51 protein-coding genes, 4 tRNA genes and 1 rRNA gene (1 of these 56 running past the window's edge) are annotated in these 57,671 nt (G+C 53.9%); 38 read left to right on the top strand and 18 right to left on the bottom strand.

All coding sequences use genetic code 11. The annotated features are described in order from the left end of the window. The 3 genes in view from acnD to prpD are tightly spaced (at most 54 nt apart) and all read left to right on the top strand, a layout consistent with a single transcriptional unit that may run on beyond the window. Positions 1-290: the 3' end of a Fe/S-dependent 2-methylisocitrate dehydratase AcnD gene (gene acnD / locus RZA33_RS13170; RefSeq protein ID WP_317508173.1), read on the top strand. Its footprint begins 2,320 nt before the window's first position; only the last 290 of its 2,610 coding nucleotides appear in the window; the start codon falls outside the window, past its left edge; the stop codon is at positions 288-290. Between the two features lie 12 nt (positions 291-302). Continuing rightward, on the top strand, positions 303-1,472 hold the full coding sequence (prpF, locus tag RZA33_RS13165; protein ID WP_317508172.1) for a 2-methylaconitate cis-trans isomerase PrpF: 1,170 nt from the start codon (positions 303-305) through the stop codon (positions 1,470-1,472). 54 nt (positions 1,473-1,526) lie between these two features. Then, on the top strand, positions 1,527-3,023 hold the full coding sequence (gene prpD, locus RZA33_RS13160) for a 2-methylcitrate dehydratase (RefSeq protein WP_317508171.1): 1,497 nt from the start codon (positions 1,527-1,529) through the stop codon (positions 3,021-3,023). Positions 3,024-3,102: 79 nt separating this feature from the next. Here prpD and RZA33_RS13155 read toward each other — a convergent pair whose 3' ends face one another. Next, positions 3,103-3,384, bottom strand: a complete 282-nt coding sequence (locus tag RZA33_RS13155; protein WP_317508170.1) for a ComEA family DNA-binding protein — start codon at positions 3,382-3,384, stop codon at positions 3,103-3,105. A gap of 328 nt (positions 3,385-3,712) precedes the next feature. Here RZA33_RS13155 and pyrF point away from each other — a divergent pair, with 328 nt between their 5' ends. After that, a complete protein-coding gene (gene pyrF, locus RZA33_RS13150) occupies positions 3,713-4,414 on the top strand; it encodes an orotidine-5'-phosphate decarboxylase (RefSeq protein ID WP_317508169.1) in 702 nt (233 codons plus the stop codon). A gap of 18 nt (positions 4,415-4,432) precedes the next feature. Here pyrF and lapB read toward each other — a convergent pair whose 3' ends face one another. The 3 genes from lapB to RZA33_RS13135 form a co-directional block, all read right to left on the bottom strand. Beyond that, entirely contained in the window at positions 4,433-5,638 is a 1,206-nt protein-coding gene (lapB, locus tag RZA33_RS13145; protein ID WP_317508168.1) for a lipopolysaccharide assembly protein LapB, read from the bottom strand. Continuing rightward, positions 5,639-5,944 (bottom strand): lipopolysaccharide assembly protein LapA domain-containing protein, encoded by a 306-nt coding sequence (locus RZA33_RS13140; RefSeq protein ID WP_317508167.1) that lies wholly within the window; start codon positions 5,942-5,944, stop codon positions 5,639-5,641. A gap of 98 nt (positions 5,945-6,042) precedes the next feature. Continuing rightward, a complete protein-coding gene (locus RZA33_RS13135; RefSeq protein ID WP_317508166.1) occupies positions 6,043-6,339 on the bottom strand; it encodes an integration host factor subunit beta in 297 nt (98 codons plus the stop codon). A 206-nt stretch (positions 6,340-6,545) separates the two neighbouring features. Between RZA33_RS13135 and RZA33_RS13130 the strand changes: the two genes are divergently transcribed. Both RZA33_RS13130 and RZA33_RS13125 read left to right on the top strand, forming a co-directional pair. Next, the gene (locus RZA33_RS13130) at positions 6,546-6,839 is read left to right on the top strand and encodes a succinate dehydrogenase assembly factor 2 (RefSeq protein ID WP_146875728.1); all 294 of its coding nucleotides are present in this window, start codon (positions 6,546-6,548) and stop codon (positions 6,837-6,839) included. After that, on the top strand, positions 6,799-7,227 hold the full coding sequence (locus RZA33_RS13125) for a hypothetical protein (protein ID WP_322976213.1): 429 nt from the start codon (positions 6,799-6,801) through the stop codon (positions 7,225-7,227). Before RZA33_RS13130 ends, RZA33_RS13125 begins: the two co-directional genes overlap by 41 nt. Here the strand turns inward: RZA33_RS13125 and nadB are convergent. From nadB to uvrY, 7 genes are all read right to left on the bottom strand, one after another. Next, the gene (gene nadB, locus RZA33_RS13120; protein WP_317508165.1) at positions 7,224-8,813 is read right to left on the bottom strand and encodes an L-aspartate oxidase; all 1,590 of its coding nucleotides are present in this window, start codon (positions 8,811-8,813) and stop codon (positions 7,224-7,226) included. The two genes, RZA33_RS13125 and nadB, sit on opposite strands and share 4 nt — an antisense overlap. Positions 8,814-9,000: 187 nt before the next feature. Beyond that, positions 9,001-9,087 (bottom strand) — tRNA-Leu (locus tag RZA33_RS13115). A 68-nt stretch (positions 9,088-9,155) separates the two neighbouring features. Next, a tRNA-Cys gene (locus tag RZA33_RS13110) sits at positions 9,156-9,229 on the bottom strand. 86 nt (positions 9,230-9,315) lie between these two features. Continuing rightward, positions 9,316-9,390, bottom strand: a tRNA-Gly gene (locus tag RZA33_RS13105). A gap of 83 nt (positions 9,391-9,473) precedes the next feature. After that, positions 9,474-10,022, bottom strand: a complete 549-nt coding sequence (pgsA, locus tag RZA33_RS13100; RefSeq protein ID WP_317508164.1) for a CDP-diacylglycerol--glycerol-3-phosphate 3-phosphatidyltransferase — start codon at positions 10,020-10,022, stop codon at positions 9,474-9,476. Positions 10,023-10,117: 95 nt separating this feature from the next. Further along, positions 10,118-11,932: an excinuclease ABC subunit UvrC gene (gene uvrC / locus RZA33_RS13095; protein WP_317508163.1), complete on the bottom strand. Its 1,815-nt coding sequence runs from the start codon at positions 11,930-11,932 to the stop codon at positions 10,118-10,120. Positions 11,933-11,974: 42 nt separating this feature from the next. Continuing rightward, complete coding sequence (uvrY, locus tag RZA33_RS13090; protein WP_317508162.1) at positions 11,975-12,625, bottom strand: UvrY/SirA/GacA family response regulator transcription factor; 651 nt, start codon at positions 12,623-12,625, stop codon at positions 11,975-11,977. A 203-nt stretch (positions 12,626-12,828) separates the two neighbouring features. Here uvrY and RZA33_RS13085 point away from each other — a divergent pair. After that, a tRNA-Ala gene (locus RZA33_RS13085) sits at positions 12,829-12,904 on the top strand. Positions 12,905-13,006: 102 nt separating this feature from the next. Here the strand turns inward: RZA33_RS13085 and argF are convergent. After that, on the bottom strand, positions 13,007-13,924 hold the full coding sequence (gene argF, locus RZA33_RS13080) for an ornithine carbamoyltransferase (RefSeq protein WP_317508161.1): 918 nt from the start codon (positions 13,922-13,924) through the stop codon (positions 13,007-13,009). A gap of 164 nt (positions 13,925-14,088) precedes the next feature. On the opposite strand from argF, the gene grxD reads away from it, so the two are divergent. From grxD to RZA33_RS13040, 8 genes are all read left to right on the top strand, one after another. Then, on the top strand, positions 14,089-14,439 hold the full coding sequence (gene grxD / locus RZA33_RS13075) for a Grx4 family monothiol glutaredoxin (protein WP_317508160.1): 351 nt from the start codon (positions 14,089-14,091) through the stop codon (positions 14,437-14,439). A 144-nt stretch (positions 14,440-14,583) separates the two neighbouring features. Next, entirely contained in the window at positions 14,584-16,524 is a 1,941-nt protein-coding gene (gene dnaX / locus RZA33_RS13070; RefSeq protein ID WP_317508159.1) for a DNA polymerase III subunit gamma/tau, read from the top strand. Positions 16,525-16,588: 64 nt separating this feature from the next. Beyond that, positions 16,589-16,915, top strand: a complete 327-nt coding sequence (locus RZA33_RS13065; protein WP_317508158.1) for a YbaB/EbfC family nucleoid-associated protein — start codon at positions 16,589-16,591, stop codon at positions 16,913-16,915. Between the two features lie 3 nt (positions 16,916-16,918). After that, complete coding sequence (recR, locus tag RZA33_RS13060) at positions 16,919-17,524, top strand: recombination mediator RecR (RefSeq protein ID WP_317508157.1); 606 nt, start codon at positions 16,919-16,921, stop codon at positions 17,522-17,524. Between the two features lie 61 nt (positions 17,525-17,585). Then, complete coding sequence (rnd, locus tag RZA33_RS13055) at positions 17,586-18,722, top strand: ribonuclease D (protein ID WP_317508156.1); 1,137 nt, start codon at positions 17,586-17,588, stop codon at positions 18,720-18,722. Continuing rightward, entirely contained in the window at positions 18,719-19,033 is a 315-nt protein-coding gene (locus RZA33_RS13050) for a YcgL domain-containing protein (protein WP_317508155.1), read from the top strand. The genes rnd and RZA33_RS13050 overlap by 4 nt, the downstream gene beginning before the upstream one ends. A gap of 12 nt (positions 19,034-19,045) precedes the next feature. Next, positions 19,046-19,621, top strand: coding sequence for an ACP phosphodiesterase (locus tag RZA33_RS13045; protein ID WP_317508154.1), 576 nt, complete (start codon positions 19,046-19,048; stop codon positions 19,619-19,621). A 34-nt stretch (positions 19,622-19,655) separates the two neighbouring features. Then, entirely contained in the window at positions 19,656-20,111 is a 456-nt protein-coding gene (locus RZA33_RS13040) for a YcgN family cysteine cluster protein (RefSeq protein ID WP_317508153.1), read from the top strand. Here RZA33_RS13040 and RZA33_RS13035 read toward each other — a convergent pair. Continuing rightward, positions 20,076-23,564 carry a putative bifunctional diguanylate cyclase/phosphodiesterase gene (locus tag RZA33_RS13035; protein ID WP_317508152.1) on the bottom strand — a complete coding sequence of 1,163 codons (3,489 nt, stop codon included), beginning with the start codon at positions 23,562-23,564 and terminating at the stop codon, positions 20,076-20,078. The two genes, RZA33_RS13040 and RZA33_RS13035, sit on opposite strands and share 36 nt — an antisense overlap. A 379-nt stretch (positions 23,565-23,943) precedes the next feature. Here RZA33_RS13035 and RZA33_RS13030 point away from each other — a divergent pair, with 379 nt between their 5' ends. Further along, positions 23,944-25,389 (top strand): methyl-accepting chemotaxis protein, encoded by a 1,446-nt coding sequence (locus RZA33_RS13030; RefSeq protein WP_317508151.1) that lies wholly within the window; start codon positions 23,944-23,946, stop codon positions 25,387-25,389. Between the two features lie 90 nt (positions 25,390-25,479). Here the strand turns inward: RZA33_RS13030 and RZA33_RS13025 are convergent, their stop codons facing one another. Next, entirely contained in the window at positions 25,480-27,564 is a 2,085-nt protein-coding gene (locus RZA33_RS13025) for a S9 family peptidase (protein ID WP_317508150.1), read from the bottom strand. A 62-nt stretch (positions 27,565-27,626) separates the two neighbouring features. Here RZA33_RS13025 and RZA33_RS13020 point away from each other — a divergent pair, with 62 nt between their 5' ends. From RZA33_RS13020 to arsJ, 16 genes are all read left to right on the top strand, one after another. After that, the gene (locus RZA33_RS13020; RefSeq protein ID WP_317508149.1) at positions 27,627-28,052 is read left to right on the top strand and encodes a hypothetical protein; all 426 of its coding nucleotides are present in this window, start codon (positions 27,627-27,629) and stop codon (positions 28,050-28,052) included. A gap of 33 nt (positions 28,053-28,085) precedes the next feature. Further along, positions 28,086-28,865: a class II glutamine amidotransferase gene (locus RZA33_RS13015; protein WP_317508148.1), complete on the top strand. Its 780-nt coding sequence runs from the start codon at positions 28,086-28,088 to the stop codon at positions 28,863-28,865. Between the two features lie 193 nt (positions 28,866-29,058). After that, complete coding sequence (locus tag RZA33_RS13010) at positions 29,059-30,729, top strand: AMP-binding protein (protein ID WP_317508147.1); 1,671 nt, start codon at positions 29,059-29,061, stop codon at positions 30,727-30,729. Positions 30,730-30,850: 121 nt separating this feature from the next. Continuing rightward, positions 30,851-34,855 (top strand): ATP-dependent RNA helicase HrpA, encoded by a 4,005-nt coding sequence (gene hrpA / locus RZA33_RS13005; RefSeq protein ID WP_317508146.1) that lies wholly within the window; start codon positions 30,851-30,853, stop codon positions 34,853-34,855. A gap of 140 nt (positions 34,856-34,995) precedes the next feature. Continuing rightward, positions 34,996-36,117 carry a beta-ketoacyl-ACP synthase III gene (locus RZA33_RS13000; RefSeq protein WP_317508145.1) on the top strand — a complete coding sequence of 374 codons (1,122 nt, stop codon included), beginning with the start codon at positions 34,996-34,998 and terminating at the stop codon, positions 36,115-36,117. A 31-nt stretch (positions 36,118-36,148) separates the two neighbouring features. Then, positions 36,149-36,982 carry a VacJ family lipoprotein gene (locus RZA33_RS12995; RefSeq protein ID WP_317508144.1) on the top strand — a complete coding sequence of 278 codons (834 nt, stop codon included), beginning with the start codon at positions 36,149-36,151 and terminating at the stop codon, positions 36,980-36,982. 8 nt (positions 36,983-36,990) lie between these two features. Further along, the gene (locus RZA33_RS12990; RefSeq protein WP_317508238.1) at positions 36,991-38,184 is read left to right on the top strand and encodes a PP2C family protein-serine/threonine phosphatase; all 1,194 of its coding nucleotides are present in this window, start codon (positions 36,991-36,993) and stop codon (positions 38,182-38,184) included. Beyond that, entirely contained in the window at positions 38,174-38,692 is a 519-nt protein-coding gene (locus RZA33_RS12985) for an STAS domain-containing protein (RefSeq protein WP_317508143.1), read from the top strand. Before RZA33_RS12990 ends, RZA33_RS12985 begins: the two co-directional genes overlap by 11 nt. 188 nt (positions 38,693-38,880) lie before the next feature. Further along, on the top strand, positions 38,881-40,068 hold the full coding sequence (locus RZA33_RS12980) for a multidrug effflux MFS transporter (protein WP_317508142.1): 1,188 nt from the start codon (positions 38,881-38,883) through the stop codon (positions 40,066-40,068). Then, a complete protein-coding gene (locus tag RZA33_RS12975) occupies positions 40,061-40,792 on the top strand; it encodes a sulfite exporter TauE/SafE family protein (RefSeq protein ID WP_317508141.1) in 732 nt (243 codons plus the stop codon). The genes RZA33_RS12980 and RZA33_RS12975 overlap by 8 nt, the downstream gene beginning before the upstream one ends. A gap of 176 nt (positions 40,793-40,968) precedes the next feature. After that, positions 40,969-41,982 (top strand): substrate-binding domain-containing protein, encoded by a 1,014-nt coding sequence (locus tag RZA33_RS12970; RefSeq protein ID WP_317508140.1) that lies wholly within the window; start codon positions 40,969-40,971, stop codon positions 41,980-41,982. Between the two features lie 99 nt (positions 41,983-42,081). Continuing rightward, positions 42,082-43,332 carry a phosphate ABC transporter permease subunit PstC gene (pstC, locus tag RZA33_RS12965; protein WP_317508139.1) on the top strand — a complete coding sequence of 417 codons (1,251 nt, stop codon included), beginning with the start codon at positions 42,082-42,084 and terminating at the stop codon, positions 43,330-43,332. A gap of 18 nt (positions 43,333-43,350) precedes the next feature. Continuing rightward, positions 43,351-44,517: a phosphate ABC transporter permease PstA gene (pstA, locus tag RZA33_RS12960; protein ID WP_317508138.1), complete on the top strand. Its 1,167-nt coding sequence runs from the start codon at positions 43,351-43,353 to the stop codon at positions 44,515-44,517. A gap of 26 nt (positions 44,518-44,543) precedes the next feature. Further along, on the top strand, positions 44,544-45,383 hold the full coding sequence (gene pstB / locus RZA33_RS12955; RefSeq protein ID WP_317508137.1) for a phosphate ABC transporter ATP-binding protein PstB: 840 nt from the start codon (positions 44,544-44,546) through the stop codon (positions 45,381-45,383). Between the two features lie 136 nt (positions 45,384-45,519). Further along, positions 45,520-46,566 (top strand): ArsJ-associated glyceraldehyde-3-phosphate dehydrogenase, encoded by a 1,047-nt coding sequence (locus RZA33_RS12950; protein WP_317508136.1) that lies wholly within the window; start codon positions 45,520-45,522, stop codon positions 46,564-46,566. A gap of 4 nt (positions 46,567-46,570) precedes the next feature. Then, positions 46,571-47,782, top strand: coding sequence for an organoarsenical effux MFS transporter ArsJ (arsJ, locus tag RZA33_RS12945; RefSeq protein ID WP_416337868.1), 1,212 nt, complete (start codon positions 46,571-46,573; stop codon positions 47,780-47,782). On the opposite strand, the gene RZA33_RS12940 is transcribed toward arsJ, so the two are convergent. The 3 genes from RZA33_RS12940 to arsH all read right to left on the bottom strand — a co-directional run bounded on the left by RZA33_RS12940 (position 47,779) and on the right by arsH (position 49,907). Beyond that, the gene (locus RZA33_RS12940; RefSeq protein ID WP_317508134.1) at positions 47,779-48,054 is read right to left on the bottom strand and encodes a CC/Se motif family (seleno)protein; all 276 of its coding nucleotides are present in this window, start codon (positions 48,052-48,054) and stop codon (positions 47,779-47,781) included. The genes arsJ and RZA33_RS12940 overlap by 4 nt on opposite strands. A gap of 67 nt (positions 48,055-48,121) precedes the next feature. Beyond that, complete coding sequence (arsB, locus tag RZA33_RS12935; protein ID WP_317508132.1) at positions 48,122-49,201, bottom strand: ACR3 family arsenite efflux transporter; 1,080 nt, start codon at positions 49,199-49,201, stop codon at positions 48,122-48,124. 13 nt (positions 49,202-49,214) lie between these two features. After that, the gene (gene arsH / locus RZA33_RS12930) at positions 49,215-49,907 is read right to left on the bottom strand and encodes an arsenical resistance protein ArsH (RefSeq protein WP_317508237.1); all 693 of its coding nucleotides are present in this window, start codon (positions 49,905-49,907) and stop codon (positions 49,215-49,217) included. Positions 49,908-50,103: 196 nt separating this feature from the next. Between arsH and RZA33_RS12925 the strand changes: the two genes are divergently transcribed. Together RZA33_RS12925 and RZA33_RS12920 are read left to right on the top strand one after the other, a co-directional pair. Then, entirely contained in the window at positions 50,104-50,517 is a 414-nt protein-coding gene (locus RZA33_RS12925; RefSeq protein ID WP_317508131.1) for an arsenate reductase ArsC, read from the top strand. A gap of 24 nt (positions 50,518-50,541) precedes the next feature. Continuing rightward, positions 50,542-52,227, top strand: coding sequence for a methyl-accepting chemotaxis protein (locus tag RZA33_RS12920; protein WP_317508130.1), 1,686 nt, complete (start codon positions 50,542-50,544; stop codon positions 52,225-52,227). An 82-nt stretch (positions 52,228-52,309) separates the two neighbouring features. On the opposite strand, the gene RZA33_RS12915 is transcribed toward RZA33_RS12920, so the two are convergent. Next, a complete protein-coding gene (locus RZA33_RS12915; protein ID WP_317508129.1) occupies positions 52,310-53,497 on the bottom strand; it encodes an acetyl-CoA C-acyltransferase in 1,188 nt (395 codons plus the stop codon). A gap of 117 nt (positions 53,498-53,614) precedes the next feature. Here RZA33_RS12915 and RZA33_RS12910 point away from each other — a divergent pair, with 117 nt between their 5' ends. The 4 genes from RZA33_RS12910 to RZA33_RS12895 form a co-directional block, all read left to right on the top strand. Then, positions 53,615-54,193, top strand: a complete 579-nt coding sequence (locus RZA33_RS12910; RefSeq protein WP_317508128.1) for a TetR/AcrR family transcriptional regulator — start codon at positions 53,615-53,617, stop codon at positions 54,191-54,193. Positions 54,194-54,280: 87 nt separating this feature from the next. After that, complete coding sequence (locus RZA33_RS12905) at positions 54,281-55,048, top strand: SDR family NAD(P)-dependent oxidoreductase (protein WP_317508236.1); 768 nt, start codon at positions 54,281-54,283, stop codon at positions 55,046-55,048. Positions 55,049-55,239: 191 nt separating this feature from the next. After that, positions 55,240-57,045: an acyl-CoA dehydrogenase C-terminal domain-containing protein gene (locus RZA33_RS12900; RefSeq protein ID WP_317508127.1), complete on the top strand. Its 1,806-nt coding sequence runs from the start codon at positions 55,240-55,242 to the stop codon at positions 57,043-57,045. 550 nt (positions 57,046-57,595) lie between these two features. After that, positions 57,596-57,671, top strand: a 16S ribosomal RNA gene (locus tag RZA33_RS12895); the annotation flags it as partial.

The raw sequence follows: 57,671 nt of genomic DNA, 5'->3' as shown, positions 1-57,671 counted from the left end.
TTGAGCGTATTCACCGCACCAACCTGATCGGGATGGGGGTGATGCCGCTGGAGTTTGAACCCGGTACCACACGTAAGACGCTTGGCCTGGACGGCACTGAAACCTTTGATGTCGAAGGCGCCGTTTCGCCAGGGGCGATGCTCACCCTGGTGATCCACCGCCAAAACGGTGACAGCGAGCGGGTCGCAGTAAAATCCCGTTTGGACACCGCCGAGGAAGTGTCGATTTACACTGCCGGAGGCGTGCTGCAGCGCTTTGCTCAGGACTTTCTTGAATCCACCGCTGCGTAGGGAGATAAGTGAATGCCTCAGATAAAAATCCCAGCGACCTATATGCGCGGCGGCACCAGTAAGGGCGTATTTTTTAAACTTAGCGATCTGCCCGAAGCGGCCCAGCAGCCGGGGCCTGCGCGGGATAAATTATTGCTAAGAGTAATTGGTAGCCCCGACCCCTACGAAAAGCAGATTGATGGTATGGGGGGGGCGACCTCAAGTACCAGCAAGACGGTGATTGTGTCTAAAAGTGAATCGGCCGAGCACGATGTGGATTACCTGTTCGGTCAGGTCTCCATCGACAAGCCCTATGTGGATTGGAGCGGCAACTGCGGGAATCTCTCCGCGGCGGTTGGCCCTTTTGCGATAGCCAATGGGCTTGTTGACCCAGCGCGCATTCCTGAAAACGGGGTGGTCGAGGTACGCATTTGGCAGCTGAATATCCAGAAAACCATCGTGTCACTGGTGCCCGTCGTCAATGGCGAAGTCCAGGAGACTGGCGATTTTGAGCTGGATGGCGTGACCTTTCCCGCCGCCGAAATTCCTGTGGCCTTTATGGATCCGGCCGACGGCGAAGGAGCGATTTTTCCCACCGGCAATCTAGTTGACGACCTTGATGTTCCCGGTGTGGGCAACCTGAAAGCCACGATGATTAATGCGGGTATCCCTACCGTGTTTATTAACGCCGCCGATATTGGCTATACCGGCGCCGAGTTGCAGGACGCCATCAATGGCGACAGCCGGACGCTTGAGATGTTTGAAACCATTCGTGCCCATGGCGCTGTGCGCATGGGGCTGATCAGTGATGTGAGCGAAGCTGGCAACCGACAGCACACGCCCAAAGTCGCCTTTGTTGGGCCTCCGGTGGATTACGTTTCATCAAGCAGTAAAAACGTACGGGCGGCGGATATCGATCTGCTGGTGCGAGCGCTTTCCATGGGCAAACTGCACCACGCCATGATGGGCACTGCCGCCGTTGCCATTGCTGCAGCAGCTGCCATCGAAGGCACCTTAGTGAACCTGGCCGCCGGTGGCGGTAAACGAAACGAGGTCACCTTCGGGCATCCTTCCGGCAGCCTGCGGGTGGGGGCTGAGGCAAACCTGGTGGAAGGGCGGTGGCATATCGAACAGGCAGTGATGAGCCGCAGCGCCCGGGTGTTGATGGAGGGATTTGTGAGAATTCCTGATGACAGCTTTTAGGAAGCCTTCCTTGGGCCATACTGAGTGGGTGATTTAACCGTAGGAGAGAGCGCTATGTCTTCCAGATCGTCTGCCACATCCGAAGCCAATGAACGGCCCGATTACGACACCGAGCTACAGGCTATTGCCGACTACGTACTCAATTATCAGGTGGAATCTCAAGAGGCATTGGAAACTGCCCGATACTGCTTAATGGATACGCTTGGCTGCGGGCTGTTGGCGCTGCGTTTCCCTGAATGTACCAAGCACTTAGGCCCGATAGTGGAGGGCACGATAGTGCCGTTTGGGGCACGAGTGCCGGGTACTGCGCTGCGCCTTGACCCGGTTAAGGCGGCGTGGGATATCGGCTGCATCATCCGCTGGTTGGATTATAACGACACCTGGCTCGCCGCTGAGTGGGGCCATCCCTCCGACAACCTTGGTGCGATACTCGCGGTTGCCGACCACCTTTCCCAGCAGCGGGTCGCTCAAGGCGATACGCCCCTTGTGATGCGCGATGTGCTCAACGCCATGATCATGGCCCATGAGATTCAGGGCGTGCTGGCGCTGGAGAATAGTTTCAATCGCGTTGGTCTTGATCACGTGGTGCTGGTGAAAGTTGCCTCCACCGCGGTGGCTGCCAAGCTGTTGGGCGCCAATCGCGAGCAGTTGCTCTCGGCGCTTTCCCACGCCTGGGTAGATGGTCAGAGTCTTCGCACCTATCGTCATGCACCCAACGCCGGTTCGCGAAAAAGCTGGGCCGCAGGGGACGCCACCTCACGAGGCGTGCGTTTAGCGGATATCGCCCTACGCGGTGAAATGGGCATTCCCAGCGCGCTGTCGGCGCCCCAGTGGGGCTTCTACGATGTGCTGTTCAGCCATGCCAACAAAGATTTGAGCCTCAAGCCGGAAGCTGACCGTCGCTTACGCTTTCAGCGGGCGTTTGGTAGCTACGTGATGGAGAATATTCTGTTTAAGATCTCCTTTCCCGCTGAGTTTCACGCTCAAACCGCCTGTGAAGCCGCCGTGACGCTTCATCCGCAGGTGAAAGACCGCTTGGCCGATATCGATAAAATCGTGCTCACCACCCACGATTCGGCTATTCGGATTATTTCCAAAACCGGCGCACTCGCCAATCCGGCAGATCGCGACCACTGCCTACAATACATGACCGCGGTGCCGCTTATCTTTGGTGCGCTTACTGCCGAGCACTATGAAGACAGCTTTCATGAGGCGCACCCGCTAATAGATGACCTGCGTAATAAGATGGTGGTAGAAGAAAACGCTGAGTATTCGGCGGATTACCATGACCCTGAGAAGCGCTCTATTGCCAATGCGGTACAGGTGTTTTTCAGCGATGGGAGTGCGACTGATAAAGTCGCAGTTCAGTACCCGGTAGGCCACCGGCGTCGTCGGGAAGAGGGGATGCCACTATTGGTTGAGAAGTTTGAGAGCAATTTAGCGACCCGCTTTCCAGCAAGTCGTTGTCAAAAAATCGCCGAGCTGTGCAGCCATCAAACAACGCTTGAAGCGATGCCGATACACAAATTTATGGATATGTGGATGATTTAAAGCGCGCTATTCACAGTGCCCGGTGCTTATAAATACCGGGCACTGTGGGGGTTAACGAACGATATGCTCGCCAAAGAGGCTATTCAAATGTCACTTGATCGCGCATGCGGTCAACGGTGGCAGGCCCAATGCCGCTGACGCGCTCAAGATCTGCAGCGCTGTCAAAGGCGCCGTTGGTTTCACGTTCTTCAATGATCGCGTCGGCTCGGCTGGGGCCGATCCCGGGTAGTTCGGCCAACAGTTCAGCGTCGGCAGTATTGACGTTAATCGGGGCTACCTCTTGTGCCAGCACGCCACTGGAAACGCCTAAGCTTATGCATAGCAGAAGTGTGGCCAACATTGCTTTAAGTCTCATATTCATCCTCAATAATCCTTTTAATAACATTGTGGTATGTTGATTGTGTGGGTGACGTTATGTAGCGATTTCTACAGTTTCACGAGCTATTGATGATCAAGTTCTTGGTGAGTAAGAAAGCGCCGCTACAGTGTTAACTTAACGTTATTAAGACAGTGTTTATGTAAGATATGTATGACAGTAGTTGTAAGTTTTTCGCTATGGATATATAGCAAATGGCTTACATACCAAGGTCTTTTGACGCGTCACTCACGGTTGCGTTGGTGAACGTTTATTCGGCGCGAAGAGTAGAAAGAGACTGATATAATGGCAAAAACATATTTGGAGTAATGCCGTGGCCACCGATTCACCAATTATTATTGCCCTTGATTACCCGTCACTAGATGCGGCGCTGTGCATGGCCGATCAGTTAGACCCTGCCCGCTGCCGCGTTAAAGTAGGCAAAGAGCTGTTTACCCGCAGCGGTCCAGCGGTACTGGAGGCGCTACATGGGCGTGGGTTTGAGGTCTTTTTAGATCTTAAATTTCATGATATTCCCAATACCGTAGCCAGCGCAGTGCAGGCAGCGGCGGAGCAGGGTGTGTGGATGGTTAATGTTCATGCCAGCGGTGGGCGGCGGATGATGGAGGCAGCTGTGCAACGTCTGGACCAACACGCCTTAACGACCCATTTAATCGCCGTCACCGTATTGACCAGCATGCAGGCCGACGATTTGGCAGAGCTGGGCATTAAGGTCTCCCTGGCCGAGCACGTCGAGCACTTAGCGTTGCTGGCGAAGCAGAGTGGCTTACACGGTGTGGTCTGTTCGGCCCAAGAGTCAGCGCAGATTAAAGCGCTGTGCGGTGAGTCGTTCTTAAAAGTGACCCCTGGTATTCGGCCAAGCTTTGCAGCCGCGAATGATCAACGACGTGTGATGAGCCCCAGCGAAGCCATGGCGGCGGGAAGTAGCCATTTGGTAATCGGTCGCCCCGTCACTCAGGCTGATGACCCGATGGTAGCGCTTAAGGCGGTTGAAGCAGAGCTAGCGCAATACTAGCTGGCGAATAAACCGCGTTTATTCGCCTTCTACCCCCATGATTGGCTTAATCGTTCCCCAATAGCGGCAGCTAGGGCACTGCCATTGCAGGGCGTCACTGGTAAAGCCGCAACGCTGGCAACGGTGATGGGAGCGATTAAGCAGCAGTGCATTGGTATGATGTTTGAGCAGTAGTAGGCGGGTATCCGGTGAGTGCTTGCCGCTAAGTTGCTGGCTTTCCATATATAGATCGATTAAGTAATCTAGCCCGCCCAAGCTGGGTGTGGCACGCAAACGATTGCCAGTCAGTTCAATGGCTTTTTCGACACCGTCACGCTGATGCACAAGTTGTCCTAGCGCAATAATGGTGCTGGTGTAAGGTGTTTGCTCCAGCAGCCGGTAGAGGTGCGCCTCAAGCCCCGCCTCATCATTATTGCGTAAATAGGCGTGCTTGAGGGCAGGCAACATGGTGGGGATATGTGCTATCTCCTGGCCCGGAATGTTGTCTAATTGTTCAATAGCGCGGGCATAGTGCCCGTTGTCCATCTCTAACTCAGCTAATAGCAAGGTGGCTCGAACGCATTTTTCATCGAGCTGTAGCGCTTTTTTAAGGTGTTTTTTGGCCAGCGCACGGCTGCCTTCATTAATTTTTTCGAGCGCGAGTTCGCATCGCCAATGGGCCGCCGGCCGCCGCATTTTGGGGTGTTGTTTAAGCAGTGGTTGAATAACGTCGAGGGCTTGCTGCCACGCTTTTTCACGCTCTAATAAATCAACCAGCAGCTGCTTGGCGGTATAGCGATGATGCTCATCACCGCTGTGATCCAGCAGGGTAGTCAGCAGCCCCTGAGCACGGTCATGGACACCCAGCGCCATAAAGTCACGGGCAAGTTCTAGCTGGATCTGTTCATTGGTATGTTTCGATAGGGCGGGACGGGCTAATAAATTTTGGTGGATGCTAACCGCTTTGTCGGCCTCGCCACGGGCGCGAAACAGTTTTCCGAGGGCAATGTGGGTATCAACCGTGTCGCTATTGACCGCGAGCACATTGATAAAGGTGTTGATCGCTTCGTCGGGCTGCTCGTCAAGCAGGTAATTCAGCCCGACGAAGTAATCGCGAGACAAGGCCTGCGAAGACGCCGCGGACGAGTGAGAGCGATGTCGGCGGCGTAGGGCTTGTCGGTAACCTAGCCCGTAACCGATGGCAATAGCGACCAACAGTAAGCCTATCAGCGCGGCATCCAGCATTTACGCCAGTTCCTTGAACTCCTGGGTGCGCAGGCTATCAAGCTCCTTACGCTGCTGCTTATTATGACGGTGGCTGCGGGCCAGCTTTGCTTTCAGCCGCACGTACACGCCTAGCATAGCGAGCATGCCTAGCAAGACGCCAAGCACTAATGTCGCTAGCAGCCAGACGGAAAGCGATACCGCTGGTAGCTCCAGCCAAATTAAGTTTAACGCAATGGTTTGCTGGTTATTGACCGCAAATAGGATGCCTACCAGCACAACTACCAGCAAAATGACGGCTAGAATCAGCCCTTTAATCCAACGCATGAGAGTTTCCTAGTCTGTTACGATCGGGGTATCGCTATTGTGTACGACTCAGGCCGCGCCGTCATCCCGCATAAGGTCTGATAGCACAATCATCGACGCTAGTAGCCAAGCGCGCGGCTCGCGTCGACCTGCTCGCGCAGCTCTTTTCCCGGTTTGAAATGCGGTACATATTTACCGTCTAAATCGACCGCATCGCCGGTTTTAGGGTTGCGCCCTACGCGGGGTTCCCGGTAATGCAGCGAAAAGCTGCCAAAACCGCGAATCTCAACACGACCGCCACTGGCCAGAGAGTGGGTCATGTCATCCAGAATAATACGCACCGCCGTTTCAACATCTTTGGCGGACAACTCCGGCTGACGCATCGCAATTTGTTCGATTAATTCAGATTTAGTCATCGGTTAGCTCCCTGCGAATATTGAAGGCCGTGACGCGCTCTCGACCTTGCTACTATCAAATTCAGCATACTGCGCAATTCAGGATAAAACAATTCAGATAAAACAAGGTTCTAGGTACTTCTTTAGCATAGGCGAAGGTGGGCGCTGGCGCGACCCTGCAGCTTAGGTATACTGGTCTTTCATTTCTTAGATCGGAGCGGCTGACGTTGAACGATGACAATTCCCCAGCAGCCATATTGCGTAAACGGCTTTACTGGCACTCCCGGCGTGGTATGTGGGAGCTAGATTTACTGCTAATTCCGTTCCTTGAACAGCGATTTGATCAGCTTAGTGAGTCAGATCAGCTGGCTTATGAGGAGTTAATTAAAGGTGAGGATCAGGACCTTTTTGTCTGGCTGATGCACCGTGAGTGGCCCGAGGAGCCTAGCCAGCGGCGAATCGTACAAATGATTGTTGAGCATGCTGAAAGCACCGATAATTCTGCCTATCGTACCCTCTAAGTATTGGTTATTAGGGCAATGTTGCTTGTTGGTGGGAATAGCAGCGCTAAGCTACTGGGTGGGAGGAGGGCTAGCACTCATCCTAGCCGTCGTGGTTGGAAGTGGCATTGCCTGTCGCGCTTATGCCCGCGAACCAAAAGGTGTGCTTTATTTGACGGCGACGGCGCCGCCATTTCATGGCCGCTGGCTGCTGGGCGATCAGCTGGAGAAAAGCGATCCTGAGCTCAATAAGGTGTTGAGCGAAGAGCAGCAAGTTCGCTGTGATTATTTAGGCCCCTGGCTAATCGGGCTTTATGTGGGTAAGCAGCGGGTTTGGCTGTGGCCGGACAGCGCCCCAGCGGAAAGTTTACGAGAAGTGCGGCGGCTTTTTCATCACCCAGGACGCTAGCCCCGTTGTTGGGCTAATTCTTTTATCGAAAGCGACGAGGCGACGGCGACAGGCTTCTGCTGGTCCCAATCAGTAGTGTAATGCAGCCCGCGCGATTCATGGCGCTGCTGAGCGGCGAGCACCGTCAATATGGCTAACTGTAATGCTTGGTGTAAGCGTTTGCCTTGCGGGCTTTTCAAGGCATCCTCTAGCGCTTCCACGTTGCTTATAAGCCCTTTTAATTGCGTCAGGGCGCTGCTTAACCTGACATCATTGCGCACAATGGAGACGTGCTGGCTCATGGTAGCCCGCATGTGCTGTCGTATATCGCTGAGGGCCGCGTTGGGTAAGGCAGCGGCTGCTGCTTGCTCCGGGGGCTGAAACTCGCGATGTTGGGCCGTGTGGTGGGCCTGTTTTAGCAATGCTTGAGCACAGCTACGTGCAAACACCAGACACTCTAGCAATGAATTACTGGCCATCCGGTTAGCGCCGTGTAGGCCTGTGCAAGCGGTTTCACCGATGGCGTAGAGGTTCGCCACATCGGTGGCCCCTTGTAGGTCGGTCGCCACGCCACCGCAGCTATAGTGGGCAGCAGGTACCACGGGGATAGCCTGCTGGGTAATATCAATGCCCCGAGAGGCGCAATGCGCAAAAATAGTAGGGAAATGATGGCGAATCGCCTGGTCGCCTAAATGACGAATATCTAGCCAGACATGCCCTTGTGTGCCGCGCTGTATCTCCGCATCAATGGCACGGGCGACGACATCCCTGGAGGCTAGCTCGGCGCGTTTATCCAGCGCCAGCATAAAACGCTCTCCCGCTTCATTGAGCAGGTGCCCACCTTCACCGCGGACGGCCTCACTAATCAGAAACGCTGGACCTTCAGGGTCAAACAGGCAGGTGGGGTGAAATTGCTGAAACTCTAGGTTCATTAACCGAGCGCCCAGCTCTGCGGCCATCATCATGCCTTCGCCGCTGCTAGGGGAGGGCGTTGTGGTGTGGCGATAAAGGCCGCTAGCGCCGCCTGTCGCCAATACAGTATAGCGCGCAGTAAGTGATTGCCACTGATGATGAGTATCGCTGCCATAAGCGCCGCAGCAGGCGCCTTGGGAATCTTGTAGCAGGCCAACCACGGTAAGGTCGCTGCGCTGGGTGATATTGCCGTGCTGGGTGACTTTGTTTAACAGCGTGTCTACCACGGCGCGACCGGTAGCGTCGTCGGCGTGGATGATACGGCGGGCATTGTGGCCGCCTTCACGGGTTAAGTGGTAAGGGTAGCGGGCGACAGGGTCAGGGTCGGGTGTGAAGGGAACGCCGTTATCAATTAGCCACTGAATGGCAGCGGGGCCATGGGTAACGGTAAAGCGAACGGCCGACTCGTCGCACAGGCCGTCGCCGGCAATCAAGGTGTCGTTGATATGTGCGTCGAGGTCATCATCCGGCGAGAGAACTGCCGCGATGCCGCCTTGTGCCCATCGACTGGCGCCTTGATCATCTTCGGCGGGGCGAATCAAGGTCACTGACAGCTGGTCGGCTATTTCTAAGGCAAGGGTTAATCCAGCGACGCCGCCGCCAATGATAACGACATCGGATGTTGGCGTGCTCATAATGCCTACTCCTTATTTAAGGCAGGCATCATAGCGTGGCAATTAACGATTAGCGATATTTTGACACGAAAAGAGCGCATGAAAATGCACTAAAAATGGCTATTTGAAAGCTATTTGAAAAAAGGTGAGGGGTAAAGCAGGACGAGGGGTAAAGCAGGACACAGCTGAGCCGTGGAAAAACTTGAAATGGTGCCCGGAGCCGGACTTGAACCGGCACGGGGTTGCCCCCGAGAGATTTTAAGTCTCTTGCGTCTACCGATTTCGCCATCCGGGCAATACATTACATACAAAGATATCGCAATGCTGTTTAGACTTGCTTCAAACACCACTGCTACACAAAGATGGAGGCTGGAGTCGGAATCGAACCGGCGTACACGGAGTTGCAGTCCGCTGCATAACCACTCTGCCATCCAGCCTCAAAAGTCGTTGGAGCGGGAAAGGAGATTCGATCGGACTGGCGCACCAGATCACGACCCTAGCCTTCAATACCACACATCCAAGATGGAGCGGGAAAGGAGATTCGAACTCCCGACCCTCGCCTTGGCAAGGCGATGCTCTACCACTGAGCTATTCCCGCTCGACTCGAGGGCGAATTATACGGATCGCTGCCAACTTGTCAATCAATCAATGGGGCTCGCCTTGCGAATTTATATCAGCAGCTTACATAGAGCGGCTAAGATGTGGCCAAGCAGCTTTCAGGTACTGAATCATCGACCACAGCGTTAGCAATGCGGCCGCATACAGAACCACGACGCCAAGAATCGCAAGTTCATGCATCGGGGGGATCGCTAGTAATATGAGCAGTGACACCATTTGCAGCGTTGTTTTCAGTTTGCCTACCCATGAAACAGCCACCATCCCGCGCTTGCCCATTTCTGCCATCCATTCACGTAGCGCCGAAATGACAATTTCACGGCCAATAATTACCAGGGCGGGCAGGGTAAGCACAAGTGTTTCATAGCGCTCGATCAACAGCGCGAGTGCCACAACAACCATCAGCTTGTCGGCCACCGGGTCCAGAAAAGCGCCAAATGGAGTGGATTGATTCCAGCGGCGGGCTAAATAGCCATCCAGCCAGTCGGTAATCGACGCGAGGGCAAATAAGCCAGCCGCGATAGGCATGCTCCAGCTGAAAGGCAGATAAAATAGCACTACCAGCAGCGGAATAAAGGCGATTCTAGCCAATGTCAGTATGTTGGGTATATTCATCGCAGGAAGCGATCCTTGCAGGAAAATCATAGGATTCGAAGTGTCTGGTGCCATTCTATCCCCCTTGGGCGGCGGCATCCATGCCAAGGGGACGTTTATCCATTGAGTGCCCGATAAATGCTTTCGGCTAACGATGCATTAATGCCTGGTACGCGTGCTAGCTCATCGCGGCTGGCCTTTTGTACTCCCTGCAGCCCACCAAAAAAGCGTAGTAACTCACGCCGACGTTTGGGGCCGATGCCGGGTATATCTTGTAGAGTTGACGTGCGTCGCGCTTTGTCACGCTGGGCACGGTGACCGGCAATAGCGAAGCGGTGCGACTCATCACGAATATGCTGAATTAGGTGCAGTGCGGGCGATGCCGGGTCCAGGTCAAGCGGGTTATCGGCCGTTTCCACATAAAGGCTTTCAAGTCCGGCTTTACGCGTGGTGCCTTTGGCCACGCCTAATAACATAATGTTAGTGATGGCGAGTGTTTTGAATACCTCGCGGGCCATATTGAGCTGCCCTTTGCCGCCATCCACGATCAGAATATCGGGAGCAACCGCTTCACCGCTTTTCACACGTTTGAGGCGACGTGTGAGCGCTTGCTGCATGGCGGCATAATCATCGCCAGCGGCAACTCCCTCAATGCGGAAATGCCGGTAGTCGCTTTTACGCGGCCCCTGGTGATCAAACACCACGCAGGAGGCAACGGTGGCTTCGCCGTGGCTATGGCTAATATCAAAGCACTCAAGGCGCTGCGGCGTCTCGTCTAGCCCCAACGCTTTTTGAAGCGCGGTAAAACGCTGGGTAAGTTGCGTTTGATTGGCCAGTTGCGAAGCCAGTTGCTGCTCTGCATTGGTGATCGCAAGCTGTTGCCACTGAGCACGATGACCACGCACCTGGCTTGTCACACGAATACGCTTGCCCGCCTGCTGGGTCAGCGCTTCGGCGATAAGCTCGCTGTCGTCTAACGGGTGGCTGGTAATAACTTCGCTGGGTACGTTATGTGGCTGGCCGAAGTAGTACTGGCTAACCACCTCCGTGAGCAGCGTTTCGAGCGGTAAGTCTAAATCGTTTTTCGGGGTGTGGTGGCGTGCGCCCAGCAGCCTGCCATCGCGAACGCTTAATACTGAAACACCCAACGCACCGGGGCGCTGGGCAAGGGCAAAAATGTCGGCGTCACCGCCACCGGTATCAACAAACTGGCGCTGTTGTAGCTGACGCAATTGCTGAACTTGGTCGCGAAGGCGGGCGGCTTCCTCAAAATTGAGCGCTTGGCTGGCCGCTTCCATCGCCGCCATCAGCTCTTGGGTCACATTTTCACTTTTGCCTTCTAGGCACATCACTGCGTGTTCAACATCGCGCCGATAATCTTCGGCAGATATGTAGTCGACGCAGGGAGCGCTGCAGCGCTGTATCTGGTACTGCAAACAGGGGCGTGAGCGGTGTGCAAAGACGCTATCTTCACAGTTTCGGATACGAAATATTTTTTGCATCAGCGCAAGGCTTTCCCTTACCGCGCCGCTGCTGGGATAGGGGCCTAAATAGCGGCCGTCGTCGCTACGCTGGCGGGCACGCTTGTACTCGAGCGCCGGGTAGGGGTGGCGGTCGGTGACAAACACAAAAGGGTAGGACTTATCGTCGCGCAGCAAAATATTGTAGGGCGGACGCAGCTGTTTAATCAGGGTTTGTTCGAGTAACAGGGCTTCGGTTTCGGTGCGCGTGACGGTTACTTGGACGTCGGCGATGCGCGACACCATTGCCTGGGTTTTGGTGTTCAGCTGACCGCGAAAATAGCTGGAAAGGCGTGCTTTTAAACGCTTGGCTTTGCCTACGTAGAGCGTGTTGCTGTGTTCATCAAGCATGCGGTAAACCCCTGGCGAGGTGCTTACTGAGCTTAAGAACTGTTTTGAATCAAAGGTCATAGCAGCGTGTCAGTGCCCGGTAACAGCAGGTGAAGAAGGAGGTTAAATTTGGCTTGCATCAAACCCCTCGACTAGCCCATGGCGGAGCGCTAAATGGGTTAGCTCAACGTCAGTGGCTACCGCTAGTTTATCAAAGAGTCGGTAGCGGTAGGTATTTACCGTTTTGGGACTTAAGTGTAAGCGATCAGAGATATCTTGTACGCGCTGGCAGTTGACGATCATCAGGGCAATCTGTAGCTCGCGGTGTGAGAGGTGGCTAAACGGATTATCTTCATTGGTAAAGTGTGACAGAGCTAAGCGTTGGGCGATTTCCTGACTTACGTGGCGGCGGCCGTGGAACACCTGCCGGATGGCGTCGGTCATTTCGACTGCATCTGCGCCTTTGCTTAAAAAGCCCGCAGCACCGGCTTCCAGCATGCGGCGTAATACACTGTCTTCCATGTGCGCGGTTAGGATTAAGACTTTAACGTCTTTCAAGCTGCGATGAATGCGACGGGTGGCTTCCAGCCCACCGATGCCTGGCATGCGTATATCCATTAATACAATGTCGGGTTTTAATTGGCGACACTGCGTGACCGCACTTTCGCCGTCGTCGACCTCGCCGATAACTTTAATGTCACCCTCTTCATTAAGCAGGTGCGCAATGCTGGTTCTTACGAGGTGATGATCATCGGCTATAAGTACACTGATCAAGGGGCAGGCTCCTGCATGGGAACATCATAGGCTCAGGCGTTAGCCTTGTGCGCTACATATCTTATTAACGGATATCTTATAAACTAAATACAGAGTGCCACAGCAAGCGGCAAAGGAGAATTAGTTAACCCTTTGCTTTGCAAAACTTGACCGCGGTAAGTGTTCATCGTAGTATCCGCCTCGCTGCTTAAAGAGCAGTACGTGGGGCCTTAGCTCAGCTGGGAGAGCGCAACACTGGCAGTGTTGAGGTCAGCGGTTCGATCCCGCTAGGCTCCACCATCGTTTGAGATAACCGATTTTAGTCAAAAAAGCCTCGTTTGGAACGAGGCTTTTTTGTGTCTTTTATTTCTTCTTTTGCCGCGGTGCTTCCGCCACTGCTCATTAGGCGACTTTGCCAAGCAGTAAGAACTCGATTAACGCCTTTTGGGCGTGTAGGCGATTGCCAGCTTCCTGCCAAACCACGGCGCGCGGGTCGTCGAGCAGCGTTAAGCTAATTTCTTCGCCGCGATGCGCTGGTAGGCAATGCAGGAAGAGTGCGTCATGGTTAGCCTGGTCGAGCATCGCTTCGGTGACTTGGAAGCCTGCAAAGTCGGCCTCACGTTTCGCCTGCTCTTCCTCTTGCCCCATAGAAGCCCAAACGTCGGTGGTGATCAGGTCAACCTGTTTGACTGCCTCCTGGGGGTCGTGCAGTAGCGTCACTCGATCGCCAGCAGCGGCCATGATGTCGGCGCGGGGCTCGTAGCCTTTTGGGCAGCAAATGCGCAAATGAAAATCGAATTGTCGAGCCGCATTGATCCAGGAGTGGCACATGTTGTTGCCATCACCAATCCAAACCGCAGTGCGTCCCTTTACGTTACCGCGCAGTTCAGTCCAGGTCATCACGTCGGCGAGTAGCTGGCAAGGGTGATAGTCATCGCTCAAGGCGTTAATCACCGGTACGCTGCTGGCGCTGGCGAAGGTTTCAAGCCCGGCGTGGGAAAAGGTGCGGATCATGACGGCATCGACCATTTCCGCGAGTACCCGAGCGGTGTCTTCAATGGGCTCACCACGGCCCAACTGCGTATCACGCGGAGAAAGAAACAGCGCATGACCGCCAAACTGTGCCATTCCCGTTTCAAATGAAACCCGCGTACGCGTGGATGATTTTTCAAAGATCATCGCCAATGTACGGTTAGGCAATGGTGTATAAACAGGGCCTTGGGCTTTTAAATTGGTTTTGATCGTAATGGCGCGTTGGATCAGATAATCCAGCTCATCCGGAGTCAAATCTAGCAAGGTCAGGAAATGGCGTGTCGCCATAAGGGCTTCTCTCCGCGCAAAAACCCTATCCTAGCGATGCCGCAGGGGATGCGCAACGCGAACGGCATGCGTAGAATATGTTCACACGTTAAAGCCGAGCGCTTCACTCAGGTACTCGTTTAGGTGCTGAGTGAGCATTGGTCATTTAAATGCGAGGAGATTGTATGAGCACCACAGCCGAAAACATTCAGCGTCAAATTAGTGAAAACACGATACTGATTTATATGAAGGGGTCGCCTCAGTTGCCCCAGTGCGGTTTTTCTGCCCAGACGGTGCAGGCTTTAATGAGCTGCGGCGAGCGCTTTGCGTTCGTTAACGTCCTGGATAACCCGGATATTCGTGCGGAACTGCCCAAGATTGCTAACTGGCCGACATTCCCACAGCTGTGGGTTGAAGGTGAACTCGTGGGTGGCTGTGACATCGTGGTTGAGATGCACCAAAACGGCGAGTTGGAAAAGCTAGTCAAAGAAGCCGCTCAGCGCGCAGGGGCCGAAGAAGGTGGTGATAACGCTTAAGCGTTATCCGACCCTTTGCTGTTAGCAGCAGGTTGGCGGGCTGCAGTGCAGCCGCTAGAATGACGCTTTGTCATGCATCGTGGCACTTGCCTTGCTGTCTCTGCAGCGTAAGGTAAGTCAGCCCGCCGAAGGATGTACTGCTTCATGAGTTATCAGGTTCTGGCCCGCAAGTGGCGGCCTCGCACATTCCACGAACTCGTGGGCCAGGCCCATGTTCAGCGTGCCTTGGTCAACGCGCTTGACCAGGGTCGCTTGCATCATGCCTACCTATTTACGGGTACGCGCGGCGTGGGTAAAACCACGCTCGCTCGTATCCTTGCCAAATGTTTAAACTGCACGGCCAACGGTCGCGGAGACGAGGGTATTACGTCTACCCCGTGTGGTCAGTGCGATAGCTGTCGAGCCATCGACGAGGGACGCTTTGTCGACTTAATTGAGGTGGATGCCGCCTCAAGAACCAAAGTGGAAGATACCCGCGAACTGCTCGATAACGTGCAGTATGCGCCTACCCAGGGGCGCTATAAGGTGTACCTGATTGATGAGGTGCACATGCTGTCTACCAGCAGCTTCAATGCGCTGCTGAAAACACTGGAAGAGCCGCCCCCGCACGTTAAGTTTCTGCTGGCGACCACCGATCCGCACAAGTTACCCCCGACGGTACTTTCTCGCTGCCTTCAGTTTACCCTCAAGCATATGCCACCAGAGCGCGTGGTTGAGCACCTTACGTATGTATTAGGTGAAGAGGGCGTTGCGTTTGACGAAAGCGCGCTATGGTTGCTCGGTAAAGCCGCCGAAGGTTCAATGCGCGATGCCATGAGCCTCACGGACCAAGCCATTGCCTTTGGCCAGGGAGTGATTCGCCATGCGGACGTTGCCGCGATGCTGGGCACCCTGGATCATCGCCATATCCTTGCGCTGGCCGACGCCTTGGCCGATGTCGATGTGCAGCGACTGTTGGCAGAAGTGGCGCAATTAGCCGAGCAGGGCCCTGACTTTGCAGCGGTGCTGGATGAGCTGTCGGGTCTGCTGCACCGGCTGGCGGTGGCGCAGATGGTGCCGGATGCAGTGGAAAATAGCCACGGTGACCGCGACGTTATCCTGCAGCTGGCGAGCCGCTTTACCGCCGAAGATATCCAGCTTTATTACCAAATTGGTATCCAGGGCCGCGGGGATATGGTGCACGCGCCGGACTTACGCAGTGCCTTGGAAATGACGCTGCTGCGTATGCTGGCGTTTCGCCCCCAGGGCGTGCCGAAACCGCCGCGTACACCTTTACCCCTGCGCAGTGAGCCATCCCAGGCAACCGCGGCTGAATCTGCACCGCCCGAGGCTGAACGACAGTCAGAAGCCCGGCCATCAGAAGCCCAGTCATCAGAATCACGGCAAGAACCGCAAGCTGAGCCATCGGCCCAGTTGTCAGCGCCCGACGCTGAACAGGAACCGCCGCACCCAGAACCGCCACCCTGGGCAGTTGGAACAGAAACTGAAATAGATGCGACATCGGCTGGCACGCATTCGCATACTCCCGAGCCCGAGCCCGAGCCCGAGCCCGAGCCCGAAGTTATACCTGAGCCAGAGCTTAGTACTGAGTCTGCGCCATTAACTGACGCTGTTCCTGAGCGAGAAGATGCTTTAGAACCACTGCCGCACGTTTCGCCTGCTGACATTTCAGATCACCCACCTGGCGCACTTGATAACGACCGGTGGTTGCAGTGTTTTGACTCGCTGGGTTTGGGCGGCTTAACGCGCAACTTAGCGGGCAACTGTTTGGTCGAGAGCGACGACGGTACGCTGCTGACGCTGCGCCTAGACCCCAGCCAAGCAGCCATGCAGGCAGAAGTGCACCAAACACGTATTGAGCGTGCACTCAAGGAACAGGGTATGCCGCGCCGGGTGGCCTTTTATGTAGCCGAATTGCCTAACCGCCAGGAAACGCCGCGTCAGCGTGAAGAGCGCCTGGGTCAAGAGCGCCATGCACAGGCGGTTGATCTACTCAATCATGACCCCAATGTACAAAAATTACAGCAGGCGTTTGGGGCAACGCTGATAGAATCAAGCGTCAAACCCGCTAATGAGCTACGTTAGCCACATACTTTTCTATACTCAGTTTGATGGATGTACTTTATTCAATCCCGTTGGAGATCAGACAATGCTTAAAGGTGGAATGGGCAACTTGATGCAACAAGCCCAAGAAATGCAGGAAAAAATGCAGCGCGCCCAAGAAGAGGTTGCTAAAACCGAGGTGCAGGGCGAAGCAGGGGCTGGCATGGTTAAAGTCACCATGAACGGTCGCCACGACGTCTCTAATGTCTCCATTGACCCCAGCGTGATGGAAGAGGACAAAGAGCTATTGGAAGATTTGCTAGCGGCTGCGGTTAACGATGCAGTACGCAAACTGGAAGTCAGCTCTAAAGAGAAAATGGAAGAAGCTACCGCCGGTTTGAATCTTCCTCCCGGCTTTAAGATGCCGTTTTAAACAATGCGGTTTTCTCCTCTCGTTGATCAGCTGATGGAGGCTTTCCGCGTGTTGCCAGGCGTTGGCCCTAAAACGGCTCAGCGAATGGCAATGCATTTACTGGAGCGCGAGCGCCCCGGTGGCCAGCGCTTGGCGGCGGTGATCCAACAGGCGATCGACGAAGTTGGCTATTGCCAGCGCTGTCGAACGCTCACGGAAGCCGATATTTGTGCGTTGTGTGAGAGCCCGCGCCGCGACGATACCCTTCTCTGCGTTGTTGAGTCGCCCGCTGATCAACTGGCTATTGAAGAAGCTGGTGGCTTTAAAGGGCGCTACTTTGTGCTTCACGGGCACCTTTCACCGTTGGATGGCGTTGGCCCCGAGTCGATTGGTTTAGACTTATTGGAAGCGCGTGTTGCAGAAGGGTTAATCGAAGAAGTAGTGTTGGCGACTAACCCTACCATTGAGGGCGAAGCCACCGCTCATTACATTGCCTCGCAGTTGGCTGAGTATGGCGTCACACTTTCACGGCTTGCCTATGGTGTGCCCATGGGGGGCGAGTTGGAGTATGTCGATGGCGGCACGCTAAGTCGCGCGTTTAATGGTCGTCTGCCTTTTGCCAGCGAGTAAGTTGACTTATTTGCTGGCTCCCTAACCGCAAGCGCCTTAGCGATTGTGTCAACTTGGAAAAATGCTTTTGTCCGCTCTTACTCCCTCATTTCAATGGCTTGATACTCCGGATGCGCTTGATGCAGCGTGCCAGCAAGTAGCCGATGCTGACGTTATTGCTCTGGATACCGAGTTTTTCCGAGAGAACACGTTTTTTCCCGTCCCGGCGCTGATTCAGTTTACTGCGGGTGAAAAGGCTTATCTGATTGACCCGGTGGCTATCTCATGCACGGATCAATTTCGTGCGCTGCTGCAAAATAGCGCTATTAAGCTACTCCACGCGTCCAGCGAAGACCTGGAAGTTTTTCAGCACTGGGCCGGGGTATTACCTGAACCGTTAATTGATACTCAAGTGGTGCAAGGGTTTTTAGGCGAAAACCCCAGTATGGGGTATCAGAAATTGGTCGAGTACTGGGTGGGCGAAACCCTGCCGAAAGAGGAAACCCGCTCCAACTGGCTAGTGCGTCCGCTGACCCAGGCGCAATGTGACTATGCCGCGTTGGACGTGATTTACCTATTAAAAGTGTGGACGCTTCAGGCTGAAAAGCTCGCCATAGTGGGGCGACGCGAGTGGGTTGACGCTGAGTGCGCAAGCTTAATTGAACAGACAGGCCGTAGCGTTGATAACGATCAGCAGTGGTATACCCGTCAGCGCCAGCTATGGCGGTTAACGCCTCGCCAAGTGGAAGCGTATCGCCTAATGACCACCTGGCGGGAAGGCGAAACACGCCGCCGTGATATGCCGCGTAATTGGCTGATTAGCGATAAGCTGCTGTTCGCGATCGCTGAAAAAATGCCCAGCAACCGCTTTGAGCTGGCTGAGGTAGAAGGCGTGAAGCCTGTGCTGATCAAAAAAGAGGGGGATACATTGCTGGCGATGGTCAAGCAAGCCAAACACTGCGATGAGCTGGCGCTGCCCATGCGCTGGCCCGACCCTATGCATCCATCTTTCAAATCACGTTTTAAAGCGCTCAAGAAAGTAGTGACTGCCAAGGCCGAGGATTTGGGGATGGCGCCAGAAATGCTAATGCGCCGCCGTGATATAGAAGCTCTGGTAATGCAGGATTTGGCCGGTGAGCCTTTTAGCTGGCCCAGTGGTTGGCGGGGAGACTGTTTAAATGCCGCGCTGGCCCAAGCCCTTGAGGAACGTCCATTATGAAAGACAAGCTGATCTGCGAGGTTTTCAAAAGCTCGCGTAAAGATGAGATGTATTTATACATCGATAAGCGCCAAGGTCTGAAGCAGGTTCCAGAACAGCTACTTGAAACCTTTGGCAAGCCCGTGCCGGTCTTTACCATGCTATTGACCGCTGATAAAAAGTTGTCTCGGGTTAAAGCAGTTGACGTGGTGGAAGGGATCAAAGAAAACGGTTTTTATTTGCAAATGCCACCGCCCAAAGAGGCCTATTTGCTCGATGTCCATCGCGAGCACGTTGCTACGCACTCTGGCGCACGCTTTGATAAACAGTAACGACAGCCGACTATGAACTTTCTGGCTCATGCTTGGCTGGCTCGCCGGGGTAGCGATGATTTTCTTTACGGCAATCTCATCGCCGATGGTGTCAAAGGGGGCGATTTAACTGATTGGTCCACTGCCACGGCATACGGTATTCGTCATCACCGCCGCGTAGATGCCTGGGTGGATAGCCATCCTAGGGTTATTGGGGCGCGGCGGCGTGCACCGACAGCACAGCGCCGTTATGCCGGTATCGCTTTAGATATGTTATGGGATCATTACCTGGCCCGCGATAAGGCCGACCAACGTGAACAGGAAGAGCTGGTGGAGCGTTGCTATCGCTTGTTGTCAGCCCGCTCAGCGCCCAACCGGTTAGCGGGCATGATGCCGCTGTTGGTTCAGCACGATTGGTTAAGAAACTACGCTGATTTTGAATTTACCTGTCGCGCCGTCGCGGGAATAGGCCGCCGACTCAGCGGGCCTAACCGGCTGGCCGAATTAGTGCCCTGGCTACGCAGTGATTATCAAGCGCTTGAAGAGGACTTTCAGTCCTTGTGGCCAGCGCTATTGATGACATTAAGTCAAACAGACTCACCGCAGTAAAGCGTATCGCCACGTGATGGTGAGGGAGGAAACGATGGAAACCACAATGCGCGAACGTTTTTGGGAGCGTTTTAGTCTCGAAGAACTAACGCCCCAGGAATGGGAGGCGCTCTGCGATGGCTGCGGGCAGTGCTGTTTATTAAAGCTGCACGACGAAGACACTCAGGAGTTAGCGGTGTTGAATGTCGCTTGCCGTCTACTAGACACTCACAGCTGTCAGTGCAGCGATTATCCCAACCGTTTTGACAGCGTGCCCGACTGCACACAGCTTACTCCGGCCCTGGTCAAAGAATTCACCTGGCTGCCGCAAAGCTGTGGCTATCGGCGTCTCGCTGAAGGCCGCAAACTGGCGGGCTGGCATCCGCTTTTGAGTAATGATGCCGAGCGCGTTCACCGTAAAGGGATTAGTGTCCGCGGCTTTGCAGTATCGCAAGATGAGGTGCCCGAGCAGCAGCTAGAGTCGCACATCATCGCTGTGCTGCCGATGTAATTCCAACCACGTCTGAAGCGCCGCAAAAGGCATGGGGCGCGCGAATAGATAACCTTGAAATACATCGCAGTTCAACGCAGCCAGCTGTTGCTGCTGCTGGGATGTCTCCACTCCTTCTGCCACAACCACCAGCTCAAGATGGTGGGCTAGAGCAATGATGCCTTGTACAACGGCGGCGTCTTTACTGTTGCTGGCAATACTGTTGATGAAGCTGCGATCGATTTTTACTTTATCAATAGGCAAGTGGCGCAAATAGCTTAAACTCGAAAAGCCGGTACCAAAATCGTCTATCGCAATGCTCACTCCTAATGCGCGTAGTGCATGCAGGGACGCTATCGCCGCATCAGTATCGTTCATTAAAATACCTTCGGTTAACTCAAGTTCAAGCGAGTGGGCACTTAGCCCAGTCGCTGCTAGCGTATCGCTGAGCGTGTTGAGAAAACTCGGCCGGTGAAACTGCACTGGAGAAAGGTTAACGGCCATGCGGCAGCGTGGTGAAAGCTGCGGCTCAAGCGCAAGGAAATCTCGCGCGGCGCGCTCTATAATCCACTGGCCTAGCGCAATAATTTGCCCCGTCTCTTCGGCAATGGGAATAAACAAGTCCGGGGGGATGAGGCCTTTTTCGGGGTGGTTCCAGCGCAATAGGGCTTCAAAACCATGAACGCTGCCGGCGCGTGTTAACAGCGGTTGGTAATGCAACTCAAACTGTTCGTTGAGAATCGCTTCGGGTAAATCATTTCTTAGCGTCACTCGCTGGGTAAGCTTTTGGTTAATATCCTGAGTGAAGGTTTGAAAAGTGTTGCGACCCTGCTGCTTGGCTTTATACATCGCCATATCGGCCTGCTGAATAAGCTCTGCCGGGTAAAGCAGATGCTTATCATTAAGGGCAATACCAATACTTGCCGATACATAGAGTTCATGGCGGCCAATGTAATAAGGCTGGGCAAGTCCTTCAAGCAGGCGTTTAGCGATATCTTCTGCTTGTTGGGCGCTATCCAGATCTGGCAATAGCAATACGAATTCGTCCCCACCCAGGCGGCATAGCGTATCGGAAGGCCTGATGGCTTGTTCAAGCCGACGGGCAACATGGATAAGGATCTGGTCGCCAATGCTATGGCCTAGCGTATCGTTAATCGGTTTAAATTCATCGAGATCGATAAATAAGACAGCTAAATGTTGCTGATGGCGCTTGGCGAGTTCAACGTCGTGGCGTAAGTGATCTTCAAATAGCGCGCGGTTGCCAAGGCTAGTCAGCGCATCGTGGGTAGCATGGAAGGCCAGTGCGTTTTCATGGTCTCGGCGCTCTGATATATCGTTAATGCTAACCACAAAATGCGTTACGCCACGGCCGGGGGCGCGTACTGGGGAGATAAATAGGCTATTCCAGAACGCTTGGCCGTTTTTGCGATAGTTGCGAACAGTTAAACCAATTTCCTGCTCCTGATCAAGCGCGTGCTGGATCGCATCAGCGTCCTTCGGGTCAGTGTCTTGGCCTTGTAAAAAGCGGCAGTTTAGCCCCTTTATTTCGTCAAGTTGATAGCCGGTGATGGCGACGAAGGCTGGATTAACATACAAAATCGGGTAATCGTCCTTGAGTGCTTCACAAATCAAAATACCATTGCTACTGGCTTCCAAGCTGCGCTGGTAAATACGCAGCTGTGACTCCTTTTGACGTAATGCCGTCATCTCTTTGGTCACTCCGTAAACCCCTACCACCTCGTCCATGACGACGGTGGGCAGAAATGAGACATCCAGCTGTCGCGTATTGCCTTGTTGGCTGATTACGTCCAAGTCGAATCGCTGAGCAACGCCCTGTAACGCGCGCTGGAAAGCCGCATTAACGGCAGGGTGGCTTTCAGCTGGAATGAAATCTCGCCAGTGACGGCCGACAATGTGTTTTTCGCTGCTCTCAAACAAGGTGGCGACGGACCTGTTCACGCTTAATAGACGGCCGTTGAGGTCCAGGGAAAACACCGCATCGGGGTTTTGCGTAAACAGCGAGCGAAATCGCTGTTCGCTGTCTTGTAGCGTTTCTTTGGCTTTGGAAAGCTCGCGAGTGCGCTGGGCTCGCGCAGCTATCAAGGCAAGACTGAAAACCAGCTGATAGGTCAGCAGTAGCCCAACAATACCCACGGCTGCGGCAATATAGTCAGCGAGCGTTGCAGGTTGATCGTAGCGCTGAGTGAGGCTCAGGTTGAGTATTGTTCCACCGGGTAATACAAGGGTGTGATCTGCAAGGATTGCCGCCGGCGGAGTGGGCGCCGCCGCGGGCAGTAAGCCGTTACCCTGGTCAATTAGGTAGCCGTTATTATGCGTGATATGCAGTGTAAAGGTGCCGTTGGCTGCGCTGATTCCATGGTCAATGAGCCGGGCCATGTCGATGGCAGATACCACTCGGTAGCCCTGGCCGGGGGGCTGAATGGAAAGTAGCGCTCGAGTGGGCTGCTCATAGTCGGGAAACGCCCACTGTAAGGTGTTCCGCTGCTGATTAAGCCACGTCAACGTGGATAAGGTATCGAGCTGATTCTCCAACCAGAATAAGGCATCGTCATGGCGAGCGCTGCGCCAGCGATTATTTGTTGGTGGCGTTGAGTAGGCGATGGCTAATATGCTTGGGTAATCTGTCCAATAGCGCTCTATTTCTCGGCGACGGGACGCGGCGTCAGCGAAAACGTTGTGCCATCGTTTGGCTAAACGCTCAAGCACAATGGCTCGCGATGTCAAGGTTTGTTCAATGTTGATCGCAATGCCTTCCAGGCTCAGATGGGCACTTTGCCGCGTTTCTTGATGCTGGTTCCAACTCACTAAAAACCAACCACACATACTCAAGCTAACGCCAATAATACCCGCCAACACGGCGGCATTGCTTAAAGAGGCTTTGAGGTGTGGGATCTGGAGGCTCACCATTAGCATGGCAATCCCAAAGAGGAAGCAAAGCAGTCCTGGGATCAGCTCGCTAGCACGTGGTAACCATATAGGCACTGGCCAATGATAGTAGGCGGCTAAGGTAATGCCGCCAATTGCCCACAAAAACAGGCCACCTAGCTGCCAAAGGCGACGTTGCCATCTTCCCTGCGGCCCTATCCAGAGGCAAAACCCTGCCATTATTAGGGTTGGAACGGCTTGGTTGGGCAGCCGGGCGTGGTTGTTGAGTAAAGAAGTTGCCTGAGATGAGTCATCCAGGTGGTTGTGTATTAGCGTGTAGCCAGCAAGCACGACGAGGGCAAGCGCTGTCGCTTGGCGGCAGCGTGTAAAGTTGGCCATCACTGCACTCAGCCCTAGCCCGCACAAGAGGATGGCCAGAGCGCTATCCGGCAGCAAAGTGAGCGGTTGCGGCTGGTGTATGTCAGGAAAATAGCCTAGCAAGAAGCCACCGGCACCAATCACGACAGTGGTTACCAGCAGCATCAGCAAGCCTGCTTGAAGGGCAAGCTCGCGATTGTTGACGTTCATCGACAATTGTTCACAAAGCCGCCGACAGGGTCATTAAAGCTAAGCATATCATGTGCCTACAGTTTTATTTTTGGTGTCGAACGGGCCCGTCAATGCCTTAACGGCGATAAAACGCCATGCACAGAGTTTGGTCGTATTGTAAGCCGAGCACTTCGTATTTATATTGCCCTAGCATCGTCAATACACACTACCTTACTTATAAACGTATGCGTTATTTTTCGTTTGTATAGGTTTTGTACGGTGTTTTGCCTGTCTGCATGCCCAACTTAACATATTATTAGTACTTAGCTGCTCTGTAGGGCGTTAGTACTAAAGCCCTACGAGGTATTTGATGTCTTCAGCATTGATCTCAAACCATACGGTGAATACGGACCGAGTGATGTGGTTACCTATTGGCTTGATCACAGCGCTTTGTTTTGCGGTTGGGGTGTTTACGCAAACCCTTGCGATTGTTCTTAGTTATGCGGTGCTTACCTTGCCACTAACCGCCTGGGTGCAACGGCGTTGGAGAGGCTATGCGCGCAACGGGTTTCTAAAAGCGGCGGTGTTGATGGGCTGGTCGGCCGTGTTAATCGAACAATCAGGTGGTTTGATCGAAGCGCACTTCAGTATTTTTATTCTGTTATCGGTACTGATTTTATACAGTGATTGGCGCGTTATAGCCTTCGGTGGGCTTGTCGTTGCGCTTCATCACCTGCTGTTTACCTGGCTGCAACACCTTGGGTATGTGGATTTGTATAGCGGTATGGTGGGTAGCGATCATAATGCCCAGCATGGCTTAGCTGAGTTAATTACCTGCTTATTCATGCATGCAGGTGCTGTGGTTGTGCAAGTCGCCATTTTGGGTTATCTAGCCAAAGTGCTCGCCCGGATGGTTGCCGAGAGCCAGCACGTTAGCCACTTTGCCCACCAAGCCAGCGACGGCAAGCTAGATATGGTCTTTTCCGCACAGCAGCATGGCTTACCCGGCGTTGCTGCGATTATTGCCATGCGCGACCAAGTGGCTTCAAGCCTTAGGAAGACGCAGCAAGCCGCGCAAAGTTCCCATGGTCTGAGCGAACAGCTGTTCGCGGCCCAGGACCTGCTAAGCGAACAAATTGCCCGTAATGTGAGCCAGACCGAGCGCATTTCCACCAGCGCTACCCAGCTTTCAGCGACAACCCGCGAAACAGTGCATGAATCTCAGCAAGTACGCCGTTTGGCCGCAACTGCAGAAACCGCCGTGCGCGATAACGGTGAGCAAATGCAAGCCATTCGAAGCCTGATGCGCACGCTTGAGCAACAGGCCAAACAAATTAGTAGCATGCTGGCAGAGATTGATCACATTACCTTCCAGACCAATTTATTGGCCCTTAACGCTTCAGTAGAAGCGGCCCGAGCTGGTGAGCAGGGGCGTGGTTTTGCAGTGGTTGCCAGTGAAGTCAGAAAGCTGGCCGGTAATACGCAAGACACGGCAGGGCGTATTCGCGATAACGTTACTTTGATTGAGAAGCAGGTAAAGGATGGCGTAGCACAAACCGACTTTGCTCAGGAGACAACCCAGCGGCTGATCGACTCGTTTGAGGAGGTGGCTGGACGTCTTACTGGGATGGACAACGCGCTACAGCAGCAAAACCAAGGCATTGAAGAGCTCGAAAGCAGCGTTAATGAAATGCACGACGCGTTAGAGGTATCTAACCGTTCCGTGACTGAAGCGCATCAAATGGCTGAGAACTTGTCGCAAACGGCGGATGTATTACTTGAGGCCGTTAGTGGTTTCAAATTACCGGCAGAGTCAGAGGCTGATGCTTCGCAACCGCAGTCGCTTGCCTTGAGCCGAGTATAGTCGACCACGATCGCATCACCAAGGAGGTGGTATGGCTGCCCATCCAACAGAGCCCGCTTCAGCGGGCTCTGTTTATTCTGGTGAGAGGCTTTATTCAGGGCTTAAACCCAGCGCCCAAAGAATAAACGCATCTTGGCGCGCGGTATCACGCCAGGCTTTAAAGCGACCGGACGCGCCACCATGGCCACTGCTCATGTCGGTACGCATTAGCACCGGCGCTGCTGCTTGCTGCTGTTGCGCTACCTGGGCATAAAACTTGGCGGGTTCCCAGTAGCTTACCCGAGTATCAAACCAGCTGCCCTCAATCCACAAAGCAGGGTATGCCTGCGCTTTAATATTATCGATGGGCGAATAATTACGGATTCGCTCGGCGACCTCCGGGGCTTCAGGATTGCCCCATTCGCTATACTCTGCAGTGGTTAGCGGAAGCTCGGGGTTTTGCATGGTGCGCAACACGTCTAAGAAAGGCACGTCTAGCAGCGCGGCACAGAATTTTTCCGGTGCCCGGTTGATACAGGTGCCTATGAGTAGCCCACCGGCGCTGGCGCCATATGCCGCTATTCGCTGAGCATCGCTAATCCCCTGTTCAACTAGAGCTTCCCGCGCTGCCAAGAAATCGTTAAAGCTGTTTTCTTTGTGGGTCATCTTGCCGTTTAAGTACCAAGGTTCCCCACGCTCGCCGCCGCCTCTGACATGCGCAACGGCAAACGCCGCTCCTCGCTCTAAAAGCTCCAAACGGGCGATAGAAAACCACGGGTCAAGCGCCTCGCCGTAGGCACCATAGCCATACAGCAGGGTGGGCAATGGCTGATCCGCTAGATCGGCGCGCCTAACGACCGAAATGGGCACTTGCTCGCCATCGTGACTTGTCGCCCAGAGGCGGCTGCTGGTCAGTTGCTCTGGCTGAAGGCTACCGTAAACAGGCACACGTTTTAGCAGCGTCCGCTCGCCGCTGTTTAGGTCGAGAGCAAACCAGCTGGGAGGCTGGGTAAACGACTCTTCGCGCAGACGCAGTACCTGACTGTCGAAGTGGGGGGCATCTTCGAGCATTTGCGAGCATGGCTGTTCGGGCAGCGCAAGGTGTTCATCAAGTGTGCAGCTGTGACGAGTATCAAAGACTAAGCGACGCAAATATACCTGTGCTTGGGCATGATCGCGCTCGGCAAGCATCAGACCCCAAGTGAAGGCGTCAACGCCCTCAAGCGTTACGTCTTGGCGATGTGCGATTAATGCTTTCCAGCTAGGCTGGGCGTGGCCCAGTTGCGCTTCGGGCAGGTAGTCGAGTTGAAAGTGAGCCCCTGTTTGGTTGTGCAAGCGATAAAAGCTGCCGGGGCGGTGGTCAATGCTGTACTCAACCCCCGCTTGGCGGGGCTGGATACAGCGTGGCGTCGTGGCAGGCGAGTGTGCTGGTAGCAGGTGAATTTCGCTGGTGTCCTTTGAGCCGCTTTCAAGCAGTAACCAGTCCCGCGAACGCGTTTTACCGATACCGAGCCAAAACTCTGAGTCCTCTTCGCGTAACACCAGTACCGGCTCTGTTGTAGCGTCAGGTTCGACTAACGAGAGGGATAGCCGCCATATACTGTCGGGTCGCTGGGTGGCATCAAAGCGAGTGAATAGCAGGGTAGCCGTGTTAACGGTTTGGTCCTCTGCCCAGCATAGGCCCGCGCCTATGTCACTCAGCAGCTGTATCGGCGTCCCGCTAGGCAGCGCTTTTAGCCACAAGTTAAAGCGCTCATCACCCTGGGTATCCTCGGTCCAGGCCAGCCACTGCTCATCAGGTGAAAGCGCCATGTCGCCCATGTCATAAAAATCGTGCTCGGCGGCGCGGGCGCAAACATCAAAGAAGCATTCACTTTGCTCAGGATGGCTGTTGGGGTGGCGCCACCAACGCGGATAATCGTCCTCGGCACCGGTTTCGTTCCAGAACGTGAAGTGGTCAAGCGTTGTCTTAAGGCTGTTTACGGCTAATTCGCGCCGCGCAAGGTGGCTTTGGTATAACGCTTCCTCTAACGGGGCAAGCGGAGCAAACCATGCCGCCTGCTGCTGGTTGGCAGCTTCTAAAAAGGCACTTACCTCTGGGTCGTCGCGCTCTTCTAGCCAGTGCCATTGGGGGTCATTCGCGCGATAATAGCGCGAAGCGGGTAAGCCTGAGTGCATGCCTGGCTGTGCTTTCATAAATTCATAGGTACCATAACGGGAAATCAACGTCGGGTGAGTTTACCCACAGAAGGGGTATTATGCTGTCTACAGATTCAATGTCATTGCTCTGGTTGAGTTATTACGGGCTGTCGCTATTGGTGATTGTCGCGGTCTATTTTGCGCTCACTTTCCTGCCTCGCTTGCCACGCCTAGTGCTAACCTGGTCTATCGCTGGGGCGATATGGGCGCCCGCTTCTTTCCGACTGCCGCTAATAGAAGAAGGTGAATTTTATACTGGTTGGGCACCTTCGGCGATGGTGTCGGCGGTAGGCTTCTTAGAAAATAATGGCGCGGCGCTGCGTGGCGGGCTGATGTGGCTGGTATTGGGTGTGGCGTTAGGCGCGCTTATCGGCATTGCTCTTTGGTGGTGGCGTCGTCCTAGTGAGTATGAAGTTGTTGACGATGAGCCAGAAAACAACAGTAACGTTGACGCTCAACGCCGCCGTGAACCGGTGATTGGATGATGGCGCATTGGATCACCTGCTTGAGATCTACGAATGTGTGAACTGCTGGGTATGAGCGCTAATGTGCCCACCGATATCTGTTTTAGCTTTTCGGGCTTTTTGCACCGCGGTGGGGGCACCGGCCCTCATCGCGATGGTTGGGGCATTGCCTTCTACGAAGAGGGCGGTTACCGCGATTTTCGCGACCCCCATCCTTCTGTCGATTCCCCCATTGCGCGGCTGATTTGCGATTACCCGATTAAGTCCCACGTGGTGATCAGCCATATTCGTCAAGCCAATGTGGGTGGCGTGAAGCTTGCCAATACGCACCCCTTTACGCGTGAAATGTGGGGGCGTCCCTGGTGCTATGCGCACAATGGTCAGCTAAGCGGTTGGGAAAGCCTACCGCTAGGAACCTATACCCCGGTGGGCAATACCGATAGTGAGCACGCCTACTGCTGGCTGATGGGTGAGCTGCGGCGTGCCTTTCCGACGCCGCCGGCAGATCCCACAATGCTTTGGGAGCGCTTGCACCAGCTGTGTGAGCAACTAAGGGCGCTGGGCGTGTTTAATATGCTGCTCTCGGATGGTGGCTATTTGTATACGTTCTGCACCACCAAGCTTGCGCATATTACCCGCTGCGCGCCCTTTGGCGATGCGGAGCTCTCCGACGCTGAGATGACGGTGAATTTTGCCGAACACACCACGCCTGACGACATCGTTTCAGTAATCGCCACCGAGCCGCTCACTCACAATGAAGCATGGCAGCGAATGGCGCCGGGCGAGCTATTGGTCTGGCGCGATGGAGAAATTCAAGCGCGTTACTGTCCATAAAGAAACAACCTACTCAGGTTTGAGTGGCTATGGGCTAAAGTTGAAACGCAAGTTTCAATCGTGCGTTTTACAGCTTGCCAAGTGTCGTATATCGTTGGCCTGTTAATTTAGGGTTTGCGCAGCCAGTGTCAGACATAGCCTCGCGACAACAACAAGTCGGTGATCACGCCGACACCCATAGCGGAGATTGCCCATGAGCGAACACGCCAACGCCGCCGTATTACGTGGCCCAGCGCTTGAAGGGTTGGATCAATACGATTCAGTCACGGATGTTTTTCATACCGCAGTAGAGCGGTTCAAAGATAAGCCTGCCTTTTCCTGTATGGGGAAAACGCTTAGTTTTGCCGAGCTTGACCGCCTGTCGGCGGATTTTGCTGCGTGGCTACAGCACGCAACGGACCTAGCACCCGGTGACCGTATTGCCATTCAACTGCCTAACGTACTGCAGTTCCTCGTCGCGGTATTTGGTGCGCTACGGGCAGGCCTGGTGGTGGTCAATACCAACCCGCTTTATACCGAGCGGGAAATGGCCAATCAGTTCAAAGACTCCAATGCCAAAGCCATTGTAATTTTGGCTAATATGGCGAGCAAGCTGGAGAAAGTGCTCGATAAAACAGATATCAAGCACGTTTTAGTCACCCAGTTGGCCGACTTGCACGATGTGCCCAAGCGCTGGTTAATCAATGCAGTGGTGAAGCACGTTAAGAAAATGGTGCCAGCCTATTCGCTGCCCAGTGCGGTTGGTTTTCGGGATGCGCTGAAAAAAGGCGCTTCGCTAAATCATACCGATGTGAAGCGACGTCCCGACGATTTAGCAGCGCTGCAGTACACCGGTGGCACCACTGGCAGGCCTAAGGGCGCAATGCTCACCCACCGGAATCTAGTGGCGAACATGCTGCAGGCCCGCGAGGCCATTGGCTCTCACCTGACCGATGGCGAAGAGCTGGTTATCGCTCCGTTACCGGTTTATCACATCTATACCTTTACCGTGAATTGCCTGTTCTTGATGGAGACCGGTAACCACTCCTTATTGATCACCAACCCACGCGACCTGGACGCTTTTGTGAAGGAGCTCAAGGGGCTGCCTTTCACTGCGTTTATCGGGCTCAATACGTTATTTAACGCGCTGTGTAATCGCGACGATTTTAAACAGCTGGATTTTTCCAAGCTAAAACTGACCATTTCAGGCGGTATGGCGCTTACCAAGGCGTCAGCGCAGCGTTGGGAAGAAACCACTGGCTGCCCCATTGCTGAAGGTTATGGCCTGACCGAGACATCGCCTATCGTAAGCTTCAACCCCAATGATGCGATTCAGTTGGGCACCATTGGTAAGCCCGTGGCAGGCACGGCGGTAAAAGTTGTCGACACGGATGGCAATGACGTGGCGCTGGGCGAGCCCGGCGAGCTATGCGTGCAAGGGCCGCAGGTGATGAAAGGTTATTGGCAGCGCGAAGACGAAACCCGCCACTCTATCGATGCGGATGGTTGGTTTTACACCGGCGATATTGCTGTCCTCCAAGAGGATGGCTACATCCGCATTGTCGACCGCAAAAAAGACATGATTCTGGTCTCGGGCTTCAATGTTTATCCTAATGAAGTTGAGGATGTGGTGGCTGCCCACCCGGATGTGCTTGAGTCGGCTGCTGTGGGTGTGCCCGATGAAAATGCCGGCGAGGCTATCAAACTGTTTGTGGTGAGCAAAAACGCCCAGCTAGATGAAAAGACCCTGCGCGACTGGTGCAAAAAAGAGCTCACTGGCTACAAGGTCCCCAAGAGCATTGAGTTTCGCGATGAGCTACCCAAAACTAATGTGGGTAAGGTGTTGCGCCGCCAGCTGCGTGATGAGGAACCCTCGGAAACGTAACCAGATAACTATTAATAAACACTCGATCAGTGGTTAGGTGTCGAGGAGTTGAAAGCGTTACAATAGTCTGCCCGCTTACATGAGCGGGCCGATTTTTTGAACCACTCAAGCCCCTAAGCGAATGGAAGCCGACTCTATCGTGACCACCGACACATCCCCAGCACCCACCGATAGCCAACGTCTCGCGTCGCTCAAGCAGGCCGCGGGCGATGTGATGCTGCGCGATGCTGAGCGGCTGGAACGTCGCCTGGCCGGTTTGAGTCGCCGCCTGCGCGATAATAAACCGATTAGCCGTGGTTTGGACGAAGTGCAGCGCGAGGTTAACCGCGCCCAGCAGCAGCTCAGCCAGCGCGAAAGCCAAAAGGTCGCCCTTAACTACCCGCCGGAACTACCCGTGGTCGAGCGGCGGGACGATATCCTCAACGCCATACGCGACCACCAAGTGGTGGTCATTGCCGGGGAGACCGGCTCAGGTAAAACCACCCAGCTACCTAAAATGTGCTTGGAACTGGGGCGCGGCCGTCGTGGTTTGATCGGCCATACCCAGCCGCGTCGATTGGCGGCGCGCAGCGTCGCCGGGCGCTTGGCCGAAGAACTCGAAGTGTCCCTGGGCGAGCAGGTGGGCTACCAGGTGCGTTTCAGCGATCAGAGTACCCCCAGCACGTTAGTCAAACTAATGACCGACGGCATTTTGCTGGCCGAAACGCAGAATGATCCGCTGCTGCTGCGTTACGACACCATCATTATTGATGAAGCCCACGAGCGCAGCCTGAATATCGACTTTCTGCTCGGCTACCTTAAACGCCTGTTGCCGAAACGGCCCGATCTGAAAGTCATCATTACCTCAGCGACCATTGACGTAGAACGCTTCGCCAAGCACTTCGGTACGGCCAAAGCGCCCGCACCGGTAGTGGAGGTCACCGGTCGTACCTACCCCGTAGAAGTGCACTACCGGCCGCTGGTACGCGATGAAGACGACGAAGAAGATCGCACGCTACAAGAGGGTATTCTGCACGCGGTGGAAGAGATTGAGGCCATTGAGCGCGAAAAAGGCTGGCTGCACGGCCCCCGCGATGTGCTGGTGTTTTTACCTGGCGAGCGCGAGATTCGCGAAACCGCCGATACCCTGCGCCGTGCCGAGCTGAAGGGCACCGAAATCCTGCCGCTCTACGCCAGACTCTCCAACGAAGAGCAAAATCGCGTGTTTGCGCCGCACCGTGGTCGGCGCATTGTACTGGCCACTAACGTTGCCGAAACCTCACTGACGGTGCCCGGTATTCGCTACGTGATTGACCCAGGGCTGGTGCGTATCAGTCGCTATAGCTACCGCTCCAAAATTCAGCGCCTACCGGTAGAGGCGGTTAGCCAAGCCAGCGCCAATCAGCGCAAAGGACGTTGCGGGCGGATCGCCGAGGGCGTTTGTATACGTCTTTACAGCGAAGAAGATTTTTTAGCGCGCCCTGGGTTTACCGACCCGGAAATTCAGCGCACCAACCTAGCGTCGGTGATTTTGTCGATGTTGGGGCTCAAGCTAGGCGACATAGAGGCGTTTCCGTTTGTTGACCCACCGGATAGCCGCTTTGTGAAAGACGGTTTTCGGCTACTGTTTGAGCTGGGCGCGGTGGATGAGCAGCAGCGCCTCTCCCCGCTGGGCCGTAAGCTGGCGCGGCTGCCGATTGACCCACGCTTAGCGCGCATGGTGCTGGCGGGCGCTGAACACGGCAGCCTGCGCGACGTGCTGATTGTAGTCTCCGCGCTGGCCATTCAAGATCCCCGCGACCGGCCTGCCGATAAACGCCAAGCCGCCGATCAGGCCCACCAGCGCTGGCACGACCCGGATTCTGATTTTGTCGCCTTGCTGAATCTTTGGTACGGCATTGAGAATGCCCGCGAGGCGCTGTCGGGGAATCAACTGCGCCGCTGGTGCCGTGAGCACTACATTAACTACCTGCGCATGCGCGAGTGGCACGACACCTTCCGCCAACTGCGCCAGCTACTTCGCGATATGGACATTGAGGTGCCTGCGCCGCCGCCCCGCAATGAAGATGAGAATGAAGAACAGGCGCGCCAAACGCGGCGCAAAACGTCGGGAAAAGTGCACCAGGCGCTGCTTTCAGGGCTGCTCTCTAACTTGGGTACGCTGCTGGAAAACCGCGAGTATCTTGGCGCGCGCAATCGCAAGTTTATGATTCATCCCGGCTCAGGGTTGGCCAAGAAATCGCCCAAGTGGATTATGGCGTTTGAGCTGATAGAAACCTCCAAGCTGTTTGCCCGCACCGTGGCCAAAATCGACCCGCAGTGGATTGAACCCCAAGCGCAGCACTTGGTTAAGCGCAGCTACAGCGAACCGCACTGGGAAATGAAGCGCGCCCAGGTGGTTGCCTTTGAGCAAGTCACGCTGTTTGGCCTACCGATTGTGGCCCGGCGTAAAGTACATTACGGGCCCATCGCGCCTCAGGAATCCCGGGAACTGTTTATTCGCCGTGCGCTGGTGGAAGGGGAGTTCCAAACCAAAGGTGCCTTCTTTGCTCATAACCGCGCTTTGATCGACGAAGTCGAAGCACTGGAAGATCGCGCTCGGCGGCGCGATATTCTGGTCGATGAAGATACGCTCTATGATTTTTACGACCGGCGGATTCCGGCCGATATTGTTAACGGAAAAGGCTTTGAACACTGGCGTAAGCAGGCTGAGCAGCAAGACCCGCAGTTACTGTATTTCGATATTGACTCGCTAAAGGCGCGCGATGCAGATGACGTGACCCAGGCGCAGTATCCTGATCATTTAGTTCTGGCGGGCGTCGCGTATCCGGTAAGCTACCACTTTGACCCCGAAGCGGAGGACGACGGCGTTACGCTGACCGTTCCCGCCGCCATGCTGCCACAAGTGCCGGCTCATGCGCTGGAGTGGCTGGTACCTGGGCTGCTTCGGGAAAAGTGTATTGCACTGCTAAAATCGCTGCCGAAAAGCATCCGCCGCCAAGTAGTGCCCATTCCCGATTGGGTGGATGCCGCGCTGGAAACCCTGGTGCCTGATCAGCGCCCGTTAACCGAGGCGTTGGGGGAGTTTATTCGCCGCCGGACATCGACGCGGGTGCATCCCGACGATTGGCGTTTAGATCTGCTCGAACCGCATCTAATCATGAATATCCGTGTGGTTGATCACGCGGGCGAAGTCCTTGGGCAGGGGCGCGATCTGCGTGCGCTAGAACAGCGCTTTGAGGCAGCCGCCAGCGCAGGCGCCCAGGCGTTGGCCGAACAGGTTAGCCAGGAACCCGCTGTTGCCGGGCTACCCAAGACGCCGCTGCCTGCTTCGCGAGTCACCACACAAGCAGGCATTCGCGTAGAGGCGTATCCTGCCCTGGTCGCTGAAGCCAGCGAGTTCAAGGTGGCGCTGTTCGACCACCCGGCGAAAGCCGACGCCGCCCACCAGGAGGGTATCGCCCGGTTGGCGATCGCTAAACTTCCTGAACAGGTTAAAGCGATTAAGCAATTGCCGGGTATTGAGAAGTGCGCGCTGCTGTTTGCCAAAGTGGGCAGCAAAAAAGCGTTGATCGACGATTTGCTGCTAGCGGTGTTTACCCAAGTGGTGGCACAGCACCCGCTGCCGCGTTCGGAGGCAGCGTTTAATCAGCGGCTAAACGAGACTCAGGATCAGCTCGTCGACGCGGCAAAATCCCTGCTGGTGAGCGTGGAAGCCGCGCTACAAGGCCACTTGGCGGTGACTAAAGTGTTAAAGGGTAAGCTCAATTTTGCCTTAGCACTGGTGTACAGCGATGTTAGCGCCCAGATGCAGCGTTTGGTTTACCCCGGTTTTATCCACGACGCGGGCCCATGGTTGCAGGAATACCCTCGCTATACCGAGGCGGCGCTGATTCGGCTTGAAAAAGCCGCCCGTGAGCGTGGCCGCGATCAAATGATGATGCAAGATGTCCAGGCATTAGAGGCACGCTTTGATGCTAGCCGCGAAAGCGAGCGGCGCGGGCGGGTGGAAGCCCCAGCATTAGTCGCGTTTGGCTGGTGGCTGCAAGAGTTAAGGGTATCGCTATTTGCTCAGCAGCTGGGCACGAGTATGCCCGTCTCAATTAAACGACTCGAAAAACGTTGGCAGGAGATCATTAGCGTTTAGGTTCTCGCTAAAAACAGCGGTTAGCCAAATAGCCGCTGGAAAAACCGCCACTTTACGCACACAGTAACGTTATGGGTTCGCCGTAAGCCCCGCGCGAGGGTTGGTGCGCAACGTCGGCAAGCCGCTTAAAGGAGATTGGCATGACACATGTGGTGATTACCGGTACAGGGCTCTACACGCCGGAACACGCCATTGAAAATGCGGCCCTGGTGGCGGCATTTAACACTTGGGTAGACGCTGAGAATGCGCTGCACGCCGAAGCTATTGAGCGCGGTGAGCGCGAGCCGCTGGCTTATTCAAGCAGTGAATTTATCGAAAAAGCCTCGGGTATTAAAAGCCGCTACGTGCTAGATGCGTCGGGCATCCTTGACCCACAGCGCATGCGGCCTAAACTGCCACAACGGAATAACGATGAACCCTCCATCCAGTGCGAGATGTCGACGGCGGCGGCTCGCCAAGCGCTTGCCGCTGCTCAGGTGGATGCTGCGGATATTGAGTTGGTCATTGTTGCCTGCTCGAATTTAGAGCGTGCCTACCCCGCGGTTGCGGTAGAAGTGCAGCACGCTTTGGGCACCAGCGGCTATGGGTTTGATATGAATGTGGCCTGTAGCTCAGCCACGTTTGCGTTAGAAATGGCGGCCAACGCAATAGCCTCGGGCAGCGTTAAGCGCGCATTAGTGGTTAATCCGGAGATTTGCTCGGCGCATCTCAATTTTAGAGACCGTGACAGCCACTTCATTTTCGGCGATGCTTGTACTGCTGTGGTATTGGAAAATAGCACTGTAGCGGTTGCCGATGAGCGGTTTGAAATTCTTGGCACGCGCTTGGTCACTCAGTTTTCTAATACGATTCGTAACAACGCTGGTTTTCTAAACCGTGTAACCGATAGCGATCCGCTGGCCTTAGATAAGCTGTTTGTACAAGAAGGGCGGCGTGTTTTTAAAGAAGTATGCCCCATGGTAGCTAAGTTGATCACCGACCATTTAGCATCTTTGGCGTTGAGCAGCAGCGATCTAAAACGCATGTGGCTACACCAAGCCAATCGCCATATGAACGACTTGATTGCTCGTAAAGTGCTTGGATATGACCCCAGCGAGACCCAGGCGCCGATTATTTTGGACCGTTACGCTAACACCAGCTCTGCAGGTTCCATCATTGCGTTCCACCTTCATCGCGAAGCTTTCGCCGAGGGGGATATTGGTGTGATTTGCTCTTTTGGGGCAGGTTACAGTGCTGGCAGTGTCGTGGTGTGTCGTCAGTAACGCGGAACGGAACCGAAAAAAAGGAAATGTCATGCAGCAGTGGTTAAGTAAAAAAAAGTCAGCGCTTAGGTTGCGCTCCGGTGGTTTGCCTCTTCTGCTGGTGGCGTTATTAGCCTCCGCTGGTTGTGCCAGCACGCAAGTTGCGCAAGACGCGCACCCGGAAGACCCCTGGGAAGGGTTTAACCGCAAAGTGTTTGCGTTTAATGACGTATTGGATCGCTACGCGCTTAAGCCAGTAGCAAAGGGATACCGCACGATTACGCCTGACCCCGTGCAAACCGGTGTCGGCAATTTTTTCTCCAATTTAGGCGAGTTGCGTACAGCGATTAATAGCGTACTACAGGGCAAACCGTCGAATGCAGGTCTGGCGACTTCACGGTTTTTGATCAATTCCACGGTAGGTATCGGCGGGCTGTTGGATTATGCCACGTTAATGGAAGTGACCGCGGACGAGGAAGATTTTGGTCAAACGTTAGCGGTGTGGGGTTGGGATGACTCGCGCTACCTTGTGCTACCTTTCTTCGGCCCCAGTACACTGCGGGATACCACCGGCTTACCTGCTGATATGGCCGCCTATCCGGTTACTTACGTAGAGGACGATAGCGTTCGGATTAGCCTGACCGCCCTCAATGTGATTGATATTCGTGCGGGCCTACTCGATCGAGAAAAGTTGATTAGCGGGGATCGTTACCGTTTTATTCGTGACGCTTATTTACAAAATCGTCAGTTTAAAGTGAGCGATGGCGAATTGGGCGCTGACCCGTTTGCTGCGGATGACTTTGATTTTGATGACAGTGATTTTGACGACAGCGACGTTGATGACAGTAATGATAGCGACTCGGGTGACGGCGATTCCGCTGGTTGAGGCTGATGATGGATCATTCTAAGCAGTTAATCGCAGTGATCGATGAGCCGGGGCGGGAGCGCGATGCGCTGGCAGAAGCAATTACCTGCGATGGCATGTGGGTATTCGCGAGTGAGGACATCGAGAATCTGCCCGCCGATACGGCGCTGATTGTTGCCCATGCCCGAGCAGTCCCCAGGCAGCGGTGGTCGCAACTGACGCGCCGCTTGCCGACCCTGGTGGTTAGCGACTCGCGTCAAGACGCCGACCTGATCAAGGCGGTCGATGTCGGGTTGGTGGACTATATTGTTCATCCTCTGCGTCACGCCGAGCTGCTGCGACGAATGATACGCAAAGCTATCGAGCTTAATGATCTGGCGCTGGAACGCGAGCGTGATCACGAGCGGCTGGCAGAGCTAAATGAAAGCTTGGAGACGCACCTAGCGCTATTGCGAATGGATCAGCAGAGTGGTGGCCACATTCAGCGGCGCTTGTTGCCGCTGCGTCCCAAGGTGATTAACGGGGTGTCTTACGACTATGTGTTTGCCCCGTCGTTGTATTTGTCCGGCGATTTTCTCGACTATCAGCGTTATAACGCGCGTTACAGCGCCTTTTATTTCGCTGATGTATCCGGGCATGGCGCCTCGTCAGCGTTTGTTACTGTACTGCTCAAGTATTTGTGCAACCGCTGGTTGGGCGAGTGGGATGGTCAGCAGCCGGAACTGCTGCCTGCTGACTGGTTGTGGGCAATGAACCGTGAATTGCAGGGCACCGATATCGGCAAACATGCCACTTTATTTGTCGGTGTGATTGACCATGAAGCGCATACTCTTCACTATTCGCTCGGCGCGCAGCTTCCGATGCCCCTATTAGCGGCAGAAGGAAAGCTAAGCCGCTTAGAAGGCGAGGGAATGCCGGTAGGCCTTTTCCCCGATGTAGAGTATCCTTCACTTAGCTGTGCGTTGCCGACTGAATTTCGATTATGGCTCTGTTCGGATGGTGTATTGGAATGCTTGCCGGGTAAAACGCTCGACACGCGGCTCAAGGAACTTGAGCAATTAGTAAGCGAAAGTGTCACGCTTGAGCAGTTGCGCGATCGGCTAGCTGAAACAAATACACTCCTCTCCGAAGGAGACGCTGAGTTTGATGCCAACCAAGAGCGCGATGCTTTACCCGATGATCTAACAATCATGATGGTGAGCGGATTTGGTCATGCTGATTGAAGAAGGCCGCATTAAAGCGGCGTTCGATTCTGGTGTTTTTGTATTAAAATTATGTGGTGATGTGCGCTTGACGCTGTGCGCCACGCTTGATAACCAAGCCCAACGTCTCGCCGAGACGCCGGGGCTACGTGCTGTATTGATTGACTTGCGCAAGGCGACCAACGTGGACTCCACGGCGCTTGGTTTTCTTGCCAAGGTCGCTATGGCCGTGAAAGATCGCCTGGAGCAGCCACCGACCATTATTGTCGATAATCCCGATGTTCGAAAAATGCTCGATGTGATGGGGTTTGCGCGCTTTTTTACCCTCATGGAAGCGCCGTTGCAGCAAACGGGCACACTCAACGACGCACTCGAAGAGCTGCCGGAAGAACCCGCCGATGAACAAGGGCTGCGCGAGCGAATCCTTGAAGCACACCGCATTTTAATGCACATGAACGAACATAACCGTGAGCAGTTTCAGCCACTGGTTGAAATGCTTGAGTCGCAAGACGCCCCCCCGCAGCACTAAAAACCCCCTTATCTTGATAAGCCCCTGGCCTTCACCAAGGGCTATTTCAGCTGCGTGTGTCTTACGCTATTTCTGTCTGTGGTCGCTCTATATCGAAAGCGTCCTGCCCCGACAAACACCATAAAATCGGCTATGATTAGCGGCCTATCTATTCCAGCGTGCACGTTTAGTGCCTCCCAAGGAGTCCAATGGACCTTAATCCACGCCGGGTCGCATTGTTGGTCGCCGCCAACACGGCGCTCGCTCCCTTTGCAATCGACGCCTATTTGCCTGCCATGGGTATTCTTGCCGAGAGCATCGGTGCCAGTATTCATCGTACTGAGCTATCCATCAGTGTCTTTTTGTTTGGTTTTGCGCTGGGCCAGCTTTGCTTCGGGCCATTATCAGACCGTATGGGCAGAAAGCCGGTGCTGTTGGGTGGCCTAGTGGTTTTTATGCTCGCAAGCCTTGCCATCACCACGGTAGATAGTTTACCCACGCTACTCGCGTGGCGGTTCTTGCAGGCGCTCGGGGGTGGTGCTTGTGTGGTGAACTCGGCGGCGATCGTGCGTGACTGCTTTAGCGGCCGGGAAGCCGCCAAAGTCATGTCCACCATGGCGATGATTATGATGCTTGCGCCGCTGGTGGCGCCCGCCGTGGGGAGTTTGCTGCTACACATTGCCGGCTGGTGGCTGATTTTTGTGTTCTTGGCCGTCTACGCGGGCTTTTTACTCTGGCTGTTGGGAACGCGCCTGCCCGAAACCCGTGATATGTCGCTACCGGCAGCGTCACCGCGTCAGGTGATACGCAACTATGCCAGCGTGCTTAAACACCGTGAAGGTATGGGCTATATCTGTGCGGTGGCATCGTCGTTTGCGGGTCTCTTTGCATTTGTGACCGCGTCACCGTTCCTGTATCTAGACTATTTTGGCTTGTCACCAAGCACTTACCCGCTTGTATTTGGTGTCAATGTGCTGGTTATAGCGCTCTCCAATCGCGTCAATATTCACTTGCTCCGCAAGCGCACTCCACAGCAAAACTTACGGCTAGGCCTTTTTATACAGCTGGTCGCAGCGCTAAGCCTGGTATTGGTGACCGCGCTGAATATGGCGTCGCTATTTATCGTGGTGCCGTTGATCATGCTGTTTACTGGCATGATTGGTTTGATTACGCCTAACGCCATATCATCGCTGCTTGATCACTTTGGCCACATCAGCGCTACCGCAACAGCGCTGTTAGGTGGCATCCAGTTTAGCTGTGGAGCGCTTGCCGGTGTGATGGTGGGGCTATTTGAGGTTGAGCACCTATGGCCCATGGTACTCACCATGCTAGGTGCGGCGCTGGTGGGCAACATTGGAGTCCGCATGCTGACCCAAGCGCCAGTTAAGAATGGATAGCGTTTTAACCTGGATCGACCTGCCATTGAGCACTTGGCTAGGTTGTTCAGCCGTACTGATGCTGGGCGCTTTTGTGCAACGAGCGACCGGTTTCGGGCTGGCCGTGGTGGGCGCGCCACTGCTATTGATGCTTGAGCCACGATTAGTGCCGGTCGTGCTGGTGCTATTTGGCTTTACTGTTTCGCTGATGATGATGCGTCACTACTGGCATGAAGTACGCTTGGATGCCATTGGCATGGCGCTAGTCGGTCGCCTGCCCGGCAATGCACTGGGCATCTGGCTGCTACTTGCCGCGCCGATGGTGATATTGGAAAAACTGATTGCCTTTATCGTACTGTTTGCGGTGCTCGTTACTCTGTGTCGTTTTCAGCTGCCGGTGAATCGGATCACGGTGTTTGGCGCAGGGATGCTCTCGGGAATCTTCGGTACCGTGGTGGCCATCGGCGGCCCGCCCATTGTTTTATTGATGCACGGCTTGCCGGTTGATCGAGTTCGCGGCAACTTAGCCGCCTTTTTCATTTTGACCTCAATATTAACCTTAATCACTCTGGCCATCGCAGGCCAGATTCAGCTATGGCATTTTCAGGTCGCGCTTACCCTGCTGCCTTCGGTATTGATCGGTAACGCTTTGGCCGATGTTATTGCTCATCGCTTGGATAGACGCCTGCTACAAGGTGCCTCGTTGGCGCTATGTACGCTAGCCGCGCTGAGTTTGTTGTGGTGAAAAGTGTGCTGAGAGAGTGCGTTGAAAATTGCGGTGTTAAAGAGACTCTAACCAGTTTGACAGTGGGGGCGGAGAAAAAATATGACCGCGTTGTTCACTGTCATTAAGTTGTCATGGAACCCGTGCAATGTGTGTCTTGCGAAGGCTAGATACCTACACGAACAGGAGTATTTCGCATGAACCGTATTCTCAGAACTACCGTTATCGCTGCTGCTGTCATGAGCGTTGCCGGTGTTGCACAAGCCCGTGATCAAATCCGTATCGTTGGTTCCAGTACTGTTTATCCGTTTGCCAGCTACGTTACCGAAGAGTTTGGCGCAACGACTAATTACCCAACGCCTGTCATCGAGTCAACGGGTTCGGGCGGCGGGCTGCGTCTGTTCTGTAACGGTGTCGGCGAAGGGACGCCGGATATCACCAATGCTTCGCGCCGTATGAAGGTGTCTGAGTTTGAGCGTTGTGAAGAAAACGGTGTGACCGACATCACCGAGGCTAAAATCGGTTCTGACGGCATCGTTCTTGGTCAGTCCAACAGCAACGATGTTTTTGATCTGACACTTGAACAGATTTTTATGGCAGTAGCTGCCATGGTGCCGGTGGATGGCGAGTTAGTTGAAAACCCTTACACCAATTGGAGCGAGATCGACTCTTCGCTGCCAGACCGTGAAATCTCTATTTATGGGCCGCCGACTACCTCCGGTACTCGTGACGCTTTTGAAGAGCTGGTAATGGAAACGGCTTCTGAAGAGTTGGGTGCTTACGGTGATGAAGCCTATACCGAGATCCGCTCTGACGGTGTGTATATCGATGCCGGTGAAAATGACAACCTAATCGTTCAGCGTCTGTCTGAAGACACTAAAGCCTTTGGTATCTTCGGCTACTCCTTCCTTGAAGAAAATACCGATACCCTAAACGCTGCTACCATTGGCGGCGTTGAGCCTAAGCCAGAAGCTATTAGCGCGGGTGATTACCCGGTAGCGCGCTCACTGTGGTTCTACGTGAAGAACCAACACGCTGACGAAGTGCCGCCGATGTATGACTACGCTGAAATGTTCATGAGCGAAATGATGATTGGCGATGACGGTTACCTGCGCGATATCGGCTTGATCGTTCTGCCGGAAGAAGAGCGCGAAGAGTGGCGTCAGGCTGTGGCTGATCGCACGCAGATGACGGTTGAAGTTCTGCAGTAAGCAGGCGTATATAGAAACGAAAAAGGCCAGCAGCGTAAGCTGTTGGCCCTTTATTGTTGATAACAGTTTGTTAACCGGTGACGATGTGAGAGAGATGCGATGCAGACCAATCAGCTTCTTCTGATTTTTTGCGGTGCGTTAGTGCTGCTGGGGCTGCTGGCTTTTTTTGCTGGCCGTTTAAAAGCGACTCGTTTACGCAGCGCGGGCACGGCAATGTTTGCCCAGCCCGATCAATACGCTTGGTTTACCGTGCTCTCTACCGCTGGGCCAGCCGTGCTGGTAAGTTCACTGGGAGCATTTGCACTGCTGCTAATGGGGGCTGATATCCCCACCATGTACTTGCTAGCGGCCAGCTTGGTCGTGGCGGCAGTCGGACTGACGGTGAGCCTTAATCAGGTAAAACCCGATTTTCATGCTCGTCAAGCTATCGAGCGGGTGATCCGCATGATCCTGGCTGGGGCGGCGTTGATTTCTATCTTCACGACCTTTGGCATTTTATTTTCGATTATTTCCGAGGCGCTGCGTTTTTTCCAAATGCACAGCTTCTGGGAATTTATTACCGGCACGACGTGGAATCCGGGGGCTAGCTTTTTAGCCTCGGCTGGCCGTGGTGATGGTAGTGGCGCTGAGTTTGGTTCGGTGCCGCTGTTCGCCGGTACCTTTATGATTACCGCTATCGCCATGCTGGTGGCAGTGCCTGTCGGCTTGTTGTCGGCAATATATATGTCTGAGTATGCGCCACGCAATGTACGTACCGTCGCAAAGCCGGTACTTGAAGTGTTGGCGGGTATTCCTACCGTCGTGTATGGCTTTTTTGCTGCGATTACCGTGGCGCCGATTATTGTGAATGTTGCCGGTTTTTTTGGCCTGGATGCTTCTTATAACAACGCGGTCGCCCCAGGGGTGGTGATGGGGATTATGATTATTCCGTTTATCTCATCGCTATCTGACGATGTTATCAACTCTGTACCCGACAGCATGCGCCAGGGCTCGCTAGCACTAGGAATGACCAAAGGTGAAACCATTCGTGATGTGGTTATTCCTGCTGCACTTCCAGGGATCATTTCTGCTTCTTTGTTAGGCATGTCGCGTGCGTTGGGTGAAACCATGATTGTGGTAATGGCCGCAGGTATGCGTCCTAACCTTACCGCTAATCCGTTGGAAGATATGACGACCGTCACCGTACGTATCGTGGCTGCACTTACCGGTGATCAAGAGTTTGCAAGCGCGGAAACGTTATCAGCGTTTGCGCTCGGACTCGTGCTGTTCGCTGTCACGCTTATGCTTAATTTGGTGTCCGTGCTGATGATCCGCCGTTTTCGCGAAAAATACCGCGTGAATAACCTGTAACGCCGAGGAACTGTTTCGATGAGACATACTTTTGACGAAATCAGCCAGCAGCTCAAGCGGCGTCACCGTAAATCTGCCCGGCTTAAATGGATAACCATGGGATCGTTAGGTCTCGCTGGGCTTTTCCTAGTGTTGTTTTTCGCGGACATGCTCAATAAAGGCTTGCCTGCGTTTCAGCAAGCCTATGTTTTGACCGAGCTTAACTACTCCGAAGAAGCTGCCACTGATGCCCGTAAGGCACTTGCCGAGGAGCTAGTGCCGCTGGTAAGCCGCACAGAGATACGTAGTATTCCTCTTGAGCTTCGCAACAACCCAGACAAAATCGGCACTTCTAGGGAAAGATGGTTGCTGGCTAATAGTGAGGTTGATCAATATCTTAAAGGGCATCGGAACCGTCTGGACGAAGAGGAGCAAGCCGCTATTGATGCTCGCGTAGAGTCGGGTCAGGTGGAGCTTCGTTTTAACACCACCTTTTTTGTCTCGGGTGATTCAAAAATAGCTGAGAGTGCGGGTCTTCTATCGGCTGTGATCGGTACCATTATGACCATGATCGTTACGCTGGCGATCTCGTTCCCGGTCGGGGTAATGACAGCGTTATATTTAGAAGAGTTTGCCCCAGATAATCGCTTCACTCAGGCGATTGAAATCAATATAAATAACTTAGCGGCTATTCCTTCTATCTTATTTGGTTTATTGGGCCTCGCAATTTTTATTAACTTTTTTGGAGTGCCGCGTTCGTCACCCTTAGCGGGCGGTATGACGCTGGCTTTAATGACTCTGCCGGTCATCATTATCTCAACGCGCACCGCCTTACGCAGCGTCCCGGACTCTATTCGTCATGCCGCTTTTGGGGTGGGTTGTTCACGTTGGCAAGTAGTGCGCGATCACGTTTTGCCGTTAGCCATGCCGGGTATTATGACCGGCTCGATTATCGGTCTTGCTCAAGCCATGGGTGAAACGGCGCCGTTAATTATCGTTGGCATGGTGGCATTTATTCCCGATGTCGGTGCTTCATTTACCGAGGCAGCAACGGTCCTGCCAGCGCAAATATTTACCTGGGCGGGTGAGCCTGAGCAGGCGTTTGTAGAGAAAACCGCCGGCGGTATTTTGGTACTACTGACCATACTCATCTCACTCAACGCTTTTGCGGTTGTGATGCGTAAGAAATTTGAGCGCCGCTGGTAGGCCAGTGCGTTATAGAGGACATTGTCATGAATAGCCAAGCACCTGTAATGAATGACCAGCAAGAGCCTGCGGTTGGGCAGCCTTACACGCGAAATGAATCAGCGTGCCACGACCTGAGTATTCGGGTTCGTGATTTGAATTTGTGGTATGGCAAGAATCAAGCCTTGAACAATCTTAATATCGACCTTTTTCAGAAAAACGTGACGGCGCTGATTGGTCCTTCAGGGTGCGGTAAATCAACGTTTTTACGTTGTTTGAATCGCATGAACGACCTGATTCCCAGCGTACGTACCGAAGGTCTGGTCGAAATGGATGGGCACGACGTCAATGCACCCAAAATGGACGAAGTAGCGCTGCGCCGTCGTGTCGGCATGGTATTTCAAAAGCCTAATCCATTCCCTAAATCGATCTTTGAAAATGTTGCCTATGCGCCGCGTATGCATGATTTAGTCAGCCGTAAAGCCGATCAGGACGAGTTGGTAGAAAAGGCGCTGCGCAGTGCGGGGCTGTGGAATGAGGTGAAAGATAAGCTGCAAGAGCCCGGCACCTCGTTATCGGGTGGTCAGCAGCAGCGGCTGTGCATTGCCCGCGCTATTGCCGTGCAGCCTGATGTGATCTTGATGGATGAACCAACCTCAGCACTCGACCCTATTTCAACCGCTACCATCGAAGACTTGATGGATAAGCTGAAAAAAGAGTTCACCATTATCACCGTCACACACAATATGCAGCAGGCTGCGCGGGTGGCGGACTACACGGCTTTTTTCCACCTTGGGGAAATTATCGAGTACAACGACACTAAAGTGATGTTCTCAACCCCGGCTAAAAAGAAAACCGAGGACTATATCTCCGGTCGTTACGGTTAATTATCGTCTGAACGACAGGCCTGCCATATTAGCAGGCCTGTCCATTGGGCATTTTTTTCAGCCTTTATATATGAAATATCATATATAAAGGCGTTAAGCGCTAGGATAGGTTATTTATTCGCGGAGGAAAATTGCTATGCAAGTACGTATCGGTATCAACGGTTTAGGCCGTATCGGACGTTTGACGATGCGCAGTCTTTGGGATGATGTTGCGTCGGGTGATGTTGAACTTGCCCATATCAATGACCCCGGCGGCGATGCGCCAACCTTTGCTCATCTGCTGGAGTTTGACTCGGTGCATGGTCACTGGTCGCCGGGGCAGGGCATATCAGCAACCGATGACGCTATTGTTATCGACAGTAAATTTGTCGCTTTTAGCGCCAATAAAACCATTGCCGATAGCGACTGGTCGAACTGCGATATCGTTATTGAGTGCTCGGGGGTAATGAAAACTACCGCTCAGCTTCAGCCGTACCTTGATCAAGGCGTTGGTCGTGTAGTGGTCAGTGCGCCCATGAAAGAAGATAGCGTACTCAACGTGGTGATGGGAGTAAACGATCATCTTTACGACCCTGCTAAGCACAAGATCGTGACGGCTGCCAGCTGTACCACCAACTGCCTGGCGCCGGTGGTCAAGGTCATTCAGGAAACGTTTGGTATCCGCCACGGTTCCATGACTACCGTGCACGACATCACCAATACCCAAACCATTCTGGATGCCCCGCATAAAGACCTGCGTCGTGCCCGCGCTTGCGGCATGAGTTTGATTCCGACCACTACCGGTTCGGCGAAGGCCATTACTGCCATATTCCCTGAGCTGGAAGGCAAGCTGAACGGCCATGCGATTCGTGTGCCGCTGGCAAATGCATCAATAACCGATATGGTGTTTGAGCTTGAGCGCGAGGTCACCGTCGAGGAGGTTAATCAGGCGCTAAAAGCCGCCGCCGGTGGCGAGCTTGCCGGTATTCTAGGCTATGAAGAGCGCCCGCTGGTGTCGATTGATTACCGTACCGATCCGCGCAGCTCGATTATTGATGCGCTCTCCACCATGGTGATCAACGGTACCCAGCTAAAACTCTACGCCTGGTATGACAACGAGTGGGGCTATGCCAACCGCACCGCTGAGCTGGCCCTGAAGGTAGGTAGTGGGCTGGTAGGCGGTGAGCAGGTGGCTCGTGGCTGAATCAATGCTTGCGCGGGTAAAGGCGCTACCTTTCGAGGTGCGCCAATACATGCTGATTACCGGCAACTACTGGGCGTTCACCGTTACCGATGGCGCGTTGCGTATGCTGGTGGTCATGCACTTTCACCAGTTGGGCTATTCGCCATTAGAAATTGCCATGCTGTTTCTGTTTTACGAAGCCTTTGGCGTGGTGACTAATTTAATAGGCGGCTGGTTGGGTGCGCGGTTGGGGCTCAACCGCACCATGAATGTGGGACTTGGGCTGCAAATTATTGCCCTCGCCATGCTGATGGTGCCTGCTAGTCTGTTGACCGTGGCTTGGGTAATGGCCGCTCAGGCGCTGTCGGGGATCGCCAAAGACCTCAATAAAATGAGCGCTAAAAGCGCTGTTAAGGTGCTGGTACCCAAAGAGAGTGTTAACGCCAATAGCGCGCTCTACCGCTGGGTAGCCATGTTGACCGGCTCTAAAAATGCGCTAAAGGGGCTGGGCTTTTTTGTTGGCGGTTTGCTACTAACATTGATTGGCTTCCAGGCCGCTGTGTTGGTGATGGCGGTGATGCTGGGCGGCGTATTGCTGCTTTCACTGCTAAGGCTTAAGGCCGATTTAGGCCGCCAAAAAATAAAGCCCAAGTTCTCTGAAATCTTCTCAAAATCACGCGCGATTAACGTGCTTTCCGCAGCGCGTTTTTGTCTGTTTTCGGCGCGGGATGTGTGGTTTGTCGTAGCACTGCCGGTGTTCTTATACGACCAGCATGGCTGGACACACTGGACCGTGGGTGGACTGCTGGCGGTATGGGTGATTGGCTATGGCGGTGTGCAAACCCAGGCGCCAAAATTAACCCGGCTGATCAAAGGTGATGCGCGGGCGCTTACTGCTGGTTGGGCGGCGGCACTGGCGGTGCTGGCGATTCTGTTGGCGATGCTGCCCCTGGCGCAGGTAGGCTGGTTAGTCGTCGGGCTACTCGCCTTTGGCGTGCTGTTTGCGATTAACTCCAGCTGGCACAGCTACTTGATTGTTCACTATGCCCGCGCTGACGGTGTCTCCATGGATGTCGGTTTCTATTATATGGCCAATGCCATGGGGCGTTTAGTGGGCACACTACTGTCGGGCTGGCTGTACATGGCATACGGGCTGAGTGCATGCCTGTGGGTATCAGCAGCCTTAGTGGCTTCCAGTGCATTGATGGCCCTGGCGTTGCCCAGAGCAACGGCTTAAGCGCTCACATAAAGGTGGCGTAATTTCCAAAACCCTTCAACGTCAATGCACAGCCCCTGATCGGCAAGCGCCGATTCAATGAACAGGGTAATCGCTTGAGCACAATGGCGTTGGTAAAGCGAAGGGTCCGCTGGCGAGGTTGCCTCGGCAACGGCAACGTTGGCACTCCCCCCGCAGCAGCCATATCTTGGTGATAAACGTACGGTTACTACGCCACCTTGCTGTTTGATGAAATCCAATGCGTCGCTGCTTATATCGATCACATTATTCATGGGTTACCCGGCAGTTAGTGAGGCAAGTGCGATGGGGGGTGGCAGGCATGGCGACCTAGTTCAAGATTTAACGATAACTAGTGGCCGGAAAATGATGGCGGGTTTTATTGGCAATGCGCACAAGCGCCAGCATTAGCGGCACCTCGACCAATACGCCCACTACCGTGGCCAGCGCAGCACCTGACTGTAAACCAAACAGCGCGATAGCCGCAGCGACCGCTAGTTCAAAGAAGTTGCTGGCGCCGATCATTGCGCCTGGGGCGGCAACATTGTGCGGTAATTTCCACGCCTTGGCCCAGCCGTAGGCGATAAAGAAGATCAGAAACGTTTGAATAATCAGTGGTATCGCGATCAATACGATATGAAGCGGATTATTGAGGATGACCTCGCCCTGGAAGGCAAACAGAAGCACCAGGGTAATAATCAAGCCGATGGGGGTGATCGGGCCAACGCGCTTCATAAACACGTTGTCGTACCACTCGGCGCCGCGCTTTTTAATCAAGCTTTGTCGGGTGGTATAGCCTGCCGCCAGAGGAATCACAATATACAGCACCACCGACAGGGCTACGGTGTCCCAAGGTACCTGGATATTGGAAATGCCCAGTAGGAAAACCACGATGGGGGCAAAAGCGAACAGCATGATCAGGTCGTTGAGCGCCACTTGCACCAGGGTATAGGCAGCATCACCGCGGGTTAGGTAGCTCCATACAAACACCATCGCCGTACATGGTGCGGCGCCGAGCAGAATCGCTCCCGCTAAATATTGGCTGGCGAGTTCTGCTGGAATAAAAGGCCGAAAGATCACCGTTAGAAATAGCCAGGCAATGGCGAACATAGTGAAAGGTTTGATCAACCAGTTGACTGTGGTTGTGATGATCAAACCTTTGGGCTGACGACGCACGCCCAGCAGCGAAGTGAAGTCAATTTGCGCCATCATGGGGAAAATCATCGCCCAGATAAGTACCGCCACTGGAATTGACACTTGCGCCACTTCAAAGCGCGAAAGTGTTTCGGGTATCGCTGGTATAAATTGTCCAACTAAGATGCCCACCACAATGGCAAGGGCTACCCAAAGCGACAGATAGCGCTCAAACACGCCCATACCTTCGGCGGTGGAGGGCGATGCATTCTCTTGCAGTGCTGACATGTGAAGCTCCTTATTAGATAGCGCGTTGATTAACACGTTTGGAAAGCTCTTCGGCGCTCTCTTTACGCTCCGAATAACGATCTGTCAGCACGTCACTGCGGTCACGCACTAGCAGGGTAAATTTCACCAGCTCTTCCATGACATCGACGATTCGGTCATAAAATGGCGAAGGTTTCATTCGGCCGTTATCGTCAAACTCCGTAAAGGCTTTGGGCACTGAGGATTGATTGGGTATGGTCAGCATGCGCATCCAGCGGCCCAAAATGCGTAATTGATTGACCGTATTGAATGACTGCGAGCCGCCGCATACCTGCATGACTGCCAGTGTTTTGCCTTGGGTCGGGCGCACACCGCCCAGCGCAAGGGGGATCCAATCTATTTGCACCTTCATAATGCCAGTCATGGCGCCGTGGCGTTCGGGTGAGCACCACACCATGCCTTCGGACCACTGGGCTAAGGTGCGTAGCTCGTCTACCTTCGGGTGGTCAGCTTCTTCAGCGTCAGGTAGCGGTAGCCCCCTGGGGTCAAAGATCCTGGTTTCTGCACCCATGGCACTTAGCAAGCGTGCGGCTTCCTCAGTGACTAAACGGCTGAACGAGCGTTTGCGCAGGGAGCCGTATAACAACAATATTTTAGGTGCGTGTTCAGCATGCTGTGGGATGCCAAGCCGCTCGCTATTAGGCGGATCAAAGCGTTCAACGTCTATGTTGGGCTAATCATTCAGGTCGGAAAAATCATTTAAAGGAGGCATTGCTGTTTACCCGGTTTGAGTCATTTCAGATTGATGCTCCCATGATATATGTTTTTTCGTATACTTCCAGGGAAGCCGTTTTTCTGCAATATAACCGTCATGAACCCGGCGTAGAGTGGCAGCCACTAACTACATAAGAGGCTGTTTATTTATGCCGAAGCGCCGTGTGTTGTTTCTCTGCAATGCTAATTCTGCAAGGTCTCTGATGGGGGAGGCACTGCTTCGTCATATGGCAGGTGATCGTTTTGACGCCTTTAGTGCCGGTTCTGAGCCCGATGAGCCCCATGCATTGACACTAGACGTTCTGAAGAAACAAGGGGTTTCCACAGAAGGCTTGCGCAGTAAGTCGTTGGATGAGTTTGAAAGCGAGTCCTTCGATTTTGTCATTATACTTTGCGATAAGGCCCAACAGACCTGCCGTGAGTGGTTAGGTGAAGCGCAAGAGGTGTATTACTGGGACATACGCGACCCGCGCCTAATCGGCAAACCTGATGCTTATGAGCAGGCTGTATTAGAGATTCGTCGGCGACTGCAGCTCTGGCTGCCCCTCCACAAGTCTGATTAAACTTACTGAAAGGGGCGGGTCGAGATGAAATGGATTAATAACTTAAGCGTCAAAGCGAGCTGGACGCTGGTACTGGTAGCTTTTAGTGGTTTGGTCTTTATTATTGGCGCGCTGGGGCTGTTCGCCAACCATTTTGGTCGTGAGGCATTAACGTCATTTCATGAAAGGGATATGGCGCAAATTAGCAACTTAGATAGCGCCTACTCCCAGCTATTGCGTGCACGTATTCAGATGAACCGGGCGGCAGAGTTAATTCGTACCCCGTCGTTTGATCGACCTGACCCTCTGATAGAAGAAGCCCAGTGGTTGCTTGATGCGGCGTCTGAGAATTTCACTCAATTTACAGCCAGTGATTTTGATCAAAGTCAGCAGGCGCTTGTTGATCAGTTAGCGACGGACTTTCAATCATTCGTTAACAATAACCTTAATCTTCAGATGATGATGCTTGAAGAACGTGATGTGCCAGGTTTTCTCTCGGGTGAGTCGCGCGTCGACGATAGCAGTCAGCGCTTTATCGACAGTGCCGAGGCATTTTTTGAAGTTTCAAATCAGCGAGGTAACGAGCTTTTAGCGCGTTTTGAGCAGGTCTCGTCGTTATTGTTTTGGAGTGTGATTGCGGCCCTTGGCGCTGCGCTGCTGGTCGTGACGGTAGTGGTATGGGGAGTGCGCAAAAACGTGCTTCGCCCATTGAAAACGATCACTGGGCACTTCCAGCGCATTGCAAAAGGTGATCTATCTGCTCCGGTGATGGCCAACTCGACCAATGAGATAGGCCAACTGTTTAGCGAATTAGCCAATATGCAGCAGTCGTTAACAACGACGGTTAACCGACTGAATGCCAGTAGCCAACAGGTGTATAGCAATAGTCAGGAGATGGCAGAGCAGAATCAACTCTTGGCAGGCCAAACCGACACTCAAGTATCAGCATTGCAGCAAATGGCAGCGAGCTTGGAACAGCTGACCGCGACGGTTCATCAAAATGCGGAAAGTGCCGCGCATATTAGTCGGTCCACAGCGGACGTTGCACACAAAGCGCAGCAGGGCGATCAGGTGATTGCGCAGCTAATCGCCACCATGGAGGCGATCAATGAGCGCTCCGATGAGATTCACAGCATCATCAAGATAATAGAAAGTATCGCTTTTCAAACCAATATTTTAGCGCTTAATGCGTCAGTCGAAGCAGCGCGAGCCGGTGAGCATGGGCGTGGGTTTGCGGTAGTGGCAAATGAAGTGCGTGCGCTGGCTACGCGCAGCGCCAGTGCGGCCAGCGACATTCGCGCTCGTATCGGTGCATCCCGCGAGAGTGTCCAGCAGGGTAGCGAACTGTCGCAGCAGGCCGGTGAGCATACCCGAGGGATTATGCAGGCCGCCGGCAATGTGGACACCTTGATGACCCAAATAGCGCAGGCTTCCGAAGAGCAAAGGCGTGGAATTGAAGAGGTAAATGCTGCCGTGGCACAAATCGATACGACAACCCAAGATACCATGCGCCTAGTGAATCTGGCTGCTCAAAGTGCCGAAGGGCTTTCCGAAGAGGCCTTGCAGATGCGCGAGTACGCCGGCCAATTTAGCGTGGTGGAGGAAACCGCTGGATCAGATTTGCCACGCACTGATGACAGGCACGCCCAATATCCCCAATGGGAACAGCTCAGCCAAGATGAATCAGCCATAGCACACCCCAGCAGGATGGCCGTAAAGCCTCTTTGCTGACCGCTCCCTAGCAAGGGCCGTTTGGCAAACGTCCTGATACGGTAATAACGTCAGGACGTTTGAGTTTGGCAGATCGCGCTGCTTAGTCGATTAGCTCAACGGCCACGGCCGTTGCTTCACCGCCGCCGATACATAGGCTGGCGATGCCGCGTTTACCGCCTTTGGTTCTCAGCGCATGAATAAGCGTGGCGATGATACGCGAACCAGTGGAGCCCACCGGGTGGCCTTGGGCGCAGGCGCCGCCAAAAATGTTGACCTTGTCATGGGGAAGACCCAAATCATCCATAGCCATTAACGTGACCACGGCAAAAGCTTCGTTAATCTCGAACAGATCAACGTCATTAACGCTCCAATCGAGTTTCTTCATTAGCTTTTCGATGGCGCCTACCGGCGCAATGGTAAATTCGCTCGGATGGCGCGAGTGTGTTGTGTGACCCAGCATACGCGCTAATGGTTTAACGCCGTGCTGATCCGCCGCTTGCTGACTCGCCAAGATGAGTGCCGAGGCGCCGTCGGAAATAGAGCTGGCATTGGCAGCGGTAATGGTGCCGTCTTTTGCGAAGGCAGGGCGCAGCTGACGGATTTTGTCGAGTTTCGCTTGGAAGGGCTGCTCATCGTGCTCGACAAGAATCTCGCCCTGGCGAGAGGTCACCATTACTGGTGCCATCTCTGGGCGTAAGTGGCCAGCGTTAGTGGCGGCCATGGCGCGCTCAAGAGAGGCAATCGCAAAATCATCCAGCCGCTCGCGAGTATAGCCGCGCTGAGTCGCCACATCCTGAGCAAACACGCCCATTAATTTGCCCGTTTCGGCGTCTTCCAAACCATCAAGAAACATGTGGTCTTTCAATTCACCGTGGCCTAATCGGTAGCCTCCGCGTGCTTGGGTAAGCACGTGCGGGGCATTGGACATCGACTCCATCCCCCCCGCCAGCAGGACGTCGCCGCTGCCTGCCTTAATGATATCGTGGGCAAGCATCGCGGCTTTCATACCCGAACCACACAGCTTGTTAATAGTGGTGGCGCCATTGGCGTCAGGAATACCCGCCTGGCGCATTGCCTGACGCGCTGGCCCCTGCTTAACGCCTGCGGGCAGCACACAGCCTAAAATACCTTCGGTGATCGCAGCAGGATCAATGCCGGCTTCTTCAATCGCCGCTTTGATAGCGGCGGCGCTAAGTTGGGGGGCCGTCATGCTTGCAAGGCTGCCCATCATACCGCCCATTGGCGTACGTTTAGCAGCAAGAAAGACGACATCGGAGGGGTGGCTCATGGTGAATCTCCTTCAGGTTTATTGTGATTATCAGACTGAAACGCTGTTGATACGTTGACCCATTGTCGGTGCTGTGGTTTTCTCCTGAGTAACCAAGCAAGCGCTAGTGTAAATGACATGAATGTAATAAATGCATCCCCTCGCCGCAAGGAATTGACGCGTCTTGCCGCTCAGCTATTCGTCCAAGAGGGCTTTGATCGCACTACGGTGCGGATGCTGGCGCAGGAAATGGGCATTAAGTCCGGCAGCTTGTTTCATCACTTTAAAGATAAGCAGGAAATCCTTGCTGCGGTAATCGAAGAGGGAACCCTCAACGCCTTGACGATTGCCCGTAAAGCACTTAACGAGTGTGCCGCAGAGCCTGAAGTACGCTTACGCACGATGGCGCGTGCTCACCTCGAAACTCTGTTTACCGACCGTAATGCTCATGTGGTGGCGCTGTTTGAGTGGCGGCGACTTGACGCCGCCGCGAGTGCTCATTTGAGCCACTTACGCGATGCCTACGAGGCGCTGTGGGTCGCCGTTATTGACGATGCGTTGGAAGCTAACCTAATCCACGGCGACCGTTTTCTGGTCTCGCGCTTCGTATTGGGTGCGCTGAACTGGACGGTTCGCTGGTACGACCCCAATGGACCTCGCTCTCCTGACGATCTTGCGGATGAATTTGTGGCGATGATCATGCCCTCGCCGGCTTGATCTCTTCTGTGTACATGCTGCCAACCAAAGCCTAGCGCCTGAGGTGACAAGGCGAGCAAATAAATAATGACAACAGGAAATACCGTGATGCAAGTAAAAGACAGTACATTGCTAATTACCGGTGCCGCCTCTGGGTTGGGGGCGGCAACGGCAGCGCGTTTAGTGGCCGCTGGGGCAAAGGTGGTCTTGTGTGATTTAAATGACAGTGTAAAAGCCCACGCTCAGCAGTTGGGTGCAAGCGCCCGCGCCTTTCTGGCAGATATTACTTCAGCCGAACAGATGCAGCAGGCCGTAGATTCGGCGGTGGAGTTGGGGGGCGAACGTGGGCTTTCCGGCGTGGTTCACTGCGCGGGGGTGGTTAGCGTGGCCAAGCTGGTGGATCGAGAAGGCAACCCAGCTGATCTAGAAAGCTATACGAAAACGATCAATATCAACCTGGTCGGCACTTTTAATGTAATGCGCTTAGCAGCTGCCGCGATGGCTAAAAACTCCCCTAATGAGAGTGGTGAGCGCGGGGTAATCATTAATACCGCGTCCATTGCCGCTTTTGACGGGCAGGTGGGGCAGTGTGCTTACAGTGCCTCTAAAGCGGGGGTAGTGGGCATGAGCCTGCCCGCGGCGCGTGAGCTATCGCGGCATGCTATCCGGGTAATGGCTATTGCCCCCGGTGTGTTCGAAACACCGATGATGAGCGAAATTCCCGACGAGGCTGCACAGGCGCTAGCGGCGGCAGTGCCATTTCCCAAGCGGTTAGGTAAGCCAGATGAGTTTGCCCAATTAGTCGAGCAGATTATTGCTAATCCTATGCTTAACGGCGAGGTCATCCGATTGGATGGCGGCATTCGCATGCAGTAAGTGCTGCCAAAGCGTTAAAAAACGACTCGTCGGCTGTTGGTCGACCAAAGTTCTAGTATGTTGTTAGACTAAATTCAAACGCCTGCTTGACTCTGAGATGCGCTCGCGCTAATTTTCAAACACGTGTTTGAAAGCTCTTTTGCCAATATAAATTGCTTGGCTTTCAATCCCCCCCTTTCAGGAGAAGTGCGATGCCCAGCTATCAGGCCCCTATTCGTGATATGCGTTTCGTGATGGACGAAATGCTTGACTACCCCGCTCACTACGCGCGCCTGCCAAGCGGTGATGATGCGTCGCCCGATGTTGTCAGCGCTATTTTAGAAGAGGGGGCACGTTTCGCCCGCGAGGTACTGCTACCGATCAATCAGAGTGGCGATGAAGAGGGCTGTCTACTGGAAGGGGGTGAGGTCAAAGCGCCTAACGGTTTCAAAGAGGCCTACCAGCAATACGTGGAAGGCGGTTGGCCGAGCCTAGCCGCCGATCCTAAGCATGGTGGACAAGGGTTGCCACCGTCATTGGCGATGCTGCTATCGGAAATGATCTGCGCGACTAATTTGGCGTGGGGTATGTACCCAGGGCTCTCCCATGGTGCGGCGGATGCGCTGCGCCACCATGGTACCGATGAGCAGCAAGCGACATACCTCACCAAGCTGGTTGAAGGGGTATGGACGGGCACAATGTGCCTAACTGAGTCACATTGTGGTACTGACCTCGGATTGATCAAGACACGGGCGGTGCCCGCTGACGGCGACGCCTATGCGATTACCGGCACCAAAATCTTTATCTCAGCCGGCGAGCATAATCTGGCTGAAAATATCGTCCATTTGGTATTGGCAAAACTGCCCGGCGCGCCGGAAGGCTCTAAAGGCATTTCGCTATTTGTAGTGCCTAAGTTCTTGCCCGATGACCAAGGTAATGTGGGTGAGCGCAATGGTGTTACCTGTGGTTCGCTTGAGCACAAAATGGGCATTCATGGTAATGCCACCTGCGTGATGAACTTCGACGATGCCACAGGCTACTTAGTAGGGCCGCCCAATAAAGGGCTGGCGTGCATGTTCACCATGATGAACGCGGCGCGTCTCGGAGTGGGTATTCAAGGGCTGGGTTTGATTGAAGCCAGTTTTCAGAATTCCTTGAGCTATGCTCGCGATCGCCTACAGATGCGTGGCTTATCGGGCAAGCAGGCGCCTGAAAAGGCCGCTGACCCGATAATCGTCCACCCCGATGTTCGCCGCATGCTACTTACTCAGAAAGCCTTCGCCGAAGGTGGGCGTATGCTGGTGCTTTATACGGCGCAAATGCTTGACGTGGTGGAGCATGCTGAACCGGGTGAAGAGCGAGATCATGCTGAAACCCTGCTTGGCTTGCTAACGCCTATTGTTAAAGCTTTCTTGACCGAAGTTGGTTTTGAAAGCACTAACGAGGGCGTACAGATCTATGGCGGACATGGCTTCATTAAAGAGTGGGGCATGGAGCAATTGGTACGCGATGCGCGTATTACCCGCTTGTATGAAGGTACTACCGGTATCCAGGCGCTTGATCTGCTGGGCCGTAAAGTGCTCATGAGTCAGGGTGAATCGCTGAAGGTATTCACCAAAGAAATCCATAAGTTCTGTAAAGCTGAAGCCGACAACCCGGCGCTCAAAGAGTTTGTCGGTCCGCTGACCAAACTCAATGCAGAGTGGGGCGAACTGACTATGGGCGTGGGTATGAAGGCAATGCAAGACCGCGAGGAAGTAGGTGCGGCGAGTGTTGATTACCTTATGTACTCAGGCTACGTCACCCTGGCGTACCTATTTGCACGTGCGGCCAAGCAGGCGTCTGCCTCTCTTGAGGGCGACGATAAGGCCTTCTACGTTGCTAAATTGAATACTGCCCGCTTTTATTACCAGCGTCTATTGCCGCGTACCAAGGCTCACGCACAGATGATACAAGCAGGTGCTGCAAGCCTGATGGCCATCTCCAGCGAAGATTTTGGTCTGGGATTTGAAATTTAATTAACGGCTAAAATGTGAAAAGAGCACTCTCTGGTCAGGCGTTCTGATCGGTGGTTTGCGGCAGAAGGGTAGCCTTCTGCCGCTTTTTTATACGCAATAACTTCTTTTACTTGCTATCTTATTAGTCAGGCCTTAAAGTACGCATCCGCTGCCGGGGACGCCTAGCGTTACCAGCGGTGAATGAAGTGTAAAAGCTTCGGTTTGTCAACGAGTTAGCGGTTTTAGATGTGGTCAGGTTTGCATCGAAAACAACGCCCTTGACAACCACCAGGAAATGCGTAGAATACGTCTTCCTCGCTGCGGCAAGCCAGTTCAACGGCTAGCCAGTTAAGCACAGCGAAACAGCTCTTTAACAATTTGATCAGGTAATTCATGTGGGCGCTTGCTGATGTTGGTGACAAATCACCAAATATCAAGGCAAGCGACTCAAGCAATAAGGTGTTGAAGATACGTCTTTGATATCTGTTTTGAATGAATTCGTTTGAACCTTGAGCCAAGTTTGATTCGCTTTTGTTGTCTTCGGGCAACGAGTAAGGATCACAATGATTGTAAACTGAAGAGTTTGATCATGGCTCAGATTGAACGCTGGCGGCAGGCCTAACACATGCAAGTCGAGCGGTAGCAGG

This window comes from Halovibrio sp. HP20-59, from assembly GCF_033052795.2.
In the GTDB taxonomy this organism is placed as follows: Bacteria; Pseudomonadota; Gammaproteobacteria; order Pseudomonadales; family Halomonadaceae; genus Vreelandella.
The sequence above is the reverse complement of the archived record's forward strand: the minus strand, read 5'-3'. Positions and strand labels throughout refer to the sequence as shown.

Coding starts and splice junctions, on each gene's coding strand:
- prpF (WP_317508172.1), top strand. CDS start 303: ATGCCTCAGATAAAAATCCCAGCGACCTATATGCGCGGCGGCACCAGT.
- prpD (WP_317508171.1), top strand. CDS start 1,527: ATGTCTTCCAGATCGTCTGCCACATCCGAAGCCAATGAACGGCCCGAT.
- RZA33_RS13155 (WP_317508170.1), bottom strand. CDS start 3,384: ATGAATATGAGACTTAAAGCAATGTTGGCCACACTTCTGCTATGCATA.
- lapB (WP_317508168.1), bottom strand. CDS start 5,638: ATGCTGGATGCCGCGCTGATAGGCTTACTGTTGGTCGCTATTGCCATC.
- RZA33_RS13140 (WP_317508167.1), bottom strand. CDS start 5,944: ATGCGTTGGATTAAAGGGCTGATTCTAGCCGTCATTTTGCTGGTAGTT.
- RZA33_RS13135 (WP_317508166.1), bottom strand. CDS start 6,339: ATGACTAAATCTGAATTAATCGAACAAATTGCGATGCGTCAGCCGGAG.
- RZA33_RS13125 (WP_322976213.1), top strand. CDS start 6,799: ATGCTGAAAGCACCGATAATTCTGCCTATCGTACCCTCTAAGTATTGG.
- nadB (WP_317508165.1), bottom strand. CDS start 8,813: ATGAGCACGCCAACATCCGATGTCGTTATCATTGGCGGCGGCGTCGCT.
- pgsA (WP_317508164.1), bottom strand. CDS start 10,022: ATGAATATACCCAACATACTGACATTGGCTAGAATCGCCTTTATTCCG.
- uvrC (WP_317508163.1), bottom strand. CDS start 11,932: ATGACCTTTGATTCAAAACAGTTCTTAAGCTCAGTAAGCACCTCGCCA.
- argF (WP_317508161.1), bottom strand. CDS start 13,924: ATGGCGACACGCCATTTCCTGACCTTGCTAGATTTGACTCCGGATGAG.
- grxD (WP_317508160.1), top strand. CDS start 14,089: ATGAGCACCACAGCCGAAAACATTCAGCGTCAAATTAGTGAAAACACG.
- dnaX (WP_317508159.1), top strand. CDS start 14,584: ATGAGTTATCAGGTTCTGGCCCGCAAGTGGCGGCCTCGCACATTCCAC.
- RZA33_RS13065 (WP_317508158.1), top strand. CDS start 16,589: ATGCTTAAAGGTGGAATGGGCAACTTGATGCAACAAGCCCAAGAAATG.
- recR (WP_317508157.1), top strand. CDS start 16,919: ATGCGGTTTTCTCCTCTCGTTGATCAGCTGATGGAGGCTTTCCGCGTG.
- rnd (WP_317508156.1), top strand. CDS start 17,586: ATGCTTTTGTCCGCTCTTACTCCCTCATTTCAATGGCTTGATACTCCG.
- RZA33_RS13050 (WP_317508155.1), top strand. CDS start 18,719: ATGAAAGACAAGCTGATCTGCGAGGTTTTCAAAAGCTCGCGTAAAGAT.
- RZA33_RS13045 (WP_317508154.1), top strand. CDS start 19,046: ATGAACTTTCTGGCTCATGCTTGGCTGGCTCGCCGGGGTAGCGATGAT.
- RZA33_RS13040 (WP_317508153.1), top strand. CDS start 19,656: ATGGAAACCACAATGCGCGAACGTTTTTGGGAGCGTTTTAGTCTCGAA.
- RZA33_RS13035 (WP_317508152.1), bottom strand. CDS start 23,564: ATGAACGTCAACAATCGCGAGCTTGCCCTTCAAGCAGGCTTGCTGATG.
- RZA33_RS13030 (WP_317508151.1), top strand. CDS start 23,944: ATGTGGTTACCTATTGGCTTGATCACAGCGCTTTGTTTTGCGGTTGGG.
- RZA33_RS13025 (WP_317508150.1), bottom strand. CDS start 27,564: ATGAAAGCACAGCCAGGCATGCACTCAGGCTTACCCGCTTCGCGCTAT.
- RZA33_RS13020 (WP_317508149.1), top strand. CDS start 27,627: ATGCTGTCTACAGATTCAATGTCATTGCTCTGGTTGAGTTATTACGGG.
- RZA33_RS13015 (WP_317508148.1), top strand. CDS start 28,086: ATGTGTGAACTGCTGGGTATGAGCGCTAATGTGCCCACCGATATCTGT.
- RZA33_RS13010 (WP_317508147.1), top strand. CDS start 29,059: ATGAGCGAACACGCCAACGCCGCCGTATTACGTGGCCCAGCGCTTGAA.
- hrpA (WP_317508146.1), top strand. CDS start 30,851: ATGGAAGCCGACTCTATCGTGACCACCGACACATCCCCAGCACCCACC.
- RZA33_RS13000 (WP_317508145.1), top strand. CDS start 34,996: ATGACACATGTGGTGATTACCGGTACAGGGCTCTACACGCCGGAACAC.
- RZA33_RS12995 (WP_317508144.1), top strand. CDS start 36,149: ATGCAGCAGTGGTTAAGTAAAAAAAAGTCAGCGCTTAGGTTGCGCTCC.
- RZA33_RS12990 (WP_317508238.1), top strand. CDS start 36,991: ATGGATCATTCTAAGCAGTTAATCGCAGTGATCGATGAGCCGGGGCGG.
- RZA33_RS12985 (WP_317508143.1), top strand. CDS start 38,174: ATGCTGATTGAAGAAGGCCGCATTAAAGCGGCGTTCGATTCTGGTGTT.
- RZA33_RS12980 (WP_317508142.1), top strand. CDS start 38,881: ATGGACCTTAATCCACGCCGGGTCGCATTGTTGGTCGCCGCCAACACG.
- RZA33_RS12975 (WP_317508141.1), top strand. CDS start 40,061: ATGGATAGCGTTTTAACCTGGATCGACCTGCCATTGAGCACTTGGCTA.
- RZA33_RS12970 (WP_317508140.1), top strand. CDS start 40,969: ATGAACCGTATTCTCAGAACTACCGTTATCGCTGCTGCTGTCATGAGC.
- pstC (WP_317508139.1), top strand. CDS start 42,082: ATGCAGACCAATCAGCTTCTTCTGATTTTTTGCGGTGCGTTAGTGCTG.
- pstA (WP_317508138.1), top strand. CDS start 43,351: ATGAGACATACTTTTGACGAAATCAGCCAGCAGCTCAAGCGGCGTCAC.
- pstB (WP_317508137.1), top strand. CDS start 44,544: ATGAATAGCCAAGCACCTGTAATGAATGACCAGCAAGAGCCTGCGGTT.
- RZA33_RS12950 (WP_317508136.1), top strand. CDS start 45,520: ATGCAAGTACGTATCGGTATCAACGGTTTAGGCCGTATCGGACGTTTG.
- arsJ (WP_416337868.1), top strand. CDS start 46,571: ATGCTTGCGCGGGTAAAGGCGCTACCTTTCGAGGTGCGCCAATACATG.
- RZA33_RS12940 (WP_317508134.1), bottom strand. CDS start 48,054: ATGAATAATGTGATCGATATAAGCAGCGACGCATTGGATTTCATCAAA.
- arsB (WP_317508132.1), bottom strand. CDS start 49,201: ATGTCAGCACTGCAAGAGAATGCATCGCCCTCCACCGCCGAAGGTATG.
- RZA33_RS12925 (WP_317508131.1), top strand. CDS start 50,104: ATGCCGAAGCGCCGTGTGTTGTTTCTCTGCAATGCTAATTCTGCAAGG.
- RZA33_RS12920 (WP_317508130.1), top strand. CDS start 50,542: ATGAAATGGATTAATAACTTAAGCGTCAAAGCGAGCTGGACGCTGGTA.
- RZA33_RS12915 (WP_317508129.1), bottom strand. CDS start 53,497: ATGAGCCACCCCTCCGATGTCGTCTTTCTTGCTGCTAAACGTACGCCA.
- RZA33_RS12910 (WP_317508128.1), top strand. CDS start 53,615: ATGAATGTAATAAATGCATCCCCTCGCCGCAAGGAATTGACGCGTCTT.
- RZA33_RS12905 (WP_317508236.1), top strand. CDS start 54,281: ATGCAAGTAAAAGACAGTACATTGCTAATTACCGGTGCCGCCTCTGGG.
- RZA33_RS12900 (WP_317508127.1), top strand. CDS start 55,240: ATGCCCAGCTATCAGGCCCCTATTCGTGATATGCGTTTCGTGATGGAC.